Source organism: Castellaniella sp. (assembly GCF_036379515.1).
Classification (GTDB): domain Bacteria; phylum Pseudomonadota; class Gammaproteobacteria; order Burkholderiales; family Burkholderiaceae_B; genus Castellaniella.
In genome coordinates this window covers 57,672-113,282 of the sequence record NZ_DASVGN010000003.1, presented here as the reverse complement: position 1 = coordinate 113,282, position 55,611 = coordinate 57,672, and the positions used below count along the sequence as shown (strand labels likewise).

General features: G+C 60.6%; 53 protein-coding genes, 4 tRNA genes and 2 pseudogenes (2 of these 59 running past the window's edge). 35 read left to right on the top strand and 24 right to left on the bottom strand.

Annotation, left to right across the window (positions count from 1 at the left end):
- On the bottom strand, positions 1-261 hold the beginning of the coding sequence (gene queF / locus VF285_RS01015) for an NADPH-dependent 7-cyano-7-deazaguanine reductase QueF (protein WP_346950749.1). The gene continues 573 nt to the left of window position 1, outside the view; 261 of the gene's 834 nt are visible here — the first part of the coding sequence; the start codon lies at positions 259-261; its stop codon lies off the left edge, out of view.
- A 277-nt stretch (positions 262-538) separates the two neighbouring features.
- Between queF and aceA the strand changes: the two genes are divergently transcribed.
- The 8 genes from aceA to mnmA all read left to right on the top strand — a co-directional run bounded on the left by aceA (position 539) and on the right by mnmA (position 11,345).
- Positions 539-1,855: an isocitrate lyase gene (gene aceA, locus VF285_RS01010; RefSeq protein WP_346950748.1), complete on the top strand. Its 1,317-nt coding sequence runs from the start codon at positions 539-541 to the stop codon at positions 1,853-1,855.
- A 316-nt stretch (positions 1,856-2,171) separates the two neighbouring features.
- On the top strand, positions 2,172-3,614 hold the full coding sequence (gene nirK / locus VF285_RS01005) for a copper-containing nitrite reductase (protein WP_346950747.1): 1,443 nt from the start codon (positions 2,172-2,174) through the stop codon (positions 3,612-3,614).
- A 228-nt stretch (positions 3,615-3,842) separates the two neighbouring features.
- Complete coding sequence (gene aroG / locus VF285_RS01000) at positions 3,843-4,931, top strand: 3-deoxy-7-phosphoheptulonate synthase AroG (protein WP_346950746.1); 1,089 nt, start codon at positions 3,843-3,845, stop codon at positions 4,929-4,931.
- Positions 4,932-4,964: 33 nt separating this feature from the next.
- Positions 4,965-6,386, top strand: a complete 1,422-nt coding sequence (locus tag VF285_RS00995; protein ID WP_346950745.1) for an FAD-binding oxidoreductase — start codon at positions 4,965-4,967, stop codon at positions 6,384-6,386.
- A 13-nt stretch (positions 6,387-6,399) separates the two neighbouring features.
- Positions 6,400-7,896: an FAD-linked oxidase C-terminal domain-containing protein gene (locus tag VF285_RS00990; RefSeq protein ID WP_346950744.1), complete on the top strand. Its 1,497-nt coding sequence runs from the start codon at positions 6,400-6,402 to the stop codon at positions 7,894-7,896.
- A gap of 8 nt (positions 7,897-7,904) precedes the next feature.
- Positions 7,905-8,996 carry a glycolate oxidase subunit GlcE gene (glcE, locus tag VF285_RS00985; protein ID WP_346950743.1) on the top strand — a complete coding sequence of 364 codons (1,092 nt, stop codon included), beginning with the start codon at positions 7,905-7,907 and terminating at the stop codon, positions 8,994-8,996.
- An 8-nt stretch (positions 8,997-9,004) separates the two neighbouring features.
- Positions 9,005-10,234: a glycolate oxidase subunit GlcF gene (glcF, locus tag VF285_RS00980; protein WP_346950742.1), complete on the top strand. Its 1,230-nt coding sequence runs from the start codon at positions 9,005-9,007 to the stop codon at positions 10,232-10,234.
- Complete coding sequence (mnmA, locus tag VF285_RS00975; RefSeq protein ID WP_346950741.1) at positions 10,227-11,345, top strand: tRNA 2-thiouridine(34) synthase MnmA; 1,119 nt, start codon at positions 10,227-10,229, stop codon at positions 11,343-11,345. Before glcF ends, mnmA begins: the two co-directional genes overlap by 8 nt.
- 78 nt (positions 11,346-11,423) lie before the next feature.
- Here mnmA and VF285_RS00970 read toward each other — a convergent pair whose 3' ends face one another.
- Complete coding sequence (locus tag VF285_RS00970; RefSeq protein ID WP_346950740.1) at positions 11,424-12,038, bottom strand: glutathione S-transferase N-terminal domain-containing protein; 615 nt, start codon at positions 12,036-12,038, stop codon at positions 11,424-11,426.
- Positions 12,039-12,179: 141 nt separating this feature from the next.
- Here VF285_RS00970 and purB point away from each other — a divergent pair, with 141 nt between their 5' ends.
- Both purB and VF285_RS00960 read left to right on the top strand, forming a co-directional pair.
- Positions 12,180-13,556 carry an adenylosuccinate lyase gene (purB, locus tag VF285_RS00965; protein ID WP_346950739.1) on the top strand — a complete coding sequence of 459 codons (1,377 nt, stop codon included), beginning with the start codon at positions 12,180-12,182 and terminating at the stop codon, positions 13,554-13,556.
- A 117-nt stretch (positions 13,557-13,673) separates the two neighbouring features.
- A tRNA-Lys gene (locus VF285_RS00960) sits at positions 13,674-13,749 on the top strand.
- 425 nt (positions 13,750-14,174) lie between these two features.
- On the opposite strand, the gene VF285_RS00950 is transcribed toward VF285_RS00960, so the two are convergent.
- The 5 genes from VF285_RS00950 to VF285_RS00930 form a co-directional block, all read right to left on the bottom strand.
- On the bottom strand, positions 14,175-14,663 hold the full coding sequence (locus tag VF285_RS00950) for a hypothetical protein (RefSeq protein ID WP_346950738.1): 489 nt from the start codon (positions 14,661-14,663) through the stop codon (positions 14,175-14,177).
- Positions 14,664-14,665: 2 nt separating this feature from the next.
- Positions 14,666-14,857, bottom strand: a complete 192-nt coding sequence (locus VF285_RS14445) for a hypothetical protein (protein ID WP_414648037.1) — start codon at positions 14,855-14,857, stop codon at positions 14,666-14,668.
- Between the two features lie 353 nt (positions 14,858-15,210).
- Positions 15,211-16,233: a tape measure protein gene (locus tag VF285_RS00940; RefSeq protein WP_346950736.1), complete on the bottom strand. Its 1,023-nt coding sequence runs from the start codon at positions 16,231-16,233 to the stop codon at positions 15,211-15,213.
- An 84-nt stretch (positions 16,234-16,317) separates the two neighbouring features.
- Positions 16,318-16,908 carry a hypothetical protein gene (locus VF285_RS00935; RefSeq protein WP_346950735.1) on the bottom strand — a complete coding sequence of 197 codons (591 nt, stop codon included), beginning with the start codon at positions 16,906-16,908 and terminating at the stop codon, positions 16,318-16,320.
- Between the two features lie 33 nt (positions 16,909-16,941).
- A complete protein-coding gene (locus VF285_RS00930) occupies positions 16,942-17,166 on the bottom strand; it encodes a hypothetical protein (protein ID WP_346950734.1) in 225 nt (74 codons plus the stop codon).
- A gap of 210 nt (positions 17,167-17,376) precedes the next feature.
- Here VF285_RS00930 and VF285_RS00925 point away from each other — a divergent pair, with 210 nt between their 5' ends.
- Positions 17,377-17,619 (top strand): hypothetical protein, encoded by a 243-nt coding sequence (locus tag VF285_RS00925; protein WP_346950733.1) that lies wholly within the window; start codon positions 17,377-17,379, stop codon positions 17,617-17,619.
- A gap of 62 nt (positions 17,620-17,681) precedes the next feature.
- On the opposite strand, the gene VF285_RS00920 is transcribed toward VF285_RS00925, so the two are convergent.
- Together VF285_RS00920 and VF285_RS00915 are read right to left on the bottom strand one after the other, a co-directional pair.
- Positions 17,682-18,779 (bottom strand): ribonucleotide-diphosphate reductase subunit beta, encoded by a 1,098-nt coding sequence (locus VF285_RS00920; protein WP_346950732.1) that lies wholly within the window; start codon positions 18,777-18,779, stop codon positions 17,682-17,684.
- Positions 18,780-18,834: 55 nt separating this feature from the next.
- Positions 18,835-21,324: a ribonucleoside-diphosphate reductase subunit alpha gene (locus VF285_RS00915; RefSeq protein ID WP_346950731.1), complete on the bottom strand. Its 2,490-nt coding sequence runs from the start codon at positions 21,322-21,324 to the stop codon at positions 18,835-18,837.
- A 470-nt stretch (positions 21,325-21,794) separates the two neighbouring features.
- Between VF285_RS00915 and VF285_RS00910 the strand changes: the two genes are divergently transcribed.
- The 3 genes from VF285_RS00910 to VF285_RS00900 all read left to right on the top strand — a co-directional run bounded on the left by VF285_RS00910 (position 21,795) and on the right by VF285_RS00900 (position 23,879).
- Positions 21,795-22,280 carry a DUF4262 domain-containing protein gene (locus VF285_RS00910; RefSeq protein ID WP_346950730.1) on the top strand — a complete coding sequence of 162 codons (486 nt, stop codon included), beginning with the start codon at positions 21,795-21,797 and terminating at the stop codon, positions 22,278-22,280.
- 119 nt (positions 22,281-22,399) lie between these two features.
- Complete coding sequence (locus VF285_RS00905; RefSeq protein WP_346950729.1) at positions 22,400-23,341, top strand: pirin family protein; 942 nt, start codon at positions 22,400-22,402, stop codon at positions 23,339-23,341.
- Between the two features lie 28 nt (positions 23,342-23,369).
- The gene (locus VF285_RS00900) at positions 23,370-23,879 is read left to right on the top strand and encodes a DUF1993 domain-containing protein (protein ID WP_346950728.1); all 510 of its coding nucleotides are present in this window, start codon (positions 23,370-23,372) and stop codon (positions 23,877-23,879) included.
- Positions 23,880-23,966: 87 nt separating this feature from the next.
- Here the strand turns inward: VF285_RS00900 and VF285_RS00895 are convergent, their stop codons facing one another.
- Positions 23,967-24,677, bottom strand: a complete 711-nt coding sequence (locus VF285_RS00895) for an FAD-dependent oxidoreductase (RefSeq protein WP_346950727.1) — start codon at positions 24,675-24,677, stop codon at positions 23,967-23,969.
- A gap of 223 nt (positions 24,678-24,900) precedes the next feature.
- On the opposite strand from VF285_RS00895, the gene VF285_RS00890 reads away from it, so the two are divergent.
- A complete protein-coding gene (locus tag VF285_RS00890; protein ID WP_346950726.1) occupies positions 24,901-25,119 on the top strand; it encodes a hypothetical protein in 219 nt (72 codons plus the stop codon).
- A 95-nt stretch (positions 25,120-25,214) separates the two neighbouring features.
- Here the strand turns inward: VF285_RS00890 and VF285_RS00885 are convergent, their stop codons facing one another.
- Both VF285_RS00885 and VF285_RS00880 read right to left on the bottom strand, forming a co-directional pair.
- Entirely contained in the window at positions 25,215-25,658 is a 444-nt protein-coding gene (locus tag VF285_RS00885; RefSeq protein WP_346950725.1) for a hypothetical protein, read from the bottom strand.
- Positions 25,659-25,735: 77 nt separating this feature from the next.
- The gene (locus VF285_RS00880; RefSeq protein WP_346950724.1) at positions 25,736-26,164 is read right to left on the bottom strand and encodes a hypothetical protein; all 429 of its coding nucleotides are present in this window, start codon (positions 26,162-26,164) and stop codon (positions 25,736-25,738) included.
- A 180-nt stretch (positions 26,165-26,344) separates the two neighbouring features.
- Here VF285_RS00880 and VF285_RS00875 point away from each other — a divergent pair, with 180 nt between their 5' ends.
- Both VF285_RS00875 and VF285_RS00870 read left to right on the top strand, forming a co-directional pair.
- Positions 26,345-27,025 carry an isoprenylcysteine carboxylmethyltransferase family protein gene (locus VF285_RS00875; RefSeq protein WP_346950723.1) on the top strand — a complete coding sequence of 227 codons (681 nt, stop codon included), beginning with the start codon at positions 26,345-26,347 and terminating at the stop codon, positions 27,023-27,025.
- A gap of 65 nt (positions 27,026-27,090) precedes the next feature.
- Positions 27,091-28,026 (top strand): glyoxylate/hydroxypyruvate reductase A, encoded by a 936-nt coding sequence (locus tag VF285_RS00870; RefSeq protein ID WP_346950722.1) that lies wholly within the window; start codon positions 27,091-27,093, stop codon positions 28,024-28,026.
- A 1-nt stretch (position 28,027) separates the two neighbouring features.
- Here the strand turns inward: VF285_RS00870 and VF285_RS00865 are convergent, their stop codons facing one another.
- The 6 genes from VF285_RS00865 to VF285_RS00840 form a co-directional block, all read right to left on the bottom strand.
- A complete protein-coding gene (locus VF285_RS00865) occupies positions 28,028-29,122 on the bottom strand; it encodes an ADP-ribosylglycohydrolase family protein (protein ID WP_346950721.1) in 1,095 nt (364 codons plus the stop codon).
- A 152-nt stretch (positions 29,123-29,274) separates the two neighbouring features.
- Positions 29,275-30,141, bottom strand: coding sequence for a D-amino acid aminotransferase (locus tag VF285_RS00860; RefSeq protein ID WP_346950720.1), 867 nt, complete (start codon positions 30,139-30,141; stop codon positions 29,275-29,277).
- 20 nt (positions 30,142-30,161) lie between these two features.
- The gene (locus tag VF285_RS00855; RefSeq protein ID WP_346950773.1) at positions 30,162-30,896 is read right to left on the bottom strand and encodes an amino acid ABC transporter ATP-binding protein; all 735 of its coding nucleotides are present in this window, start codon (positions 30,894-30,896) and stop codon (positions 30,162-30,164) included.
- Positions 30,897-30,919: 23 nt separating this feature from the next.
- Complete coding sequence (locus VF285_RS00850) at positions 30,920-31,612, bottom strand: ABC transporter permease subunit (RefSeq protein ID WP_346950719.1); 693 nt, start codon at positions 31,610-31,612, stop codon at positions 30,920-30,922.
- A gap of 9 nt (positions 31,613-31,621) precedes the next feature.
- Positions 31,622-32,362, bottom strand: a complete 741-nt coding sequence (locus VF285_RS00845; RefSeq protein ID WP_346950718.1) for an amino acid ABC transporter permease — start codon at positions 32,360-32,362, stop codon at positions 31,622-31,624.
- 120 nt (positions 32,363-32,482) lie between these two features.
- A complete protein-coding gene (locus tag VF285_RS00840; RefSeq protein ID WP_346950717.1) occupies positions 32,483-33,388 on the bottom strand; it encodes an amino acid ABC transporter substrate-binding protein in 906 nt (301 codons plus the stop codon).
- Positions 33,389-33,639: 251 nt separating this feature from the next.
- On the opposite strand from VF285_RS00840, the gene VF285_RS00835 reads away from it, so the two are divergent.
- The 4 genes from VF285_RS00835 to VF285_RS00820 all read left to right on the top strand — a co-directional run bounded on the left by VF285_RS00835 (position 33,640) and on the right by VF285_RS00820 (position 38,164).
- Entirely contained in the window at positions 33,640-34,548 is a 909-nt protein-coding gene (locus VF285_RS00835; RefSeq protein ID WP_346950716.1) for a LysR family transcriptional regulator, read from the top strand.
- A gap of 153 nt (positions 34,549-34,701) precedes the next feature.
- Positions 34,702-35,955, top strand: coding sequence for a D-amino acid dehydrogenase (locus VF285_RS00830; protein ID WP_346950715.1), 1,254 nt, complete (start codon positions 34,702-34,704; stop codon positions 35,953-35,955).
- 9 nt (positions 35,956-35,964) lie between these two features.
- Positions 35,965-36,408, top strand: a complete 444-nt coding sequence (locus tag VF285_RS00825) for a DUF3293 domain-containing protein (protein ID WP_346950714.1) — start codon at positions 35,965-35,967, stop codon at positions 36,406-36,408.
- Between the two features lie 85 nt (positions 36,409-36,493).
- Positions 36,494-38,164, top strand: coding sequence for an FMN-binding glutamate synthase family protein (locus VF285_RS00820; RefSeq protein ID WP_346950713.1), 1,671 nt, complete (start codon positions 36,494-36,496; stop codon positions 38,162-38,164).
- Positions 38,165-38,414: 250 nt separating this feature from the next.
- Here VF285_RS00820 and VF285_RS00815 read toward each other — a convergent pair whose 3' ends face one another.
- Complete coding sequence (locus VF285_RS00815; RefSeq protein ID WP_346950712.1) at positions 38,415-39,995, bottom strand: sensor domain-containing diguanylate cyclase; 1,581 nt, start codon at positions 39,993-39,995, stop codon at positions 38,415-38,417.
- Positions 39,996-40,162: 167 nt separating this feature from the next.
- Between VF285_RS00815 and VF285_RS00810 the strand changes: the two genes are divergently transcribed.
- Both VF285_RS00810 and VF285_RS00805 read left to right on the top strand, forming a co-directional pair.
- Positions 40,163-40,239: transfer RNA gene (locus tag VF285_RS00810), tRNA-Met, on the top strand.
- A gap of 253 nt (positions 40,240-40,492) precedes the next feature.
- Positions 40,493-41,227 carry a glutamine amidotransferase gene (locus tag VF285_RS00805; RefSeq protein ID WP_346950711.1) on the top strand — a complete coding sequence of 245 codons (735 nt, stop codon included), beginning with the start codon at positions 40,493-40,495 and terminating at the stop codon, positions 41,225-41,227.
- Positions 41,228-41,263: 36 nt separating this feature from the next.
- Here the strand turns inward: VF285_RS00805 and gnd are convergent, their stop codons facing one another.
- Entirely contained in the window at positions 41,264-42,280 is a 1,017-nt protein-coding gene (gene gnd / locus VF285_RS00800) for a phosphogluconate dehydrogenase (NAD(+)-dependent, decarboxylating) (RefSeq protein ID WP_346950710.1), read from the bottom strand.
- A 607-nt stretch (positions 42,281-42,887) separates the two neighbouring features.
- Between gnd and VF285_RS14440 the strand changes: the two are divergent.
- From VF285_RS14440 to VF285_RS00760, 9 genes and pseudogenes are all read left to right on the top strand, one after another.
- Positions 42,888-43,379, top strand: a pseudogene (locus VF285_RS14440) (MCP four helix bundle domain-containing protein); the annotation flags it as partial.
- Positions 43,380-43,436: 57 nt separating this feature from the next.
- A pseudogene (locus VF285_RS00795) lies at positions 43,437-44,510 on the top strand (methyl-accepting chemotaxis protein); the annotation flags it as partial.
- A gap of 52 nt (positions 44,511-44,562) precedes the next feature.
- Positions 44,563-45,318, top strand: coding sequence for a triose-phosphate isomerase (tpiA, locus tag VF285_RS00790; protein ID WP_346950708.1), 756 nt, complete (start codon positions 44,563-44,565; stop codon positions 45,316-45,318).
- 25 nt (positions 45,319-45,343) lie between these two features.
- On the top strand, positions 45,344-45,826 hold the full coding sequence (gene secG, locus VF285_RS00785; protein WP_346950707.1) for a preprotein translocase subunit SecG: 483 nt from the start codon (positions 45,344-45,346) through the stop codon (positions 45,824-45,826).
- A 64-nt stretch (positions 45,827-45,890) separates the two neighbouring features.
- A tRNA-Leu gene (locus tag VF285_RS00780) sits at positions 45,891-45,975 on the top strand.
- A gap of 322 nt (positions 45,976-46,297) precedes the next feature.
- Positions 46,298-47,086 carry a hypothetical protein gene (locus VF285_RS00775; RefSeq protein ID WP_346950706.1) on the top strand — a complete coding sequence of 263 codons (789 nt, stop codon included), beginning with the start codon at positions 46,298-46,300 and terminating at the stop codon, positions 47,084-47,086.
- Positions 47,087-47,163: 77 nt separating this feature from the next.
- A complete protein-coding gene (locus VF285_RS00770; RefSeq protein WP_346950705.1) occupies positions 47,164-47,934 on the top strand; it encodes a 5-oxoprolinase subunit PxpA in 771 nt (256 codons plus the stop codon).
- Positions 47,935-47,939: 5 nt separating this feature from the next.
- The gene (locus tag VF285_RS00765) at positions 47,940-49,640 is read left to right on the top strand and encodes a 5-oxoprolinase/urea amidolyase family protein (RefSeq protein ID WP_346950704.1); all 1,701 of its coding nucleotides are present in this window, start codon (positions 47,940-47,942) and stop codon (positions 49,638-49,640) included.
- A 58-nt stretch (positions 49,641-49,698) separates the two neighbouring features.
- On the top strand, positions 49,699-50,316 hold the full coding sequence (locus VF285_RS00760) for a 2OG-Fe(II) oxygenase (RefSeq protein WP_346950703.1): 618 nt from the start codon (positions 49,699-49,701) through the stop codon (positions 50,314-50,316).
- Positions 50,317-50,433: 117 nt separating this feature from the next.
- Here VF285_RS00760 and VF285_RS00755 read toward each other — a convergent pair.
- The 4 genes from VF285_RS00755 to VF285_RS00740 form a co-directional block, all read right to left on the bottom strand.
- A tRNA-Arg gene (locus VF285_RS00755) sits at positions 50,434-50,510 on the bottom strand.
- Positions 50,511-50,618: 108 nt separating this feature from the next.
- Positions 50,619-51,266 (bottom strand): DNA-3-methyladenine glycosylase, encoded by a 648-nt coding sequence (locus VF285_RS00750; protein WP_346950702.1) that lies wholly within the window; start codon positions 51,264-51,266, stop codon positions 50,619-50,621.
- Between the two features lie 11 nt (positions 51,267-51,277).
- On the bottom strand, positions 51,278-52,321 hold the full coding sequence (locus tag VF285_RS00745) for an adenosine deaminase (protein WP_346950701.1): 1,044 nt from the start codon (positions 52,319-52,321) through the stop codon (positions 51,278-51,280).
- Positions 52,322-52,385: 64 nt separating this feature from the next.
- On the bottom strand, positions 52,386-52,766 hold the full coding sequence (locus VF285_RS00740; protein ID WP_346950700.1) for a DUF423 domain-containing protein: 381 nt from the start codon (positions 52,764-52,766) through the stop codon (positions 52,386-52,388).
- 206 nt (positions 52,767-52,972) lie between these two features.
- On the opposite strand from VF285_RS00740, the gene VF285_RS00735 reads away from it, so the two are divergent.
- The 3 genes from VF285_RS00735 to VF285_RS00725 form a co-directional block, all read left to right on the top strand.
- Positions 52,973-54,622, top strand: a complete 1,650-nt coding sequence (locus tag VF285_RS00735) for an acyl-CoA dehydrogenase family protein (RefSeq protein WP_346950699.1) — start codon at positions 52,973-52,975, stop codon at positions 54,620-54,622.
- 127 nt (positions 54,623-54,749) lie between these two features.
- The gene (locus VF285_RS00730; protein ID WP_346950698.1) at positions 54,750-55,358 is read left to right on the top strand and encodes a thermonuclease family protein; all 609 of its coding nucleotides are present in this window, start codon (positions 54,750-54,752) and stop codon (positions 55,356-55,358) included.
- 2 nt (positions 55,359-55,360) lie between these two features.
- A protein-coding gene (locus tag VF285_RS00725) for a DUF1178 family protein (protein WP_346950697.1) crosses the window boundary here: on the top strand, positions 55,361-55,611 show its 5' portion. 229 nt of this gene lie beyond the right edge of the window; the window shows 251 of its 480 coding nt (coding positions 1-251); the start codon lies at positions 55,361-55,363; the stop codon falls past the right edge of the window.

Genomic DNA, 55,611 nt, shown 5'->3' with positions numbered 1-55,611 from the left:
TTTGAGCGATTTGGATTCGACCAGCCTGGGGCTGTGCATGGGTACCGTGAAGCGGCCCATAGCGACGATCGGCTTGCCCTTTTTGTCCAGCCAGGACAGTTCATAGGCATTCCAGATGTCTGCTCCGTGCGTGGCCTGGGGCAGTGCCAGCGACGCTCGCGTGGTGGCACGTTCGATGGGGAACAATAGAGAGGGATCGTAGTGCGTCGAGCCTGGGGTGCGGTGCCCTAGCGGGCTGTCTGCCAGTGAAGAGTGGTCCATAAGGGATTGGTCAGGATGGAGTCCGTCCATTTTATAAGCCCGTTTTTTTGTATGGTGAAAAGCTGTGCTCGCCATGTGGAAATCTAATGACGCGGTGCCAATGTTTTTATTTCATGGATAGAAAATTAATTTCATAACATGGAAATATGTTTATAACATCATGATTAATAATATATAAATTTATTATCTTGTATAAGATATAAGTGTTATGTGCATCGCAGCATTCACGTAGACTGCTTCTGACGGATTTCTCTCTTTTCTACTCAGGAGCAACACCATGACTTCCCGTGAAAACGATGTGCGTACCCTGCAACGCCAATGGGCCGAGAACCCCCGCTGGCAAGGTATCAAGCGCGGCTATGGCGCTGATGAAGTCGTGCGCTTGCGCGGTTCGGTGGTCGAGGAGCACACGTTGGCGCGTCGTGGGGCCGACAGGCTCTGGGAACTTCTGCACACCGAAGACTACGTCCCCGCCTTGGGGGCCCTGACCGGCAACCAGGCCATGCAGCAGGTGAAGGCGGGCCTGAAGGCCGTCTATCTTTCGGGGTGGCAAGTGGCGGGTGATGCCAATATTTCAGGCGAGATGTACCCGGACCAGTCTTTGTACCCTGCCAATTCGGTGCCTAGCGTCGTGCGTCGCCTGAATAATTCTCTGGTGCGTTGCGACCAGATCCAGTGGATGGAAGGCAAGAATCCGGGTGACGAGGGCTACGTCGATTATTACGCGCCCATCGTGGCGGATGCCGAGGCCGGTTTCGGCGGTGTGCTCAATGCGTTCGAGCTCATGAAGTCCATGATCGTGGCCGGTGCGGCCGGGGTGCACTTCGAAGACCAGCTTGCTTCCGTCAAGAAGTGCGGACACATGGGGGGCAAGGTGCTGGTCCCCACGCGCGAGGCCGTCGCAAAATTGGTGTCGGCCCGCCTGGCGTCCGATGTGCTGGGTGTTCCCACGCTTCTCGTGGCGCGCACCGATGCCGAGGCTGCCAATCTGCTCACCAGCAACGTCGACGAGAACGACGCGGCGTTCGTGACGGGTGAGCGCACGGTGGAAGGCTTCTACCGCACCCGGGCCGGACTGGATCAGGCCATTGCGCGTGGCCTGGCGTACGCCCCCTATGCGGACTTGATCTGGTGTGAGACTTCCACGCCCAGTCTGGAATATGCGCGCCGTTTTGCCGAAGCGATTCACCGCCAGTTCCCCGGCAAGATGCTGGCGTACAACTGCTCGCCCTCCTTCAACTGGAAGAAGAATCTGGACGATGCCACGGTGGCCAAGTTCCAGCGCGAGCTGGGGGCCATGGGCTACAAGTTCCAGTTCATCACGTTGGCGGGGTTCCATGCGTTGAACTACAGCATGTTCGAACTCGCACACGGTTATGCACGCACGCAGATGAGCGCATTCGTGGAATTGCAGCAGAAGGAATTTGCCGCCGCCGACAAGGGGTTCACCGCGGTCAAGCACCAAAGGGAAGTCGGCGTGAGCTATTTCGACGCCGTGACCCAGGCCATTGAAGGCGGCCAGTCGTCGACCACGGCGCTGGCGGGGTCGACCGAAGAGGCTCAATTCGATGAGGCTGAAGCCAAGGTGGCGTAACGCTACTTTTTAACGAGACCGAGAGGACGGAGGGACGAGGGGCCCTCCGCGGTGTGCTTTGGGAAGGCGTGGCCTTCCCTTTTTTTATGTCCGGCCCCGTATCAGGTGCAGGTTCGTGTGCATCTTGCGGTTTGTCAGGTTCTTGTTAGATTTTATTAGGGAAAACCATTATTAGATAGCAAGAATCGGATACATTGAGGCCTGTGAACCTTCACGCTCAGAGAGGTCACAGACCAGTTGTTGAACCAGGGGCGACCAGAGTTCGCTGCCCATGGGGGGCCGGACGGGAAGTCCCGAGATCCAAGACGGGGAAATCATGGGTTTCATTCAGAAGTTCCTGAGAGGATTCCTGGGCAGGACCCTGCTCATCATCGTTGGCGTAGGCCTTGCGGGCTCCGCGTGGGCACAGCACATGCAGCACGACTCTGCCGCTACGGCACAGCCGGCCAGCCAGCGCCAGGATGTGAACTACCGGCCCGATGTCACGTTTACACTGCGCACCTCCATCGCGGATGGCCGGCTGGTATTCATTGGCGATCGGGGGCCGATTGCCGGCCAGGTGAACCCCGAGCTGAAGGTGCCTGAAGGGGCGGTGGTGCAGATCAACCTGATCAATGGCGATGGTGCGACGCACGACATCGTCGTCCCCGACTTCAGCGCCCATTCGGACAATATCTCCGGCAAGGATTCGGCGACCGCCATTGTGTTCCGGGCCGGCAAGAACGGGACCTTCGAATACTATTGTTCGCTCCCGGGGCACAAGGCAGCGGGCATGGTCGGCAAGGTCGTCGTGGGTGAAGCTTCCGCGCAGCTCAAGGCCGAGGCGCCTCAGATTGCGCACGATCCGTCCGATGTCGGTACGCCTGTGGGCAAGCGTGGGCCCGAGCACCTGACCGTGAACCTGCTCACGACTGAAGTCGAAGGACGCCTGGCCGACAACAGCACCTACCGGTTCTGGACCTTCAACAACAAGGTGCCGGGGCCGTTCGTGCGTGCTCGCGTCGGCGACACCATCACCATCAATCTGGCCAATGCCAAGGACAGCACCCACATTCACTCGATCGACCTGCACGCCGTGACGGGGCCAGGCGGGGGAGCGGCCGTGACTCAGGTGCCTCCTGGCCAGACCAAGTCGTTCGATTTCAAGGCGCTTCATCCTGGGCTGTACGTGTACCATTGCGCCACACCCATGGTGGCTCAGCACATCACCAACGGCATGTACGGCATGATCCTGATCGAGCCCGAAGGGGGGTTGTCCAAGGTCGATCACGAGTTCTATGTGATGCAAGGCGAGCTCTATACGGCGCAGCGTCACGGTGCGAGCGGCCTGCAAGAGTTCTCACTGGACAAATTGCTGGCTGAAAACCCCGAGCACGTGATGTTCAATGGGTCGATGGATGCACTCACCAAGATCTACAAGATGGAATCCAAGGTGGGTGACACCGTGCGCATCTTCTTTGGTGTGGGCGGCCCCAACCTGACCTCCAGCTTCCACGTCATTGGCGAGGTCTTCGACCGTGTCTACGACCAGGCCTCCCTGACCAGCAAGCCGCTGACGAACGTGCAGACCACCCTGGTTCCTCCAGGGGGCGCGACCATGGTGGAATTCAAGACCGACTACCCGGGCAAGTACTTGCTGGTGGATCACGCCTTGTCTCGTGTCGAGAAGGGTGTCGGTGGATTCCTGACCGTGACGGGCAAGCCGGATCATGAAATCTTCCATAGCGGCGAGGCCATTGATCCGAATTCCGGGCACTGACCCGTATAGGCAGGTTCGCGTGTGTTGTGCTAGTATCAGCAAATGCACGCGAGTTCCTATTTTTTCTTTTTTTACTTTACTTTTCCAAAGCCGCTGGCGGAGGAAGGGAATCGTTGCATCACTAAGTAGTCCAAAATTCCCTAAAAAGCCGCCGGCGGTGCCAGGCGGCTTTTTTGTTTGCTGCCTGTCTTGTCAGCCCCCTGGCACCCGGCCAACCGGAGTCATACCGTGTCACACAATACCGACGATATCCGCATCCGAGAAATTCGCGAACTCGCGCCTCCGGCGCATGTGATGCACGAATTCCCTTGTTCCGCAGCCGCGTCCGCCACCGTGCATGATGCGCGGCATGCCGTGCACGACGTGCTCTACGGGCAGGATGACCGGCTGGTCGTGGTGATCGGCCCGTGTTCCATTCACGATCCTGAAGCTGCCATGGAATACGCCCGGCGGCTCGCCGAGCAGCGCACGCGCTTTGCCGGTGAGCTCGAGATCATCATGCGGGTGTACTTCGAGAAGCCGCGCACCACGGTGGGCTGGAAGGGACTGATCAACGATCCCGGCCTGGATGACAGTTTTGACATCAATCAGGGGCTGCGCACGGCGCGCCGCCTGCTGCTGGACATCAATGCGCTGGGCTTGCCGGCCGGATGTGAATTCCTGGACATGATCACGCCACAGTACATTGCCGACCTGGTCTCCTGGGGCGCCATTGGTGCACGGACGACCGAAAGCCAGGTGCACCGCGAGCTGGCCTCGGGGCTTTCGTGCCCGGTGGGTTTCAAGAACGGCACAGATGGCAATACGCGGATCGCCATCGATGCGCTCAAGGCGGCCGCGCACTCGCATTATTTTCTGTCCGTCACCAAAGGGGGGCGGTCGGCCATCGTCGCAACGCGCGGTAACGAAGACTGCCACATCATCCTGCGTGGCGGCAAGGCGCCCAATTACGAAGCTGAGCACGTGCAGGCGGCGGCCCAGGCCCTGGAAAAATCCCACATGCGGCCGCGCGTCATGATTGATGCCAGTCACGCCAACAGTCACAAGGACTACACGCGCCAACCCTTGGTCATCGAAGACATCTGCACGCAGGTCGAGGCCGGTGACACGCATCTTTTCGGCGTGATGATCGAGAGTCACCTCGTGGGCGGGCGGCAGGATCTGGTGCCGGGCAAGGCGCTGGTGTATGGTCAGAGCATTACAGACGGTTGTGTCGATTGGGATACGTCGGTGGCGCTTCTCGAGCGGCTGGCGCGTGCGGTGCAGGGGCGGCGCGCCACCTTGGGCAAGTCCGAGGCGACCGCGGATGCGGCCTGACCGCACCGCCGCCTGAACTTTATTGGAACTTCCATGGATACCCTGCATTTCTCGCAACACGCACGACCCCTGCCGGAGGGGTTCGTCGCCGCGTTGCAGGAGCATTTTGCAGACCGCTGTTCGGTCGCTGAGTCGGTTCGTGCCCATCATGGTCGCGACGAATCGCCCTATTCCCCCATGCTGCCCGACGTGGTGGTCTACGCTCTGACCATTGACGAGGTCGTGTGGGTGGCGCGCTATTGTCATGCGCACCATGTCGCGCTCATTCCGTATGGCGCCGGCTCATCGCTGGAAGGTCACCTGTTGGCAGTGCAGGGGGGGATATCGCTGGATCTGTCCGGCATGAATCGCATCCTGAACGTGCATGCCGAAGATTTCACAGCCACTGTGCAGGCCGGGGTGACACGCAAACAGCTCAACGAATCGCTGCGGGATACCGGCCTGTTCTTCCCCATCGATCCCGGTGCTGACGCCAGCCTGGGTGGCATGGCGGCCACCCGAGCTTCGGGGACGAATGCCGTGCGTTACGGCACCATGCGTGAAAACGTCATGTCGCTCAAGGTGGTGACGGCCGATGGCCGGGTGATTGAAACCGCGAATCGGGCCCGCAAGTCGTCGTCTGGGTACGATCTGACGCATCTTTTCGTGGGCAGCGAAGGCACTCTGGGCATCATTGTCGAGGTGACGGTGCGTCTTTATCCGCAGCCCGAGGCAGTGTCGGCCGCCATCTGCAACTTTTCCGATCTGGACTCGGCCGTCAAGAGCGTGATCGAGATCATTCAGATGGGGATTCCCGTCGCGCGCGTCGAGTTCATGGATACCGGGGCCGTCCGGGCCACCAATCAATACAGCCACCTGACCTTGCGCGAGTCGCCGCTGCTGTTGTTCGAATTTCATGGCAGCCCGGCCTCGGTACGGGAGCAGGCCGAGTCGGTGCAAGGCATCACGCGCGACCATGGGGGGCAGGATTTTCAGTGGGCCGAACATCCCGAAGATCGCAATCGGCTCTGGACGGCGCGCCATAATGCCTATTTTGCCGGCTTGCAATTGCGCCCTGGATGCCGCTCCAGCACGACGGACGTCTGTGTCCCGATCTCGCGCCTGGCCGAGTGTGTCGGTGACACTGCGGCCGAGCTTGACCAGGCCAGCTTTCCGTACACGATCGTGGGTCATGTCGGAGATGGCAACTTTCACGTCCTGATGTTGCTCGATCCGGACAATCCTGCCGAATGGACCGAGTCCGAGCAGCTGAATCAACGCCTGGTCGAGCGAGCCATTGCGATGCAGGGGACCTGCACGGGTGAGCACGGGGTCGGCTTGCACAAACAGGCGTTCATGCGCGCCGAACATGGGCAGGATGGGCTGGACGTGATGGCGGCAATCAAGGCGGCGCTGGACCCGCATGACATCCTGAATCCCGGCAAGATGTTGCCACCCCCGGCTTCGGCCGCCTGAGCAAGGAACCCTGATGGACATGGCTACACCCGTTGAGGCAGCATCAACCGCCGTTCCCGATTTTCCCGGGTTCCTGTCGCAGATCCGCAGTGACGTTCCTGCGCATGCGATTCTCACGCGCCCCGACCAGACGCGGGCTTATGAATGCGACGGGCTGGTGTTGTATCGCGAACGCCCCGTCGTGGTGGTGCTTCCTGAAACCGAAGCGCAACTGGTGTCGGTGCTCAAGGCCTGTCGTGAGCACAACGTACCCGTCGTCCCCCGAGGCTCGGGCACGGGACTGTCGGGGGGCGCCACGCCGCACCCCCAGGGTGTCGTGGTGGGGATGGCCAAATTCAACCGCATCCTCCGGCTCGATCCCGACGCCTGTGTGGCCGTCGTAGGGCCGGGGGTACGGAATCTGGCGGTGTCCGAGGCGGCAGCACCCCATGGCTTGTACTATGCCCCCGACCCCTCCAGCCAGATTGCCTGCTCCATCGGTGGCAACGTGGCGGAAAACTCAGGCGGTGTGCACTGCCTGAAATACGGCCTGACCACCCACAACGTCCTGAAGGTCCGATTCGTGACCATCGACGGCGAGATCATCGAACTGGGAGGCGAGGCCCCCGATTCACCGGGGCTGAATCTCCTGCAGGCCTTCATCGGGTCCGAGGGGATGCTGGGCATGGTCACCGAAGTCACGGTCAAGCTCATCCCTCGTCCCCAGCTTGCCCGCGTCGTCATGGCGAGCTTCCCCAGCGTGGAGCTGGCTGGCGAAGGGGTCACGCGCATCATCGCGGACGGCATCATCCCCGCCGGCCTCGAGCTGATGGACAAGCGTGCCGTCAACATGGTCGAGCCCTTCGTCAAGGCAGGCTACGATCTGGAAGCGGCCGCGATTCTGCTCTGTGAATCGGACGGCACGCCCGACGAAGTCTCGGAAGAAATCGCCCGCGTCGAGGCCTTGTTGCGCGACGTGGGCGCGACGCGCCTGCAGACTTCGACCAGCGAGACCGAGCGCCTTAAATTCTGGGCAGGCCGCAAGAACGCTTTTCCCGCTGCAGGACGTATTTCGCCCGATTATTACTGCATGGACGGTACGATCCCGCGACGCCACCTGGGGCGGGTACTCGCGGCCATGGCCGAAATGGAACACCAGTTCGGCCTGCGCTGTTCCAACGTTTTTCACGCGGGTGACGGTAACCTGCATCCCCTGATCCTGTTCGATGCCAATTCTGCCGACGAGGTGCAGCGCGCCGAAGATTTTGGCGTGGCCATCCTTGAGCTCTGCGTTCAAGTCGGGGGCACGATCACGGGTGAACATGGCGTGGGAATCGAAAAGATCAACCAGATGTGCACCCAATTTTCTCGCGACGAGCTGGATGTTTTTTCGGCATTCAAACGCGCATTCGATCCGTACGGGCTGCTCAATCCGCTCAAATTGATTCCGACACTGGTGCGCTGTGCCGAATACGGCAAGATGCACGTGCATGGCGGGCAAGTTGCCTTTCCTGAAATCCCTCGCTTCTAGTGTGACTCATGGAATATGTGCTTTCTGAATTGAGCGAACAGGTGGCTACGGCCCGTGCTGCGCAGCGTCCGCTGCGTATCCGGGGCGGTGGCACGCACGCGTTTTATGGCAACCCTTGGGCGGCCGATGACACCTCGGCCTGGCTCGACGTGTCTGCCTACAAGGGAGTCGTGAGCTACGAGCCCTCCGAACTCGTGCTGACCGCCAGAGCTGGCACTCCTGTGGCTGAAATCGAATCGCTGGTGGCAGGTCAAGGCCAGATGCTCGCGTTCGAACCGCCTCGTTTTGGGGCCAGCGGCACGCTGGGGGGCTGCATTGCGGTGGGGCTGGCGGGCCCGCGCCGGATGGCGGCCGGCACAGTCTCGGATTTCGTGCTGGGCACGCGCCTGCTGGGGGCCGATGGCAACGTCCTGCATTTTGGCGGCGAGGTCATGAAGAACGTGGCTGGTTATGACCTTTCGCGCCTGTTGGCGGGCTCCCTGGGGGTGCTGGGGGCCTTGGTCGAAGTCTCGATCAAGGTACTTCCCGTGCCGCGTTCCGAGCGCACCACGGTGCTGGCGCTGGACGAAGCCGCCGCCTTGGAACGTTGCCTGCAGTGGCGCTCGAAACCCTTGCCGATTTCGGCTACGGCATGGACCGCCGATGAGTCTGGTGGCGGGCGCCTGGCAGTGCGGCTGTCGGGGAATGGATCGGCCGTGCGGCAGGGCTTGGGCCACCTGGGTGGTCAGGTCTTGCCTGAAACAGAGGCTGAGGCCTTCTGGCTCGGCATGCGGGACCAGACTCACCCGTTCTTTTCACAGCGATCCTTGTGGCGGGTAGTGCTTCCGCCCAAGGCGCCGACGTTGAATCTTGGCCCCACCCTGCACGAATGGCAAGGTGGGCTGCGCTGGTTGGCGGGCTCGCAGGATGCTGCCGCTTTGCGGGCCAAGGTGCAGTCTCTGGGGGGCTCGGCGTGCCTGTATCACCGGGGTGATGTGCCGGTCGACATTCCCACCTTTCACCCGCTGGCTGCTGGCGTTCTCCAGATCCACCAACGGCTCAAGCAAGAGTTTGACCCTGCAGGCGTCTTCAACCGCCATCGCCTGGTTCCCGAATTCTAAGGACTTTTATGCAAACCCAACTCGCCGACTGGGCGCAGGATACTGATTTTGGCCGCGAAGCCGAAGAAATCCTGCGACGTTGCACCCATTGCGGCTTTTGCCTGTCCGCCTGTCCCACGTATCAGATTCTGGGCGACGAGCTCGATAGCCCACGTGGGCGCATCTATCAGATGAAGCAGCTGCTCGAAGGCGCCGAACCCAGCTATGTGACGCAACAGCATCTGGATCGCTGTCTGACCTGCCATGCCTGTGAAACCGTGTGCCCCTCGGGGGTCACCTATGGAGCCCTCGTGGATATCGGGCGCCAGGTCATTGCCGAGAGGGTCCAGCGTCCGTGGCGCGAGCGGACCTTGCGCAGCGTGCTGCGGTGGCTGATGGGGTCGCGTGTGTTCCCGGCGCTGTATCGCGCAGGGCAGTGGCTGCGCCCGGTGCTGCCGCGCACCCTGCAGGCCAAGATCACGGTGGCTCGTCCAGCCGGCACTTTACCTGGCGAGCAGTCGCGTCACGCCCGCCAGGTCCTCATGCTGTCCAATTGCGTGCAACCTTCGATGCTGCCGTCCATCGATGCCGCCACTATCCGGGTGCTGGACGCGGTGGGAGTCGGTGCGCGCTACGCGTCGGGCTCGGGGTGTTGCGGGGCTGTCAACTTTCACCTGGATGCACAAGAGGCTGCCAGGGACCAGATGCGGGCCAATGTGGATGCCTGGCTGCCCTTGCTCGAGTCGGGTGAAGTCGAGGCCGTAATCGTGAACGCTTCAGGGTGCGGCGGCATGATCAAAGACTACGCGCGACATTTGCGGCACGACCCGGCTTATGCCGAGCGGGCGCAACGGCTCATGCCTTATGTGCAGGACATCGCCGAATTTCTGGCGCCCATGGCCGATGCAGTACGCGCGAAGATGCGTTCCACCCCCGGGCGCTGTGCCTTCCATGCGCCCTGTACGTTGCAGCATTGGCAAGGATTGCGGGTTACGACCGAGCGCCTGCTGCAGGATCTGGGCTTCGACTTGCAGGATTTTGCTGAATCGCAAATGTGCTGTGGGTCGGCCGGGACTTACTCCATCACGCAGCCCGAGCTTTCGCTGAGCTTGCGCGACCGCAAACTCAAGGCCATCCAGGAAACGCTGCCGGACACCATTGTGTCGGCGAACATTGGCTGCATCTGCCATCTGCAGGGTGGCACGGGCACCCCCGTGCGGCACTGGATCGAGTCCGTGGACGAGGCCATGCATGGCTGAACAAAGGCCAGCCCCGGGTGCCCGTGTGGTGATCGGCATGTCGGGTGGTGTCGACTCGTCGGTGTCCGCGTGGCTGCTCAGGCAGCAGGGGTACGAGGTCGTGGGCCTGTTCATGAAGAACTGGGAGGACGACGACGACACCGAGTACTGCTCGTCGCGTCAGGATTGGCTGGATGCTGCGAGCGTGGCGGACGTGGTTGGCGTGGACATCGAAGCCGTCAATTTTGCGGCGGAGTACAAGGACCGGGTGTTCGCAGATTTCTTGCGCGAATATTCTGCCGGCCGTACGCCTAACCCTGATGTGCTGTGCAACGCCGAGATCAAGTTCAAGGCGTTTCTCGATCATGCCATGGGGCTGGGTGCCGACTACATCGCCACTGGTCACTATGCCCGCGTGCGGCGTACAGAGTCTTCGTACGGAGTCCGCAGCCAGTTGCTCAAGGCCGTGGATGGCAGCAAGGACCAGAGCTATTTCTTGCATAGGCTCAATCAGTCACAATTGGCCCGCACGCTGTTTCCGCTGGGTGAATTGCATAAAACAGAGGTGCGGCGCATTGCTCGCGAGATCGGCCTGCCAAATGCCGCAAAGAAGGATTCCACCGGAATCTGCTTCATTGGCGAACGGCCGTTTCGAGAGTTCCTCAATCGCTATCTGCCCACGCATCCAGGCCCCATGTGCACACCCGAGGGCCTGGATCTTGGTCAGCACCAGGGGCTTGCCTTCTACACGCTAGGTCAGCGCAAGGGACTGGGGATCGGGGGGGTGCACGGCACCCAACGCGGTGATGGCACGGCAGATGCCTGGTATGTGGCCCGCAAGGACATGGCGCGCAACGTGCTGTACGTGGTGCAAGGGCATGATCATCCATGGCTGCAGTCGTCGACGCTGCAGGCCCAGGACGCCAGCTGGGTTGCGGGCGAGCCTCCGTTGGCGGGTGCCTATGCGGCCAAGACGCGATACCGTCAGGCAGATGCAGCTTGCACGTTGGCAGCGGGAAACCAGGGTCGGTTCAGCCTGACGTTCACAGCCCCTCAATGGGCGGTGACACCCGGCCAGTCGGCCGTCTTGTACGACGGCGACGTATGCCTGGGCGGGGGCATCATCAGCTAGGGACGCTGGATGTGTCGGTTGGCCTGCCCGAAGGTGGGCGTTCAAGCAACCAGGCGGATTAGCGGCGTAGCCAGGCCATCAGGCGGCCGGCGGACGGGTGGCGATGAACGAAGCCCGGGCGTTGAGCTTCTCGGTCAGTCGCGCCAAATTGGCGTGGTGCGGGCGCCAATCGAGCTCGGGGCTACGCAAATCCAGATAAGACAAGGCGACGCCAGTCGCAATGTCGGCCAGGCACAGGTTCACGCCACAGCAGTAGGCTTGCTCACCGAGCAGGCTGTTCATGTAGTCCAGGGCTGCGTGGATCTTCGAGGTCTGGCGCTCGACCCAGGCTGGATCACGCAAGGCCTCAGCCCGCCGGTGGGTTTCGATGAAAGCGGTTGAGCAGGCGTCCATGACGCCATCGGCCAGGGCTTCCCAGCGTTTGACTTCGACGCGTTCGCGCCCTGGGGGTGGGATGAGCCGGCCCACAGGAGAGAGCGTATCCAGGTATTCGACGATCACGCGCGAATCGAAGATGGCTTCGTTTTCGTCGAGGATCAGGCAAGGAACCTTGCCAAGCGGATTGTGTGCCGTCACCTGAGCTGTCGCTCCCCAGGGGTCGTCGAGAATCAGCTCATAGTCGAGTTTTTTCTCGGCCAGCACGATGCGCACCTTACGGACGTACGGGCTAGTCAGGGAACCAATCAGTTTCATGGCACAACAGGGTAGTTTGAGGCCCAAAAAGTATAGCAGGCTGAACCTTGGCCCGGATGATAGAATCCCTGCTGGTTTCCCTCATACCCACCGGGTGTTGTGCGTGGTCTACACCGCAGCACTCGTGATCTCCTTTCCATCATGCAGATTGATTCCACGCTGAGCGTACTCAACGCCCTGTCGCCCCTGGATGGGCGCTATGCTTCCAAGGGCGATGTGCTGCGCCCCTACCTGTCTGAGGCGGGGTTCATGGCCCATCGGGTCGAAGTCGAAATTGCCTGGCTGGTGGGTCTGTCGGGCGCAGGCCTGCCTGAGCTGCCCGCTTTCAGCGATTCGGCGCGCACGCGTCTGAAGGCCTTGGTTCACAATTTTTCAGAATCTGATGCAGCGCGCATCAAGGCTATAGAACGCACCACGAATCACGACGTGAAGGCGGTGGAATATTGGCTCAAGGAACAGGTGGCCGACGACGCCGAACTGGCACGCGCGGCTGAGTTCATCCACTTTGCCTGTACCTCGGAAGACATCAACAACACCTCGCACGCGCTGATGCTGGGTCGGGCCCGCAGCCAGTGCGTGCTGCCCAGCCTTGAAACCATCGTGGCGCGCTTGCGTGATCTCGCCCGGCAGCATGCCGATCAGCCCTTGCTGGCGCGCACCCACGGCCAACCCGCCACCCCTACGACAGTAGGCAAAGAGCTGGCCAACGTCGTGGCACGCCTTGAGCCCGCTTTGCGGGCCATTGCAGCCGTGCAACCCTTGGCCAAGATGAACGGCGCCACGGGCAATTACAACGCGCATCTGGCGGCATACCCTGAAGTCGATTGGCCGGCCTTTTCGGCCAAGGTGCTCAAGGGCCTGGGGCTGGCCCAGAACCCGTACTCCATCCAGATCGAGCCGCATGACTGGATGGCGGTGCTTTTTGATGCCATCGCGCGTGCCAACACCATTCTTCTCGATCTGAATCGCGACCTGTGGGGCTACATCTCGCTGGGGTACTTCAAGCAGCGCCTGAAAGAAGGCGAGGTGGGCTCATCCACCATGCCGCACAAGGTCAATCCGATCGATTTCGAGAATTCCGAAGGCAACCTCGGACTCGCCAACGCCGTGTTGCGTCATCTGGCTGAAAAATTGCCTGTTTCTCGCTGGCAGCGGGATCTGACTGATTCCACGGTACTGCGTAACCTGGGGGTGGCGTTGGGCTACTGCCTGGTGGCCTATGAGGCCTGCCTTCGCGGGCTGGGCAAGCTTGAACTCAATGCCGCTGCGATCGATGCCGACATCGACGCCTGCTGGGAAATCCTGGCTGAACCCGTACAGACGGTGATGCGCCGCTACGGGTTGCCTCATCCCTATGAACAGCTCAAGGCGCTGACGCGCGGCAAAGGCATCACCCAGGAAGCATTGCGCACGTTCATTACCGGTCTGGATCTGCCTGCGGAACCGAAGGCCCGGCTGCTGGCCATGACGCCCCGCAGTTACGTAGGCCTGGCGGCAACGCTTGCCCAGTCTGTGTAGGCCGGCAATGGCTGGGGAGCCGCTTGCGAAGCGGGCCGCCAGCCATTGCCGGGGCATTGCGTTTCTGCATGGTTTTGCAAAAACGTGTATAGTTTCGTTCTTCGCAAAACGTGCGAGGGGTTGTTAGCTCAGTTGGTAGAGCAGCGGACTCTTAATCCGTCGGTCGACAGTTCGAGCCTGTCACAACCCACCAGATTTCCTGCTTTAAATCAAGCAATTAGCCGCTCAGATTCTTGAGCGGTTTTTTCTTTTTCGGCCGATCGCTATGCTTCTTCAAGGTGCGTTCGCCGGACGGATACCCTGGGTACAGCACTTCGTGACCTGGTACAACACCGCGCATCGTCACAGCGGTCTGAGATTCGTCACGCCGCAGCAGCGACATCTGGGGTGCGATCGTGCAATTCTGGCTTATCGCGAGGTGGTCTATGAGGCCGCGAAACGCGCCAACCCGAGGCGCTGGAACAGCCGTTGCACGCGCAACTGGACGCCCGCGAGCGAAGTGTGGCTTAACCGACCGAAGGAGCACCGTGAAGCCCCTGAGAATCTAAAAGCTGCTGCATGAAAAAGCGGACATCTTCGTTGACAAACACCGAGGGCTGGGATGTGAATGACGCAGACTTATGCGGGGAAGGCGGCATCTTCGTCATGGTCCTCGATACTCTCCGGGCGCTCAGATTGCTCCTTGCCTTTCCAGCCGGTTTTCTTCGATCCTTGCATGACGATGTAAATATCGCGGTCGGCCTCGTTAATTGCTTGCACAATGTTCTTCACCCGCTCGTTCCCGTCAGCATGAGCGGTGTAAATAAACCTTATCATGCTGTTGGCGAACTTCGGAACCTTGCTGTTTTTTTCCCATTGGGCAACAGATTGGTCGGTCCTCCCGAGGGCATGACCCAAGTCCTTCTGAGACATCAGTAGCGCCAGTCTCAGGTAACGAAACTCCGCGCCGGTGAGGTTCGATTTCTTGCGCACGAGAACCTTGCAGATCGCCCTGGTCAGGCCATCTACATCTTCAATCGAAACGGCGTTGCCGTAGGGTGTATTTCTGGTCTCGTATCCGTTGACCAGGTACACATTACGGAGGCCTCCGTCCGTAAAGTGATACATGACTAATCTCCAATCGTAAACGCAGTCACAACGATACATTTCGATGTACGCACATGTTCAAGCGCAACTATGACGGCAACTGGCCGTCCGGCGCAGTACCGTTCCATTCTGCATTCTGTGCATCCGGTCCGAATATTCGGCTCTGGCTCCCTGCTGATCGCTCCATTCTGGAGCGCGTCGAGCGCAACGGCCATGGTGATGGCGCGCTTGCGCATCTGTTGCTTGGCGTGCTCCGTCCAAATGACTGAGCTGCTGCTCCTTGCAAGGCTTCGGATCTTTCGTTCCCAACCTGATCTGCTCACGGCCATGACGTCATGATACCTATGATTTCTATAGGTCGCTACAGTTATTTAGTAACCGCACCGTCAACCCCAACCTCATGCCACCAGGCCACAACCGACCCCACCCAAAAACCCGTTACCCCTTCCTCGGCTCCACCAGACTACACTCCAAACCCATACCAGAAGGCATCGTCTTCCACCCGCGATAATTGCAGGTCGTGCGCTCACAAAAAGTCCTGGAGGGTTGGTCGAGATGGACGGTGACCTTATGTCCAGTCTACGGCGCGGCCGCCTAATCCGAATTGTGCGAGAACTCTACGGTGCAGCGAAAAGCGTGAAGAGTCAACGTGATTGCCAAGCGCTGCGTCCTGCTCGTCCTGACATAGTTGCACGAGCCCACGGATTGATGGTGGCTCGTCGGCTTCGATGATGTGGTATTCGCGTCGTAGCGCGCACACTTCAGCGTCTCCGGCTTCCACGACCTTCGACAAGAGAGTGGCAAACCTGGAAGCGAGTCCGCCGTGTCTGGCAGCCATCCCAGCGCAGTCCAGAACAATGGTGGCGATGGTACCGGTGATGTTCTGCAAGGCAGCGTTTTGATGGTACCCGGGGCTCGCTAGATTCGCAGTTCGGGCGTCACTCACGCCGCCATCTTCAGTTGCTCGCTCGGCCATCTGCCCAGCTTTGATCGCGTCAACGTCTTGCCGAGTTGCACAGTCACCGCTTGCGGCGTTGACTACCAGCAGCCCGGAAAACGCATCAATCGCATCCATGCTCTGTCCCAAGCTCAATCCCATGCCGCGCAAGATGGGCGACATCTGGATGAACGATTCTTTGGTCTCGTTGATCGAGCGGAAGGTGGTCTGCGCAGACTGAACCATCCGATCTTGCACCTGGTTGTATTCGTCAGCGCTTTGGGTTGCCATCTTCAGGCGACTTGCATGCTGGCCCCACTGGTCGGCAGTGTCGATGATCTTCATGGCCGAGAATCCCGCGAACGCGGCCCGCAGCGTACGGTTGATCGTCGCGGCAGCCGTAGCGGCCCGGTCGCCAGAGGCATCAAAGGACTTGCTCAGGCGGTCCACATCACCGGCACCCTGACGAGCAGCGCTTCCTGCTGTGGAGAACAATGCGCCAGCGGTAAGCGCGGACTGTCCCGTCCTCGTGGTGGTTGCGGACACGCGAATTCCAACGGCGTCCATCGCTTCAACCGCTATCTGCAGATCCTTGGCCTTCTGCTCGGCGTTGCGACTGTCGATGGTGATGGAAAGGCGGGATTCGTTTGCCATGTGGCACCCAACAAAAAGGCCCTGCCAATGGCAGAGCCTGAAAACGACAAACCGCCCGAAGGCGGCGAAACACATGCTAAGCGGTCACTGCGGAAGTCGTGCGCTTCCTGTGGGGGAGGAATCGCAAGATGAGGCCCATACCTTCTCGAAATCGGCGGGCGAAGTCGTCAGTCCGTCATCCACGACGACAAGGTCCTCTCGCACAGCGATGAACCGTCTGTACCCGACGTAACCACCCAGCGCGTTTTTCGCGTTGACCTCGCCGCAGACACCATACTGATTACGGAACTTCGCGCTGTCCGGGTCCTTCAGTCCAGCAACAACCCAGCTTCTGACCAGGCGTTGGAGCTTGATTTCGTTCAGGCGAACGTCTTGCGATTTCGGGCTTGGTTCGGTCCGCACGAAGCGCGGCTCAACTTGCGCGGTCGGTGTCTCGTTCCGGCTATTGACGGCCACTTGAAACGCTCCGTATGCCAACGCCGCGACAGCAACGATAGAGAGCAACACGTACGTACCGGTCTTGCTTTTCTTCACTGCGACCTCAGGCACCAGATCATCCAAGGCGCTGTTGTAATGTCTCATGCCTCTGTCGATGTATTCCTGCGCTTCCTCTTTGGTGGCGAAGCCAACCGTGCCCGCGTACCAAAGACCGTACTTCCCTTTCTCTGGCCCCATCCCGCTCTCTTCCGTAACCTATCATTACGCTGACTATACCGCCGCCATCCACTCACGGTCCACGGACAGCACGCACCGATCGAGCAGTTCACGATCCATATGCAAGCCGTGCGCTTTGGCCACCGCCGTCACATCAGCCTCAGAGAGTGGCAGCGGCGAGGCCTTCGCTCCCACGACATACCGCCTTACCAAGTGTGCCGCAGAGAACACTGACAGCGCGTACTCGACAACCACATCGGTTTCGGCTTCCGGCGGCACCTCAACGCCAAGCGCGGAATAGACTAGCCCCACTCTTTACGTGCGACTGTGTGCAGATGCGAGATCAATGCCAGGCGTCGGCAGACGGTATGCGTAGTCGCGAGAAAGTCTGAACATCCTGCCATTTCGTGACAAGCGTGACGGAGCCTGACAAAGATAGCCTCGTTGTTTTTGCTATAAAGAAGTCGGGACAACGATTGGGACGAGGATATGGCCATTCAGATGGTGTGTCGGTACGGCGTGGTGTTGTTTGTCGTGGCACTGATGGCGGGTTGTGCCTCGCATCCTCGGCGTTCGGGGCAAAGTGCGATTGGCAATCAGTGCCCCACCCAAGCCAGTTGCAATTACAACGGTCAGTACGAACCTGGCGAGCGCGATTACGCCGAGCAAGAGGCGCGGCGTCTGAATCAGCAGCAAACCCAGCGCCTGCAGCGCTCGGGCGGCTGGTGGTGATACCAACACGCTGCCCCGCGCGATGCGGGGCAGCTTGGGCGGTACGGCCTTGGAACTGCCGCTTAGAAGTCGTCGTCGAACACCACGCCTTCGTCATTGCGGCGCATGACACTCACCTTGTAGGCGGCGATGTCCTGTTCTTGTGGGCTCGCCTGTGTCTTGCTGATATTCAGCCACTTTTCCATGTACTTGAGCGGGTTCACCTGCGGGAAGGCATAGCGGTCGGTCGTCAGGCCCAGGGTGTTATAGACGTCTTTGGCGCAGTACAGCGTCCATGAAGACAGCCGCTTGGCGTTCATGCCCACCAGTTCTCGGCCTTCAGAGAACAGGTATTCAATCCAGGCGAGTTCGCTGTCGACGACTTCGCTCAGCATCTGTTCGATTTCTGTCTTGCATTCCTCGAGTGCGATGTGCCCGCGCTCGGTGGTCAGCTCGTTCTTGAGCACGGCCCGATCCAGCTCGGCGTGGATTTCAAGCTCGTCTTGCGCGATCTTCTGGATGGATTTGCCGATGGGCTGGAACATGCCCGTGTCGCAGATGGCGAAGGTCACGGCGAAAGAGGCCATGAATTGAATGCGTTCCATGCAGAACAGGGCGACGACCATCTTGAAGATGATGTTGTATGTCGCCTGGTCGTTGGCCAGCTGTCCCAGTGCATATTGGTGGGACGCCTGAAAGCCTTCTTCGAACGCGCGCACCACGCACGAGAGCCGTTCGTGAGCCTGACGCACGTGCAGGATCTCGTCGATGATGGTCGATGCGTCGTCGAACGAGTTGCGCACGATCTCGGAATAGGTGGCGGCGTGGACGACTTCGTTGTCGGACACGCGCTGCCAGGCGGCCCAGAGCTCGCTAGATGTGATGAATGGGGCCAGCACCGGTGCGATGGCACGGGAGGCGACGCTGTCGGCTTCCCATTGCCAGGCCAGCGTTTTGATCATCATGTCGTAGGTCGCGCGGTCGGCCTTTTTGAAGTCGGCATTGCACGACGAATAATCGAATTCGTTTTCGTCCCAATCCAGTGACTTTTGGGTCTTGTAGAGCTCCCAGATGCGCGGATAGTGGCGATTGATGGTATCGAAGAGCCCTTGACGCTCGCCCAGAAACAACAAGGGCTTCTCGTAATCGTGTTTGTCGTAATTGAAGACGTTTTCAGACATGTCGAAGTTTTCCGTGGGTGCGGGTCGGGTGTGGTTGCACCCGGCCCGTGTTCGATTACAGCGTGCAGGCCCCGACGCAGACGGGGTCGAGCTCGTAGGCGGCGTCTGGCGCGACCGGCGCGGCAGGGGCGTTCGCCGTAGGTTCTGCTCCCTGCGTGGCGGGCAATTCGGCAATGCGCTTCATGCCCGCAGAAGTTTTCTGGTTCATGTAGTACTTGGACTTCAGCCCCATCTTCACGCGGTACAGGTAGTTCTGGATCATTTCGGTGGATTCGATGGACGCATCGCCGATGACCTTGCGGTAGAAATCAGCCGAGATGCCTTGATCGGTCCATTTCTGGATGATGGCATAGGCATCCGTCATGTCTTCGGCCGAGATGTCCCAGGCAGATTCATACCAGGCGCCCAGTGTGTCGCCTTCGGGGGCCGCCCAGTAGTTGACGCGTTCGTTGTCGGTCTTGATGAGAGTGAGCTCACGCACCGGGTACACGCCGTTGGTGGTGCCAGAGGCATTGGCCGAGGTCTCGGTCGGCATGTGGGCGACCAGCACGGAATTGCGGATGCCCCCGTTGGCTACGATGTCGGCGCGCAGGGCTTCCCAGTCGTAGTGGGTCTCGAACGCCGCAATTTTGTCGACGCTGCGGTTGTACGTATCGGTGGGCAGCCAGCCGGCCGGCCACTTTGTCTTGTGCATCCAGGGGGCGTTGCCTAGTTCCTTGCCCAGTTGCAGGCTGGCGCGTACCAGGTGGTAGTAGTGGCGTTCGGCCACCGTATGGATGAATTGCTTGCCGTCTTCAGTGCTGTAGTGCTTGTGGTTACGGGCCATCAGGTGGGCGAGGCCCAGGATGCCCACGCCAGCGTTCAGGCGGGCGCGCGAAGTGAAACCCACGTGGGGGAGCTCGTAGTGTGCCAGGTGGATGCACTTGTCGATCATGAGCAGCGCGTAATACGCCACCTCGGCGTATTGGTCGTCGGTGTCGATATTCGAGACCACGATGCCTGCCAGGTTGCATGTGGCGACTTCGGGGGCCGAGCGGTGCAGGATCTTTGTCACGACAGTGCCGTCGTCCAGCGTGTCGCCTTCCTGGATGTCCTCGAGCCAGAGCTCGCCACGCGCTGTGTTGACTTGGACGCCGTTGGGTTCCAGGTGTCGCGTTTGCCCGTTGGCGTCTTCGTAGTCAATGCAGGCGATGTCGTGATCCTGATAGATCTGCGTCATGTGATCGTAGGCACCCGTGGGCAGATCGATCTCGGAGCACAGGTTCGAGCTGTGGATCGTGTCCTTGAATGGGGTGTGGTGATTCATCTCGTAGAGATTGTGCTCGTAGATGCGGCCGGTTTCGTTCCACTCGTTGGTGGCCGTGATAAGCAGTTCACGGGCGTTCACGTAGTGCTTCTTGAAACCCGGATCGGCTTCGTAGCGGGCGTAGAGCGCCTCGAAGCGGGCTTCGTCGTCGCTGTAGAGTGCGTCGTACAGGTCCGGCGCCGTGAAGCAATTGAAGAGAAATATTTCTTCGTTGCGCGCGACCTTGCGGGCGAAGAAGCGGTTTCCGCCCCAGGAATAGTCCATGCCGCGAATCTTGCGGTCGGCTGTGGACATGGGGTTTTTCAGGCGCAGCAGCGTTTCGACTTCGGGGTCGAAGATGGAGAAGTAGCTGGTGCATGCACCGCCCCGGCCGTTTTGCAGCGAGGCTTTGACCTCGGCCACGACGGCGCGCAAGTAAGGCAGTTTGCCCTGATGGCGGATTGCACCGCCCCGGACGGGGTCGTTGAGCGAGCGGATTCCCATGTGCGACCCGATGCCAGCACTCATGTAGGTCATGGTGTTGGCAATGTGGTTGCCCACGGCAATCGAGCGGGCCGAATCGTCGGTGGTGTAGAGGCAGCAGCTGGCGTAGCCGCGCAGCGGCGTACCCAGGTTGACGTGATTGGGGGTAGGGGCGTTGATGCGGTTTTTGGACAGGTGCTTGTAGAACTTCGAGACGTCGTTCATGCGCCGTTCGTGGGGCTGGTCCACGGACAATGCCATGGCCATGCGCATGTACATGAACTGTGGCGTTTCGTAGTGGATGCCGCGCACGCGGTCGGAAATGGCGTACTTGGTCAGCGCGGTGTGGATCTGGTAGTGCGCGTATTCGAAGTCGCGTTCGTGGTCGATCATGCGCTCGACTTCACCGTATTCGGCGTCGGAGTAGTCCAGATGTTCCATGAGCCCCAGGGCGGTGAGCTTGTCGTGCAGTTCGCGCACCGTGGGGAACCGGCCTCCGCAGACGTCCTTGAGCTTCTTGTGCACCAGCGCCGCGTACAGGCGCCCGGCCATGCGGTTATAGGACCAGGTGTCGAAATCCAGGCAGGTCTTGATCAACCGGATCTGCAGTTCTTCGGAGGTGCACTCCTCGGGCATGCTGGGGACGGTTTCGAGTACGACGGACGACCAGTCGACTTCGTCGCCCAAGGTTTTGGCACCCCATTCGCCCCAGCCATTGACCTTGGAAGGGGTAAAGGGCTCTGTGCGTCCGTCGCGCTTGATAATGTTCTTGATCATGGTCCTCTCGTTCTAGGAATTCGCAGCTTGCATGGTGGCGCCGCGATGACCCGGCAATCGCCCGATTATCCCGTGTTTTCAAGGGACGTCTACGGGTTTGTTGGTTATGGTGTGTTGCGGGCTTGACTACAATATGTTGTGATTCGAGGTACAGAATACACCATAGATAGTGTGAATCTCAATCTTGACAGACAAGATTTTTTGACCGTCCAAAGGGGCTTTTCGGGCAGGCTCGACCGCGTTGTTTTTGCGCTGCAAAGCGGGGTGTCCTGTTCTGTGGCGGCGGCTGTCGGAGCCGTTTGTGAACCTGTCTCCGGCGGCTCATGTTCACGGGATTTGCGCGTTGCAGCAGCGCTTCTGTAGCATCGTTTCCAAGAATTTTTTAGTGTTTTAATTTTTTTCAGAAACATGGGGTGTGGGGAAAGCGCCGCGGTTTGGGTCGGCGCGGGCCTCGGGAGAAAGCACGCAACATGAGTACGCCGATCAGCACGCAGGAACGCAACCAGATCAAGTTGCAAGGATTTCTCGAAGACAAGCTCAAGTGGCACGATTACACGCACATTGCCGTGGATGACGACTCGCTGGCGCCAGCCGACTGGTTTGTGCACACCGTGGGCCGTGCACGCTCGGGCAAGCCTGAGCTCATCGTGACCGGCCAGATCGATTCCAGGCGCGCCATGGATCTGATCTCTGATGTGGTCGCATACGAGGCGCGTGGCGGCGTGTTGAGAGACGGTGAACGCCTGACGCCCGATCAGGCGCGCATCTCCTTGGTGCTCAAGGATGTATCGACGCCTTTTGTGCGCGACAAGAGAGTGGTACAGGCCACCAGCCGGTTTGGCTCTGGTATTCGGGTGATACAGGTAGTGTGGCCGGATGGCGCGGGGCGTTTCCCGGATGAGCCGGGCTACGACGCGGCGGGTTGCCCCCAGCAGGCGTTGTGGCGGGCCGGCTGACCTTTTGGCACTTGTGCGGGCGTTGGGGGCACTGAAGGTCGCGCATAATGAGGCTTCGAGACTCACCTGGTGCCTTGCTGCGGGTGAGCTGCCAGAATCTCGGAACAGGAGTTGTCTTGATGAACACCCCTTCGTCTCAGCCACAGTTGTTCGAGTCTCATGAATGTCCGGTGGTCGATGGACATCGACAGGTGCAGCGGCTGGCTGCGCGCATCGCCGACGTAGGCGGGATTCCCATTCATCGTGTCTTGCCTCAGCGTGCCCGCCGTACGGTGGGCGCCTGGTGTTTTGCCGACCACGCGGGTCCTTCCCCGATAGAGGCGCGCCAACCAGGCATGCGGGTGGGACCCCATCCACACATTGGCCTGCAGACCTTTACCTGGATGATTTCGGGCGAAGTCCTGCACCGCGATAGCCTTGGGCATGTGCAAGAAATCCGGCCCGGGGAACTCAACCTCATGACTGCAGGACGCGGTATTGCCCATACCGAAGAGTCTGTTCCTGGTTCTACCAGTCTGCATGCGGCTCAGCTCTGGATTGCCCTGCCATTCGAGCACCGCAACACCGATCCGCGCTTTGACCATTACGAAAACCTCCCGCATTGGGTGGAGCAGGGCGTGGAGGCTACTTTGCTCATGGGCGACTACGCGGGTCACAGGGCGCCTGCGCTGGCGTTTTCGCCATTGCTGGGGATGGATCTCACCAGCCGTGCACCCCGCGCCTTGAGCTTGCCCGTTCAGGCCGATTTTGAATACGGCGTGCTGGTGCTCGATGGGCAGTTGACCGTGGGTTCCGAGATTTTTGTGGCCAATGAAATGGCTTATTTTGGCTGTGGTATCGAAGGTGTGAACTTTGACCTGGGCGCGGATACTCGGGTTCTGTTGCTGGGGGGGCGGCCCCTGGGCGAAGAAATCCTTATCTGGTGGAATTTCGTCGGGCACAGCCGTGAAGACATCGTTCAGGCCCAGGCCGACTGGGAAGCCGAGTCGGATCGCTTTGGACCTGTTCACGGGTATGTCGGAAAGCGGTTACTGCCGCCCCCCATCCCCTGGGCGCACTAAACTCGTACTTTTACGATGAGGAATTCCAATGGCTTTTTCTCTTTACGCGGCCACCGTGCCGGTGTTCAAACAGTATCTGAATGGCCTGGATGCCATCCTGACCAAGGCCGAAGGGCATGCGACGGTCGGCAAGATCGAGCCCGATGCGCTTTTGCAGGGACGCCTGTTTCCGGACATGTTTACTTTCGTGCGGCAGGTTCAGCTCTCGACCAGCTGGGCCCGCGAAATCACAGCTCGTCTGGCGGGCCTCGAAGTCCCTGAATACGAAAAGACTGAGCACAGCTTCGGCGATTTGCACGCGTTGATTGCCAAGACGCTGGCCTATCTCGATGGTGTCAGCGCGTCTGCCATCGAGGGTCAGTCCGAGCGCGAGATCGTTCTTCGCCCCGGCACGCCGCGCGAGCACCACTTCACGGGGCAGTCGTATTTGCTCAACTATGCCTTGCCGCAGTTCTTCTTTCACGTCACCACGGCCTACGCAGTTTTGCGCAGCAGCGGTGTGGTGATCGGCAAGCGCGACTTCCTGGGCCAGTACTGAGGTCCGGCGTGGCGTCCCGCCTGATTTGCGTGCACGCGTGTGCCGCCGAGTCAGGCTGGGATGTCGGCGGGCAGGTTGATCCGCGGATCAATACCCGTCGAATTCTTCGGTGCGGATGTTGTCTTCGTCTGCGCCGATGGACATCAGCAGCTCACGCATCGCTCTCACCATGCCCGGAGGCCCTGACAGGTAGTAGATCGGTGAGGCCAGATCTGGCACATGGCGTTTCACCATCGCAGCATCCACGCGGCCGTGTTCGGCGCCAGCCACTTTTTCCTGCGAGTAGACCGGCACGAACGTGAAGTTCGGGTTCTGATGTGCGAGCTTTTGCAGTTCGTCGACCAACGGTGCCCGCGCCCGCGTGTCATTGGCATACAGCAAAGTGATCTTGTGGGCTGTCTTGTCGTGTGTGGCCTGCGCGATCATGCTGCGTACGGGGGTGATGCCCACGCCACCAATCAGGAACACCACGGTTTTGGATTCATTCTTGGGCAGCGTGAAGGCGCCAAAGACGGCGTCCAGCTTGACGGGTGTACCCAACGGGAGATCGCGGATGGTATTTTTGAACGGGGTCCCCCGCATGCGGGTAATGGCTGCAATGTGGTCTTCGTAGGGCGCGTTCACGAACGAAAAGCCATGCACGTAGGTTTTCTTCTCGGCCCCGGGTTTTGCCTCCAGGATGATGTCGAAGAATTGTCCTGCCCGGAATTTGAAGTCTTTGGGTTTTTCCAGGATGAACTCCATGGTGCCCTCAGCGACTTCCTTCCTGCCAGTGAGCTTGGACTCGTAAATTGCCATACGTGGCCTCCAGAAAACCGTGCGCCTGCGAATCACTGCGATCACCCCAGCGCGGGTGACGAGATCGGTGAATTCAGCGACGCACCTCAATTGAGCGCTGCTTACATTCTGTGATTGGTATATCACAAATCCATGACTCACCGTAGATAAGCCCGTGGGGTGTCGCGTAAACCGTGTATCTTGGACATCACCCCACCTTTCTTGAACGGTAAAATTGATGCGTATGTTGACGGATTCCTTGGGGCAGGCTTGGCAGGCTGCGCTGCTCGACGCTTCTTATGGCAGCGTGGCGCTGCTTTTTAGCCCGCTGCGTGGCAGCGACATCCGCTGCTACGAGATGCCTGCTGACACCATGGCCCAAGCCGAAGCCCAGTTGGCAGCCATGACTGAAGCAGACCTGCTGGGCCTGCTGGCGGAGGCACAACCCTGGACCCCCGGCTGAAGTCCTGCGCATTGCCCAGGGCGGTGAAGATTGCGCCCCTTGTCTGGGCAGTGCACCCATCCGAATTCAAGTATGCAGACTCGCCGAACAGGGCGCTAGCGTTTTGCGAGTGTCAGTGAGATTCCGATGAGGGAACTCGCGATCATCGCCAGGATCAGCAGCCAATACCCCACGCGGCGCGGGCCCGGGGTTCCTGCACGGACCGACCAGCCAAACAGGATCATGGCCAGATCGTAGAAGATTGTGCCGGCAATCAGCAGGCCGAAGTTCCCCGTGAGGGTGCCGCCGATGACCCCCGCGTGGCCCAGGTTCAGCAACACCCACTCTGCCCACAAAGTACCGACGCGGGGCGGATTCACCGCCAATGCAGCCTGTGCCGAGCCCAGCACGTACTGGACCACGCCTGTCACCAACACCAGGTAGGCGACCATCCAGACCAGTGGCATGGTGGGACGGTAGGCGATAGCGGCAGCAATCAGGCCCGCGCCGATGATGGCGAGCGCACCGGTCACTCTGAAGGGAGTCGAGGCGTTATTCATGATGGGATGCTTCCTGGGTTTTCCAGCTTTTGATTCTAGTGCTCCGTGTCGCCGGGGGGGCGGGACGGAAGGTGGGCTCAATAAAGGACGTGGTGCGCGTGCACGGTGGCCAGCAGGTATCGCAGGGCCTCGCGAGTGCCAGAGCCTTCCGGTGCCAGCTCTACGATGCGTAGTGCGCGCTCGCGCCAGTATGGGTCCGGGATGCGGCCTTCTATGACCATGCGTGCGTAGACTGAATCGTTGCGCCGTACCCGGTCCATCTGGTCGAGCAGGTCACCTAGCGTGATCAGGCTGATCTGGCAGGCCTCGGCGAGCACCACGCATTCGTTCATGGCTTGCTGCAACTCGGCGCAGTGCACATCCACAGATCGTTGGCCGTCAGCGCTGTAGAGCTGGATCACCAGCCCTTCGGACATGGTCCATTCCAGATCCGAAATGGTGCGTGCCGGCAGTTTGCCCAGGTCGCGTGCCTCGTGCGGCTTGAAGTTCATGAGTGGTGTTGCCATGGATGCTCTCCCTGTGCACGCTTTCATTGTGACCCGTATTCAGCGTGGTGGCCGGCAAACCACCGCTGGGCGTGGGCTCTTCTGGTCGCTGGAGCCTGCAGGCTGACGAATTGTGGTGAATTCTGTAGGGATACCAGGGCTATTCGAGGTATGATTGCGCGATTCCAGATTGGGTGCTCTATGTCGATTCCTCCTTCCTCCTCGAACCCAGATGCCTCACGGGCCGCTGACCCGGGAGTCGACGCGGTCTGGCCACGCTTGGCGCATGCACAGGTCTTGCGCCTGAGAGCGTTGACGGTGCTGGGGGTGGTCGCTGTCCTGACCCTGCCTTGGGTCGCCTCGGCCTGGCCAGAGGCCGGGTGGGTCAACCAAGGAATCGAGTGGCTGGGCGTTGCTCTGATCATCACGGCGATTTTGGGGCGTTGTGGTTGCATGCTGTATCTGGGTGGACGCAAAGGCGCCGACCTGGTGGCGGAAGGCCCTTATTCCGTCAGCCGCAATCCTCTCTACGTCTTCTCCATTCTTGCGGTTACGGGGATCGGCCTGCAGACGGGCAGCCTTGTCGTGGGGGCGGTGCTTGGAGCGCTGGCCTTTGCCGTGTTTCGCTGGATCGTGTCTGAAGAAGAGCAGCTCCTGCGGGTGGCGTTCGGCACAAGTTTCGAAGCCTATTGCGCTCAGGTGCCGAGGTTCTGGCCGCGTTCCAGCCTCTGGCATTCCCCGCGCCACGCCATGGTTGATCTGCATGGTGTCTGGAAGACGCTGCGCGATGCCTTGCCGTATTTTCTGGCGATTCCGGTGTTCGAGGCCATCGAGCTTGCACAGCGCGCCGACTGGGTGCATGTCAAGGTGTGGCTGTTCTGAAGCCGTCCTGAGTCGCGATGGCGCCGTGATACAGTGAGGCCTCTCTTTCGGTGAGGGTCTCAAAGATGGATATTGTCTTTGCGTCGCGGCATGACAAACATCCCGAAGAATGGGTAAGGGCATTGCAGCAGGCCCTGCCGGACCATTCTGTCCGCCTCTGGATGGAAGGTGCCGCTTCTGCCGGCACCGCACAAGCGGCAGTCGTCTGGGCGCCCCCGCAGGCACTGTTTGAGCAGGAGCCACATCTCAGGTACCTGTTCAATCTGGGAGCGGGGGTTGATGCGCTGCTTCAACTCCCGGGGCTACCCGCAGAACTCAGCATTGTGCGTCTCGAAGACGGTGGCATGGCCGACCAGATGGCCGAGTACGCGCTCTATCATCTGCTGCGCGAAGCACGGGGTTTTGGACAGTATGCCGATCAGCAACGGCAGGCGCGTTGGCATCGGATGAGCCCTATGTTGCGCGAGGATTGGCCCGTCGGCATTTTGGGTTCGGGGCGCATTGGCTCTCGAGTGGCGCAAGTATTCGCGGCGCTCGATTATCCCGTCGCAGTGTGGTCCCGCCAGGGCCTGCCCGTGGCCGGGGCAGAAGTCTTTTCGGGTCCCGAGGGTCTGCCAGCGTTCCTGGCTCGCACGCGGGTGTTGATCAACGTGCTGCCGTTGACCCCGGCGACTCAGGGCATTCTTTGTCAGGATACTTTCGAGGCGCTCAAGCCGGATGCCTTTCTGGTCAACATGGCGCGCGGTGCCCACCTGATCGAATCAGACCTTCTGGCAGCACTGGAAAGTGGCCGGCTGCGGGGGGCGGCACTGGATGCTTTCATCCATGAACCCTTGCCGGCGAGCCACCCGTTCTGGGCCCATCCACGCATTCAGGTCACGCCGCATGTGGCCGGCATGAGCCTGCTGGGGCAGACGGTGCGCCAGATCGCCGGAAAAATCCAGGCGCTGGCGCGGGGCGAGGCGATCTCGGGCGTGGTCGACCGGGCGCAGCAATACTGAGTCAGCGGCCGCCAGCAGCCTGCAGCGCAAGCTGAAGCGCCATTTCCTGACGCTCCCGGCTGTGCTCCAGCCCGTCCAGGAAGCGCTTCGGTATCGACTGAATGCCTCCGATGGCGCCACTCAGTGCCCCCGTGAGTATGGCCCGGGCCTGATTCTGGCCACCGCCATTGACGGCGTGCAGCACCGCAGATTCGAAGTCTCCCTGGAACCGTCCGGCCAGATAGTAGGCGGCCGGGAACTGGTGGTAGACGGCGCAGGGCATGCCGTAGACCAGCGAAGCCTTCCAGGCTGGTTCGATATGGATGTCGGGGTCGGCAATGGCGCGGAGAATATTCGAGACCGTCAGCAGCGCATCGGGTGAAGGGAACTGCCCCGCGTGCCGCGGTGCTTCTGGACCGGCCGGAGGGACCTGCTCGCCCGTGGACGTCACGCTGTGGAAAGGCAGTACGCCGTTGTGCACCAGGTCCATCAGGCGGCTCGAGGTCTGTGCATCCAGAGGTTCGCCGCGCACCAGGCTGCCCAGAATGCTGGCATAGGCCACGGTCATCGCCATGATGGTGGTGTCGCGCTGGGTGAGTGCCGTGTTGGTCGAAGCGTGTTCAGCCAGGGCGCCAGGCTGCAGCGCGTAGCGGATGCCCAGTGCCAGTACCCTCTCTGCCGCTTCAGTGGTATCGGCGAGGCCTGAAACCTGACCCCAGGGGCGTTTTGCCTTCACGCGCAGGCGCCAGGTCTCGCGGATGGACTGGCTGGTGTAGCCGCCTGGGCCTTGCATGGGGGTGCCGTCCAGCTTTGTGAAGAGGTCTTCATCCAGCCGTTTGCAGAAGTCCTCTTCCACGTAGTGCCCTTGTGTGGCAAGCGACTGTGCCAGCATTTCCAGGATGATGCCGGCCTGAGACGATTGACCTGCCTGCAGCCCTGCGTGATAGTGATCGGGCTTTGGTGTTGTGTAGTCTGTGATCCAGGGGCCGAAGTTGCGATGCAGTTCGTCCAGATCGTAGTACCAGTGCGGGCCCAGGGCGAGCGCATCGCCCACGAAGGCACCCATCAGGGCACCCTGAGCGCGCTGCTCGAAGGTGATTGAAGCTTTGTCGTTCATGAAAACTCCGTTCTAGAGGCTGCGATGTCACGCCTCATGCTGTGGAATGGTTTCAGCATACGACAAATGAAGGGCCGCCATAGAGAAGGGAGAAGGCGGCCCTGGGGTCAGGCTTTGTGTGAGCAGCCCGCCGTTGCGGGCGGAGGCACTCGTCAGAGAGCGGCGATCGCCGCGTCGTAGCCTGCGCGCAGCTGGGCGTAGACAGGGCCCGGCTTGCCGTTTCCGACCGCCTTGCCGTCGTACTGCGTGATGGGCAGGATTTCTTTGGTGGCCGATGACAACATGAGTTCGTCGGCGGCTGCGACTTCTTCTTGCAGGATCGCGCGTGACTCGAACCGGATCCCCAGTTTTTGCGCCAACTCCTGGATGAAGACGTAGCGGATGCCTTCCAGGATGAATTCGTCGCGCACCGGTGCAATGAGTACGCCGTTTTTCACGACCCAGACGTTGCTCGACGAGCCTTCAGAGAGGTGGCCGTTGCGGAATTGAATGACGTCGTCCACTCCGGCATCGGTGGCAAACTGCTTGGCCAGTACGTTGCCCAGCAGGGAAACCGACTTGATGTCGCAGTGCTGCCAGCGCAGATCCGGCATGCTGACGACCGAGTAGCCGTGTTCCCGCTTTTTGGCGTCAGGACGAGCAAAGGGCGACACCATGCAGAAGATCGTCGGCTCGCAAGGGTCGGTCGGAAAGCCGTGTTCGCGCTTGGCTACGCCCCGGGTGACTTGCAGGTACAGCGTGCAATCTGCCAGGCCCGAGCGCTTGAGCATGTCGCGCAGCAGGTGTTCCCAGTCGGCGTCCGATTTGCCCGTTTCGATGCACACCTTTTTCAGGCTGCGTTGCAGCCGAGCCAGGTGCTCATGAATGCGAAAGGGCTTGCCGTGATAGACGGGAACCACTTCGTAGATGCCGTCGCCAAAGATAAAGCCGCGGTCCAGAACAGAGATCTTGGCATCGCCCAGGCGTACGAGTTCGCCGTTCAAGTAAACGAGACTGTCGTTGTCGACATTCGGAATCATCTTCAAGCCTCTTGCAGCAATCAGTGAGATAGGATTTTGGAGAGGAACAGCTTGGCGCGCTCCGAGCGTTGGTCGGGGTGGTCAAAGAACTCATCCTTGGAGCAGTCTTCGACGATCTTCCCGGCATCCATGAAAATGACGCGGTCGGCGACTTTTCGGGCAAACCCCATTTCGTGGGTGACGACCATCATGGTCATGCCTTCGCGTGCGAGGTCCACCATGACGTCCAGCACTTCGTTTACCATTTCGGGATCGAGCGCTGACGTGGGTTCGTCAAACAGCATTGCAATGGGGTCCATGGCCAGTGCACGCGCGATGGCGACGCGTTGCTGTTGGCCGCCGGAAAGCTGGCCCGGATATTTGTCGACGTGCGCGGCCAGACCCACGCGATCGAGCAGCTTGCGCCCGCGCTCTTCGGCCTCGGCGGCAGGGCGGCCCAGTACTTTCATTTGAGCCAGCGACAGGTTGCGCATGACCGACAGGTGGGGAAACAGCTCAAAGTGCTGGAACACCATGCCGATGCGCGAGCGTAACTTGTACTGGTCCGTGGCCTTGTCGTTGACGGACGTGCCATTGAAGACGATCTGGCCTTTCTGGAAGGGTTCCAGCCCGTTAGCCGTCTTGATCAGGGTAGATTTGCCGGACCCGGACGGGCCGCAGACTACGACGACCTCGCCCTTGGAGACGGAAGTGGAGCAATCGGTCAGCACCTGAAAGTTGCCGTACCACTTGCTGACGTTTTTGAATTCGATCATGGGGGTCATGAGAGCTCCGGGATTCAACGCGCGGCGACCGCCAGGCGGCGGTTGAGCCGCCGGACGGCGCGCGACGCGGCGTAGGAAATGAGGAAGTAGACGACGGCGGCAAACAGGTACATTTCGACCATGCGGCCATCGCGCTGGGCAATGACGTTGGCTGCGCCCAGGAAGTCGGTCAGGGACAGCACGTACACCAGCGACGTATCCTGGAAGAGCACGATCATCTGCGTGAGCAGCACTGGAGTCATGTTGCGGAACGCCTGCGGCAGCACGATGTTGGCCATGACTTGCCAGTAGCTCAGGCCCAGCGCGTAGCCGGCGGCCGCCTGGCCCACGGGGATGGACTGGATGCCCGCCCGCATGATCTCGCAGAAGTAGGCGGCCTCGAAGATGATGAAGGTGATAAGTGCCGATGTGAAGCCACCCACGGCCACAGGGTGTCCTGCGTGGGTGAGCCACCCCACGATGTAGGGCACCAGGAAGTAGAACCAGAAGATGATCAGAATCAGCGGGAGCGCCCGCAGCAGATTGGCGTAAAAGCCAGCGAACCCCGAGACCAGTCGGTTCGAGGACAATCGCATCATCGCAAGCAGCGTGCCCAGGATGATGGCGCCTATCGTGGAAAGAATCGTGAGCTTGAGCGTGAACACCATCCCCGTGGCCATGAGGTATGGCAGGGTGCGCCAGATCACATCAAAGTCGAATGCATGCATGATGGTTCCTTAGCGTTTGCTGCCCATGAAGCCCGGTACGGCGGACCGTTTTTCAAGGATGTACATCAGCACGACAACGACGGCATTGACCAGCAGATACAGGATGGTCGCGGCGGTGAAGGTCTCGAAGATCTGAAACGAGAATTCCTGCATGGAACGCGCGGCACCGGTGATTTCGAGCAGCCCGATCGTGAAGGCCAGCGATGAGTTCTTGATGAGGTTCAGGGCCTCGGACGTGAGTGGGGGCAGAATGATGCGCATGGTCATGGGCAGCAGCACATATCGGTAGACTTGGCTGCGCCGCAGGCCCAGGGCCTTGCCCGCCATGCGCTGCCCGCTGGGCAGCGCCGTGATGCCGGCGCGGACTTGCTCGGCGATCCGCGCGGACGTGAATAGCCCCAGGCACAACACAGCCGTGAAGAATGTGCTCCAGGTGGGGTCTGCCTGCTTGATCATGTTGCCCAAGTGCGTTGGCAGCAGATCGGGGAAGACGAAATACCACAGGAACATTTGCACCAGCAGCGGAATGTTGCGAAAGAGTTCGACGTAGCCGGCGCACACGCGCTCAAGCCAGCCCACTTGCAGCGTCCGAGCGACACCCACCAATACGCCGACGACGAGGGCGATGATCCAGGCCAGGATGGACAGTCCAATCGTCCAGTACATCCCGCGAATCAGGGTATGCAGGTAGGTTCCCGTGCCATCCGGGGCTTCGGCCCAGAAGATGAGCCAGTTCCAGTGATAGTTCATTGAAGCGATTCCTATGGGCAGGACCCTGTGTGGCGCCGACCCATTGAACAGGCGGCACGACCTTTAGCCGTGCCGCCTCATGACGCCTGATGGTGTCAGGCGGATTTCAGCAGACCCGAATCAATCTGCGTAGGCCTTGGGGTCAGGAGAGTCGGTCGGGTTGGCGACCACTTTCTTGAGCTCTGACGACATCGGCCAGTTCAGGTTGACGTTCTTGGGCGGGATCGGCGACATGAACCATTTGGTGTACATTTTTTCAAGCTGGCCGTCTTTCATCATGGCGGTCACGGCCTTGTCGACTGCCGTCTTGAAGGGGACGTCGCCTTTGGGCTCAATGATGCCGTAGGGTTCGACCGTGTAGGCCTTTTTGCTGATCATCCAGTCTTGGGGATCGCGCGAGTTGGCCACCAGACCTGCCAGCAGGATGTCGTCCATGAAGAACGCCGAGGCGCGGCCGTTGGCGACCGTCAGAAAGGCTTCGGAGTGATCGGCAGCCGGGATGATGCGCATGCCCAGGTGCTTGTCAGCGTTGGTCTGCGTCAGCCACTTGAGGTTGCTGGTGCCCGACGTGGAGGTGACGGTCTTGCCCTTGAAATCGGCCAGATCGTTGACGTTGGATTTTTTGTACGCGGTGAAGCGCGTGGCAGTCACGAAGGTCGTGGGGGCAAAGCTCACTTGCTCCTGACGCTGCGCATTGTTGGTGGCCGAACCGCAGGCCAGATCGACCGTGCCGTTGGCGACCAGCGGAATGCGGGTGGACGACGTGACCGAAACAAGCTTGACCTTCAGGTTGGGCATGCCCAGGTCTTTCTTCAGGGCGTCGACGATGCCATAGCAGATGTCCATGGAATAGCCCACGGGCTTCTGGTTGTCATCCAGGTAAGAAAAGGGGATGGAGGATTCGCGGTATCCCAGCGTGATTTCACCGGCCGACTTGATTTTGTCCATGCGGCTGGTCGCGGCCTGAACCGCCGGGGCTGCGGTGGCTGCCACGGCGGCGGCCAGCATGAGCGGTAATACTTTCATAACGTCTCCTGAGTGAAGGAACCAGTACTTCTTGACCCTAGATCCTGCTGACAAAGTGCTGACAGGATACGCGGGATCTTGTGATTGTGACGAAACTTATAAACGAGCGAAAGAGCCTCTGCCAAATAGCAAAATAAGTGGAGCCCATAACAAAGGGCTATAACATAGACTCTCGAGCGCCCGCATCCTATCACATTCATGAGTGCTTGCCCGTCAGGGCTTTCACGACTTTCAGGGTTTTTCCTCATTCCATGAGATTGCGACATATCGAAGTTTTCGAGGCCATCCGGCAGACCGGTTCCTTGACGCAGGCCGCCGCCCTGTTGAATATCTCTCAGCCGGCCGCGAGCAAGATTCTGGCGCATGCGGAGTCGCAGCTGGGGTTCAGGCTCTTCGACCGCGTCAAAGGGCGGCTGGTCCCCACGCGCGAGGCTGAGATCCTGGCCCCGCAAATTGCGCAGCTCAGCCAGGATTTGTCCCACGTCAATCGTCTGGCGGCCAATCTGAAGCAGGGTCAGTACGCCCATTTGCGCATTGGCTGCGTGCCTGCCGTGGGGTTGGGTCTGCTGCCGCTCACCATGCAGCGGTTCTATCAGACTTCGCATGCTTCGTTCAAGATCAGCACGTTGCACAGTCCGCAGCTCGTAGCCGGGCTGCATACCCGAGAGCTGGACGTGGCCATTACCTTCGATGCAGGAGATCATCCGGGGCTCAAGCGCACGCAGGTGGGGCTGACGGAGCTGGTCTATCTGAGCCGCAGCCCGATCCCCGACCCGGTATCGCTGCGCCGGGTTGCCATGCGTCCCTTCATTGTGCCCGATCCCAGGGATCAGGTGGGTGAGCAGGTGGAGCGGGCGCTGCGGGATACAGGCGTCGAGGCCAACACCCGCATCGTGGTGCAGACACACTATGTCGCCTGTAGTCTGGTGGATGCAGGCTGCGGGGATGCGCTGGTCGACAGCCTGACGGCGCGTGCCATGATGAAGCCAGGCATGAGCCTGAGCCGTCTGGAGCCTGCAGTGTCCATTCCCATCAATGTCATGGTGAATGCGACGGATTCACTCAGTTTGCTGCATCATGACTTCATCGATAGCTTGATCGAGGCCTGCCGGCAGCTCGCACCTTGGTCGGAGAGCCCAGAGTCGTCCTTGCGGTTTTGAGCGGGCCAGGGTCGTGTCTCTGCGCGGGTCTGTGGTTGAAATGTGCGCTTGTTACATATCCTTTTGTTATGGATTACCCCTGAATCGGAACTTGTCTCCACGCGGGTTGCACCGGACAATCCCTGTCATCGTTTTCGAGGGTCTGGAAAGGCAATGCATGCATTTGTGATTGGGGCCGGGGTGATTGGGGTGACGACCGCCTGGCAACTGGCCAAGAATGGGTGGCAGGTGACGCTGGTCGACGCACAGGGTGAGCCGGCAGCCGTCACCAGCCACGCCAACGGAGGGCAGCTCAGTTACAGCTATGTGGCCCCGCTGGCCGATCCGGGAGTTCTGCCCCACCTGCCAGAGTGGCTGTTGCGCCGCGAATCTCCCTTGCGTTTCACCCCGAGGCTGGACCCTGCCCAATGGGCCTGGTGCCTGAAATTTCTGCGGGCCTGCAATTCGCGTACCGCGACCGAGTCCACTGCGCAGATGCTGACTTTGTCCTATCTGAGCCGGAATGTGCTGCATGAATGGCTGCATGAAGTGCCGCTTGAATTCAGCCATGCCGCTCATGGGAAGCTCATTGTCTATCGTTCGGCTGCGTTGCTGGACAAGACCCGCTCGCTGGTGGCGTATCAGGCCGAGCATGGTTCCAGCCAGCAGGTGCTCGATGCCGATTCCTGTGTGTCTCTGGAACCTGCGCTGGCCTCGGTTCAGCACGACATCGCGGGGGCTGTCTACACCCCCAGTGAGGAATCCGGGGACTGCGCACAGTTCACCCATCAGCTGTTCGATCGGCTGTCCACCCTGAAATCCGTAGAGATCCGCATGGGCGATCGGGTCCGGCGCCTTCATCGGGCCGGGGGAGATATCCAGGGGGTGCTGATGGAAGGCGGTGAAGTCTTGCAAGCCGATCATTACGTCGTGGCCGCCGGAATGGGGAGCGTCTCTCTGCTTGAGCCTCTGGGCTCGCGGCCGGCCCTGTATCCGCTCAAGGGTTTCAGCCTGAGCGTGCCCTGTGCACCAGAGACTCCTGTGCCCACCATCAGCGTCACGGATTATGAGCGCAAGACAGTGTATGCGCGGTTAGGCTCGACGTTGCGCATCGCGGCCATGGTTGGAATCGGCAGTCGTGACACGCGCATCGAGGCCGATCGGATTGCACTCTTGCGTCGGCAAGTCTCAGAGCTCTTGCCGGGACTGGATCTTACCGAAGCCCAGGCCTGGGCTGGCCAGCGACCCGCAACCCCTGATGGGCGGCCGCTGATCGGACGCAGCCGCGCAGCGGGCAATCTGTGGCTCAACATCGGTCATGGAGCGCTGGGGTTTACGCTGGCTTGCGGCAGCAGTCGCCTGTTGTCGGATCTGATGGAAGGACGCGAACCTTCCATCGAGGCCCATCCGTTTCAACCCGCCTGCTGAGGCTCAGAAATGCCGAGGCCAGTGCGGGGTATCGCGGGATCCACGCTGGAGCAAGCCTACCGGCAAGCCATCTATCGTATCGATGGCCATCCCCCGCGGGATCTCGTCCTCGACGGATTCAAGCCGGTCCCGGGCGCGACGACGGGGAGCAACGCGGAGGGCATCTTCATCACGGCCTGTAATCCCCGCAGCCGCCGCCTGCGTCCGTCGGTCAATGCCAGGCGCTTGCGCGCGCTGCAAAGAGCAGTTCAATGGATGGGGTATACGTGCCTGGCGGCGCGTGCTCTGGACCCCCAGGGCCTCTGGCCTGAGGAACCCAGTTTCTGGGTTCCCCGGTTACCGCTTGCACGGGGCCACGAACTGGCCCGCCGCTTTGGCCAGAACGCGTTTGTGGCCTGTGATGCCCGAGGCGTCGCCCGTCTGATGTGGGTGGTTCGTCGGCCTGTGCCGTAAATAGAGAGGCGAAGCCGCGTTTTCAGCCGCCTGTGCATTGCGTTCTGCTAAGGTAGAAAAAATTCGACTCTCTGGGAGAACGCAGATGCCTCGGTTCCTGACCCGTTACACCGTTTTTTATGTGGTGATTGCGCTGGCTGTGCTGAGTGCCGTCCTGGCGCTTGAGGTCAGTGCTGGCTGGTGGGTGTTCTTTGCGCTGTTCGCCGCCTTGGCCGTCCTGGGTGTCTACGATCTGAATCAGACGCGGCACGCGATCCGTCGCAATTATCCTGTCATCGGCAATTTGCGCTTTCTGTTCGAGTTCGTGCGGCCCGAAATCCGCCAGTACTTCTTTGAGGACGACACGCTCAAGCTGCCGTTTTCACGCGTAGACCGTTCACTGGTCTATCAGCGGGCCAAGCGCCAGACCGATTTGCGACCTTTCGGCACTCAGGGCAATGTCTATGGCAACGAGTACGAGTGGATCAATCATGCCATGGTCCCGACGCATATTGCCGACACGGATTTTCGCATCACGGTGGGTGGCCCCGAATGCGCTCGGCCCGTGGAACTGTCAGTGTTCAACATCTCGGCCATGAGCTTTGGAGCGCTGTCGGCCAATGCCGTCATGGCCCTGAACAAAGGCGCCAGCCTGGGCGGCTTTGCGCACGATACGGGCGAAGGCGGCGTCAGTGCCTACCACCTGCGCCACGGGGGAGACCTGATCTGGAACATTGGTTCGGGGTACTTCGGATGCCGCAATGTGGATGGGTCGTTTTCCGATGAGCGGTTCGCCGAAATGGCACAACGTGACAGCATTCGCATGATCGAGATCAAGCTGTCCCAGGGGGCGAAACCGGGCCATGGAGGGGTGCTGCCGGGACCCAAGGTCACCGCCGAGATTGCAGCGGCTCGTGGCGTGCCGCAAGGGCAGGATTGTGTGTCACCTTCCAGTCACAGCGCATTCCACACACCCATTGAACTCATGCATTTCATCGTGCACCTGCGTGAATTGTCGGGTGGAAAGCCTGTAGGCTTCAAGCTTTGCATAGGCCACCCTTGGGAATGGTTCGCGATGGCCAAGGCCATGCTGGCGACCGGGATCACCCCCGATTTCATCGTGGTGGATGGTGCAGAAGGCGGCACCGGTGCCGCCCCCATCGAGTTCGTGGATCATGTGGGAACTCCTCTGCGTGAGGGGCTGCGTCTGGTCCACAACACGCTGGTGGGCATTGGTTTGCGCGAGCGTATCCGGCTGGGTGCTTCCGGCAAGGTCATCAGCGCGTTCGACATGGCGCGCATCATGGCGCTGGGAGCTGACTGGTGCAATAGCGCCCGGGCCTATATGTTTGCCATTGGCTGCATCCAGGCGCAGGTCTGTCATACGGGCCGGTGCCCGACAGGGGTCACGACCCAGGATCCCAAACGGCAAAAGGCGCTGGTGGTTGCCGACAAGTCCGTGCGTGTCGCCAATTATCATGCGGGCACCTTGAAGGCATTGGGCGAATTGCTGGGGGCAGCGGGTTTGCACCATCCCTGCGAACTGCGGCCTCATCATATTGCCCGGCGCATTCCCAACGGGGAAGTGCGCGTGCTGTCGGCTTTGTTCCCTGATCTCGAGAAAGGGGAGCTGTTGCAGGGGCATTTTCGCAATACCATCTTTCGCACTGCGTGGCCGATGGCCCAGGCAGAGTCATTCGAGCCGCTGTACAGCCTGAGCGCCGCCTTGTCGGGCCACCCCGACACAGGGATTCCCGAGGCGGCTGCGGTGCAGTAGTGGCAGCCGCGATCTCGGTGTCGTGTTGGCCTCGATATCAAGTTGCACTTGTTGCAATTGAGGAAAGCGAGGGGGGTTGACCCAGATTCCTGTTGGCCTATACTGAAGCTGCTACTAAACGGTAGCACTTCATCGCCACTTAGGCGTTGATTAGGCGCTGCGCCCATGTAGCGCTCACTGCCACATCGGCAGTAGGGCCCCGCCAAAAGGCGGGGCCTTTGAATTTCTGGTGGGTCATTTTCTGACCCAATCATTGCACGGCTGTGTCGTCCATGCTGGCGATTACCACTTGGTTGCGTCCCTGCTGCTTTGCCTGATACAGGGCGCGATCGGCGGCCTTGAGCACGTCGTGAACGTTGCCGCTGATCCAGGCAGAAACACCTATCGACACCGTGACTCGTTGCTGGGACAAGATGTCGGCTTCTGCGATGTGGACACACAGCCGCTGAGCGATGCTCGTCGCCTGATCCAGGTCTACGCCTGGCAGCAAGGCCAGGAATTCTTCTCCGCCGGTCCGGAACAGCACGTCGCCTTGTCGGGCCTGGCTACGCATCCAGATTCCTACGCCGCGGATGACTTCGTCTCCTGCATCATGGCCATAAGTGTCGTTGATCGTCTTGAAAAAATCGATGTCCAGGCTGATGACGGCAAAAGGTTCTGCCAGCGCTTGCCAGAATTCCAGTAGCGCCGAGAGCCCACGTCGATTGCCCAGTCCCGTCAGGGGGTCGGTGTGGGCTTCGTCGTGCAGTTTGCCCAACTGCGTGCGTACGGACCCCAGGCTGTCCATTAGAGCGTGTTTGAGTTGATCGGCTTCGTAGTACCGGGTTTGCACAGCCGCGATGCGCTGTTCCTGCCCCGCCTCGTAGCCGTCGCGTACGATGCGGGCCAGTTGCTCGAGTGGCCGGGAGATCCAGCGCGAGGAGAACCAGAGCAAGGCGAGGAGGAGAATTGCGGGCCCGAGGGTCAGCCACAGGACTCGCCACATCAGGTCGTTCATGTGTCGTAGTGCCATCGAAGTGGGGCGTTGAACGATGATGCCCCACTGCGCTGCCCGTACGTAGGCGTATCCGGTCAGCATGTCATCGCCCGCCGAGTCTGTAAAGCGCGTTTGTCCTGAGGAGCCATCCAGTGCGGCGTCGATGGCCGGGTTGGCCTCGAGGGTGGTTCCAATCTGAGAGGACCCTGGGTGATACAGTAGGCGTCGGGAAGAATCCACGACGTACACGTAGGTGCCGTCATGGAAGAATTGTTCGCCCATCAGTCGATACAATCCACCGTTTGTCTTGAGATATAAGACTCCCATCAGATAGCCCAGATACTGGTGTTGTGCGTTGAAGAGGGGGTGTGAGACTGCGATGGCCAGATTGCCTAACACGGTCGTGAAGGGCTGGCTGACGAAAGGAATCCACAAGCGGAGTGCTTCTTGCGCGGCCTCGGAGTTCGTTCGCTTCCCGGCCAGCCCCAGGTCCTGGGGCGAAGCGAGCTGGATGATACCGTTGCGCGAGACCAAGGTGACTGAGTTGAACCCGATCCCTTGTTCCCTGAGGCGGTCGAGTTCGGCTCGCATGACGCCCGGACCGAGATTCGAGCGCTCCAGTATGGCGGCGGAATAAGCCAGATCTCGTTGCGCTCGGTCCAGCATGTCGGCCGTCGTGGTGGCGAGCTTTTGCGCGAAGGCCTCGTTGGAAGCCAGCGTGGCATCGATGAGCTGCTGGCGCTGCACTTCATAGGCGCCCAGCATGCCGGCTGCCAGCATGAGCGCGCCACTGGTTACTGCCAATAGCAAAATCAGCTGGCGCAGGTTGAGGCGATAGGGCCTTTGGCTATGCATCCGTCGGTGGATATTCGTGGGTGTGATGAAAAGCCCGTCGTTCTTCCTGACACTTCGGTCCGCCCAGTACTATAGCGCCGCCCTGGGGGCCCATATCCGTGCAGCAAGCGGTGTTTCAGCACCCAATTTGCACGTAGTCTTGATACTCGCTAAAATTCACGCTCTTTGGCGCACTAGCTCAGTCGGTTAGAGCGACGGAATCATAATCCGCAGGTCCCCTGTTCGAATCAGGGGTGCGCCACCAGAATTATCGTTGTAAATCAACGTTTTATCGCCACCCGTCGTCGGTGGCGATTTTTGTTTCCGGGGGCCGTTGTGCCGTCATTGTGACGAGGCCTGCCCACTTGGCTCGCTGCTCCGACTGCTCCGATTGGCAGCGCTTCTTCTTGGCTATTCGGTTTTGACCAAGTATTGACGTCGTCCGCGCAGTCATCCCGATGCGACGGGGCCTGGTGCGCGTAATATGAGCGCAGTGTGGTCACTTGAGATGAGTGTTCATGATGTCGCAAAAGCCGGTTGTTGTCATACAGATGGGCTTGCCCCCAGAGGCGCTGCGGGTCAGCCAGGGAGAACCCGGAGACTGGTTTACCCGGGCGCTGGAGATGGCGGCCGAGGACGTGTGGGTGATCCACCCCGAGCGCGGGGAGTCCCTGCCAGACCTTGACGCCTTTTCGGTAGCGATCATTACGGGTTCCTGGGCCATGGTGACGGATCACCTGGATTGGAGCGAGCGCACTGCAGCGTGGGCACGGTCTTTGATCATGGCCGACAAGCCTTTGCTGGGCGTGTGTTACGGCCATCAGCTGATGGCCGCGGCCATGGGCGGGGTTGTTGATTACAACCCCAAAGGGCGGGAGCTTGGAACTTTTCCTGTCACCCTGACGGCGGCCGGCCAGAAGGACCCTTTGGCAGGGGGGTTGCCGTCTCCGTTCATGGCCCATCTGTCGCATGCGCAATCCGTGCTCACAGCCCCGGCACGGGCGGTGATCCTGGCGGGAACTGCACATGATCCCCATCAGATCTTACGTTATGGGCCCAACGTGCTGTCGTGTCAGTTTCATCCTGAATTCACGCCTGACATTCTACGGATCTGTATGGAGGGTCATCGCAAGAATGCAGGGGGCATAGCGCCCTTGACCACGATGCCCGAGAATATCCCGGATACTCCTCTGACACGTGGGCTGCTGCAGCAATTTGTCGGTTCGCGCGTCGGGCGTTCAGCAACCGTGTGAACTGCTGAGCCTGTCGCAGTTCGAATCCGGCTGGGGTCAGTCGTCCTTTTTTTCAGCGTGGCCGCCGAATTCTTTGCGCATGGCGGACAAGAGCTTGTTGGCGAACTCGGCGTTGCCACGGGACGCGAAGCGTTCCTGGAGCGCCGCGCTGATCACGGGCGTAGGAACCCCTTCATCGATAGCTGCGTGCAGCGTCCAGCGTCCTTCGCCGGAATCCGACACCTTGCCCGAGAAATCTTCCAGTTGAGGGCTCTGATGGAGCGCGTGAGCCGTCAGATCCAATAGCCACGAGCTGACGACGCTGCCGCGCCGCCAGAGCTCAGCGATGTCCGGCAGGTTCAGATCGTACTGGTAGTGCTCGGGTTTGTGCAGGGGCGTGGTTTCAGCGTCCAGCGCGTGATCCTTCTGGCCGATATTCGCATGGCGCAGGATGTTGAAGCCTTCGGCGTACGCTTGCATGAGCCCGTATTCGATGCCGTTGTGTACCATCTTGACAAAGTGGCCGGCCCCTGCAGGGCCGCAATGCAGGTAACCACGTTCGGCTGGGGTGGGCTTGTCAGTACGACCCTGTGTACGTTCGGCAGCTGCATGGCCCGGGGCCAGTGCTGCGAACACGGGATCCAGGTGCCTGACGGCGCTGTCGGGGCCGCCGATCATCAGGCAGTATCCCCGGTCTTTGCCAAATACGCCGCCGCTGGTGCCCACGTCCAGATAGTGGATTTGGCGCTCGGCCAATTGGTGGGCACGCCGGATGTCGTCTTGGTAGTTCGAGTTCCCGCCGTCCACGATGATGTCGCCTGCGTTCAGCAGAGGAGTCAGCGTGGCGAGCACGTTGTCCACGATTCCGGCGGGCACCATCAGCCAGACGATGCGCGGTTGCGGCAGTTTTGCCACCAGGTCGGGCAGTGACGAGGCCCCTGTGGCGCCCGCTGCAACCAAGTCTTCCACTGCGGCTGGCAGGGGGTCTTGCACTGTGCACGCGATGTGGTGTTCGAGGAGCCGGCGCACCATGCCGTTGCCCATGCGGCCCAACCCTATCATGCCGATCTGCATTGCGTGCCCGTCCTTTGCGCGTGTATGAATGCCTCGTGATGGCGTATTGTCGCTCGTATCTTTTTCTCTTGGGCAGGTGCCGGTCCGATTGGCACTCAGACACCCGCTACAATAGGCGCCGCGTTGAGCGCTAACGCCCGAGTGGTGAAATCGGTAGACACAAGGGACTTGAATAATTTGAGCCTTCGGGGGGAAACGCCCGAAGTGAAGCCCGTCAAAGTCGGTGAACGCCCTGGATGCTTTTGCGTCCGAGCCAACGCCGAGCCAAGCCCAAGCGACAGCTTGGGAAGGTGTAGAGAGCAGACGGCGGGCACCTGCAGCCGCAAGGCTATGGTGAAGGCGTGCTCCAGACCACGAACTCCTGGCGTTGAACAGGGCGGCGGCGAAAGTCGAAGTGGTAAGAAAATCCCTCGCCGAAAGGCGTGCCGGTTCGATTCCGGCCTCGGGCACCAATTTGGATTCATGCTTGAATCCCTTGGCGGATGGATGATGCAGCTGCCACGCCACGCCATGCCATGTCGGCATAACAGAAAGAACACTATTCAAGGTAGATTACGGCGTCATTTCAAGTTTCAATTGAAACTTTTATTCTCTCTTTTTGCCAGACATGCGCCATCTCAAAATCGGTACTCGGCTGACCCTCGGGTTCAGCTTCGTCATCCTTCTCTTGCTGGTGCTGTCGGGGATTGGCGCCTGGAGGATTCTAAGTTCACAGCAGGACAATCGGGCCTTGAACCATAGCCTGCTCACTGATTCAGTGATTCAGCAAATGGCTCGCGAAGTCAGCATGGGGGCGAGCCAGACGCAGGCCACGCTGGCCGCTGACCCCGACTCGTTGCGCAAACTCAAGGCCAGCATCCACGTCCTGGATGATCGGATGACAAAGCTGGTGGGCAACCTCTCGGACCGGTTGGTGGGTCCTCAGGCACAGGCGTCCTTGCACTCACTTGAGCAGGCACGGGCGTCTTTCCTGAAGGATCGCGACGCGGCATTCAAGAATCTCGATGGTGGCGATTACGGTGCGGCTGATACGTTCTTCAACAAGGAACTTCCAAAGGCCACGGCAGATCTTCTGACGCATATTGATGCACTGTCGCGGCTGCAGAGCGAGTCAATGCAGGGGCTGTTTGCCAGCAGTGCGCGATCCAGCGAATTGGGTCTGCTCGTGTTGGCGATTGCCACTTTGCTGGCACTGTTGCTGGCGCCATTTTTCTCTTGGCGAGTGGCTCGCTCGATCACCCATCCGCTGCGTCACGCCGTCGGGTTGGCCGAAGCCGTTGCGAGTCGCGATCTCAGCGTGGACATCCATGCGCAGACGCGGGATGAAATCGGTCAATTGTTGACTGCACTGGGAACCATGGCGCGCAATCTTCGCGTTGCAGTGACTGAGGTTCGCACGGGCTCTGACGCCATTGCCTCGGCCGCCAGTGGAATCACGGCCGGCAATCTGGACCTGTCCGCACGCACAGAGCAGCAGGCGAGTTCCTTGGCTCAGACGGCCGCCACCATGGAAGAGATCACCGCCACGGTGCGCCAGAACGCCGACAACACACAGCAGGCCAACACGTTGGCGGCCGCAGCTGCAAAAACGGCAGCCGAGGGTGGCATCATCGTCTCGGAACTGGTCCAGACCATGGGAGAAATCGATTCGCGCTCACAGCAGGTAGCAGACATCATTGGGGTGATCGACAGCATCGCCTTTCAGACCAATATTCTGGCCCTGAATGCGGCAGTCGAAGCCGCGCGCGCAGGTGAGCAGGGTCGGGGCTTTGCAGTCGTCGCCGCTGAGGTGCGTGCACTGGCGCAGCGCAGTGCTACAGCTGCCAAGGAAATCAAGACGCTGATTGCGTCTTCGGTCGAGGCCACATCCAAGGGGAATGGCCAGGCAGTGCAGGCAGGTGCCACCATGAAAGACATCGTGAGTGGCGTGCGGCGTGTGACGGACATCATGGGCGAGATCAGCGCTGCCAATCGCGAGCAAGCAACAGGTATAGAAGAGATCAACACGGCGGTTTCGCAGATGGATGACGTCACTCGGCAAAATGGGAATCTGGTAGAGGCTTCTGCTGTGGAGACGGGCCGCCTGCGAGAGCAGGCCGACACACTGGCCCGCCTGGTATCCACCTTTACCTTGCATCGACAGTCGGAGCCTCTGCCCGTTGCGGCGCCGGCCGTTCAGATGCTGGAAGGTGGTGCGGCGCTTCGCCAGTTGGGAGCGCCTGCCGGGTAAACACGCTACAATTCAGGGTTACTCAATTTTATTTGAACCCGTATTCCTTCGCATGACTCAACGCCCGAGCCAATCTCGCACACGCCTTGTGATGGGCAACTGGAAGATGAACGGCAGCCTGCTGGCTAATGCAGCCTTGTTGCAGGCTTTGGTGGCGGGCGCATCGCGTGCGCGGGGTGCGCAGTTGGCAGTATGTGCACCGTTTCCGTACTTGCCTCAGTTGCAAGAGTTGCTGGCGGGCTCCCTGATTTCTTGGGGCGCGCAGGACGTCAGCGTCCACGAACAAGGAGCCTATACGGGCGAAGTGTCTGGTTCCATGCTGCGCGACTTTGCCTGTACGTGGGTGCTGTGCGGGCATTCCGAGCGCCGTGCCATGCACGGTGAGTCCAGCAGCCTGGTGGCCGCGAAGACAAGCGCGGCATTGGCCCTGGGGCTTGCGCCGGTGGTCTGTGTAGGCGAGACCCTCGCGGATCGCGATGCGGGTCGCGTCGAACAGGTGATTGCCGAGCAGCTCGAGCCGATTCTGGGCTTGGGGGCAGCGGCGCTCAACAAGCTGGTGCTGGCTTACGAGCCCGTATGGGCCATCGGTACCGGTCGCACCGCTTCTCCCGAGCAAGCGCAGGCCGTTCACGGGTTCATCCGTAGCGCGTTGACCAGGAGCGAAGCGGGCCAGACGCGCATTCTATATGGCGGAAGCGTCAAGGCAGCCAATGCCGCAGCGCTTTTCAGTCAACCTGATATTGATGGTGCACTGGTGGGGGGAGCCTCTCTGGTTGCCGACGAATTTTTGAATATTGCGGCTGCGTAGCCAATCAGCCGGGAGTCCTTTTCACATGCAAACGCTCAATTCGATCCTGCTGACGCTGCAGATCATTTCTTCGATTCTGATCATTGTTCTGGTGCTGCTGCAGCAGGGTAAAGGTGCCGACATGGGGGCCGCGTTTGGCAGCGGGTCCGCCGGCAGCGTATTTGGCTCTGCAGGCGCCGCCAATTTTCTGTCGCGTGCAACCAAGTGGGCGGCAATCATCTTCTTTGTGACGACCGGTGGCCTGGCCTGGGTTGCTCACCATCCGTCGAGCTCCCCGATCGAATCCGGCCTGATGTCCGGCTTTACGCAACCGGCCAAGCCTGCGGCACCGGCGCCAGCGCCCACGGGGTCTGCAGTGCCTGACGTTGGGGCTGCCGTACCAAGCACTTCCGGAAGTACCACGGCACCTGCCTCAGTTGGTGCAGCACCTGCCAAATCGGGTGCTGCGGTACCGGCCGCTCCCGCGCCTGCGGGCAGTTCGGTTCCGGATGTGCCCGCCAAGAAGTAGGCCTGGCTCTTCATCCTCAGACGTGGCATTCATGCTAGAATGCCCGTCTTTGTCAAAAGACAAAGCCGTCGTGGTGGAATTGGTAGACACGCTATCTTGAGGGGGTAGTGGCGAAAGCTGTACGAGTTCGAGTCTCGTCGACGGCACCACAGTTAAAAATCAGGCTGTTCCAGAACAGCCCAGAAAGTACCGGAGACCCGCATGAACATTAGGTTCTTGCGGGCTTTTTCATGTCTGGTCTTTTGGGTGCTGTCAAGGCGAGCAGCTCTGTGCGGTGCCGGTCGTGCCCCACAGGAGCCCCGCACCGTGGCGCAAAGAAGGGATCAGTTTCGAGAACAGCATGATGCACAGCAGGTTGTGGATGATGCGATCCTACCCTGGTACCCATCCAGACGATCACCTCAGTGAAGCCTAAGTCTTCTTCTGCAGACTGCCTGCACTGTCTGACTTCAGGCAGAGGAGAACATCATCATGAAGACATTCCCTTCCATGGACCTGGATGCGCAGGACTGGTTCGTCAAAGTGCCAGCCATCACCCTGGCATTCTGGGTGGTCAAAATACTGTCCACGACCGTGGGCGAAACCGTTGCGGATTACCTGGCCATCGACGCTGGGTTTGGTCAGATCGCCACACGCACATTGATGGCGGCACTGCTTGCCATGGCCCTCACCATTCAGTTGCGCAGGCCGCGCTATACGCCGTGGGCGTATTGGCTCACCGTGGTGCTCGTCAGCATCGTAGGGACGCAGATCACAGATTTGCTGACGGATGGCTTTGGCGTCAGCCTGTATGTCAGCACGCCCATCTTTGCCGTGTTGCTTGCGGCGATATTCGTTGCCTGGTATCGCGTCGAGCGCACCTTGTCGATTCACGACATCGTGACGCGCCGTCGCGAGATTTTCTACTGGGCCGCCATCCTGTGCACTTTCTCGTTGGGGACTGCGGCAGGCGACCTGGCGACAGAGGCGCTGAGCATGGGCTTTGTCTGGGGCGTGGTGATTTTTGGTGGCCTGATTGCAGTCACCTATGCCGGCTTTCGGATGGGGGCCAACGCGGTGCTGACGTTCTGGATTGCGTACGTGCTGACACGGCCGCTCGGCGCGTCGCTGGGTGACCTGCTCACCCAAGCCCCGGCCGATGGTGGGTTCGGCATGGGCACGTCCTGGACCAGCGCCCTTTTTCTGACGGTCATCGTGTTGTTGGTTGCGCTTGAGCAGTACGAGGTGACAGGACGCCGGTCGATCCAGGCACAGCGCTGACCGGGCCGCCGTGCGTGGGCTTTGGGTAATATGGTGGTCGATGGTCACTCGGTAGTGGCCTGTGGCAGAGGGCGGGGGTGCCTGTGGATCTGAATAGCGACTTGGGAGAAAGCTTCGGCGCCTGGCGCATGGGAGATGACACCAGCATGCTGGCGGTTGTGACGAGCGCCAATGTCGCATGTGGCTTTCATGCAGGTGACCCGGCTGGAATCCTCGAGACTTTGCGCGCTGCGGCTGCCCGGGGTGTGGCGGTCGGGGCCCATGTCAGTTATCCGGATCGTGTCGGTTTTGGCCGGCGCAACATGGACCCTACCAGCAGGGAGCTGATCGGCGACGTGATTTATCAAATTGCTGCCTTACAGGGGCTGGCGAAGGTTGCAGGCACTTGCGTCCGCTACGTCAAGCCGCACGGTGCCCTCTACAACACCATTGCGCACGACGAACGGCAGGCGGCAGATGTGATTTCCGCGATGGTGGCGCTGGACCCCAGGCTTGCCTTGTTGGCTTTGGCGGGTTCGCCACTCGTCGCGTGGGCCCGGGCACGCGGGCTACGCGTCGTGACCGAGGCATTTGCCGATCGGGCCTATCTGCCCGACGGCGCTTTGGTATCGAGGCGTGAGCCAGGTGCCGTTCTGACGGACCCTGACCAGATTGCACAACGGATGCTCAGACTGGTGCAAACCGGTGAGATCATGGCGACGGACGGCCGTTGGATTCGTCTGCAGGCTGATTCGATCTGTGTCCATGGGGACAGCCCTGATGCGGTTTCCGTTGCGCGCTCTGTGCGGACGTGTCTCGATAAGGCCGGAATCACGCTCGAACCTTTTGCTCGGTCTCCAGAGGCCTGATGTTCATGCGCCTGTTGCCCGCGGGCGATCGGGCCCTGCTGATGGAGCTGGGCTCGCTGACAGAGGTGCTGGCTTTGTTTCGCCAGGTCGCATTGCACCCGCTGGACGGGGTGTCCGAGGTGGTGCCTGCGGCCCGTACGGTGCTGGTTCGGTTCGATCCTTCTGTTGTCCCCGCGTCTCGCGTCCAGGCGTGGCTGCAAAGCCTGGGGCAGCAGGCAGAAATGTCGGTGCGCTCTTCTGCGCAGCGACCTGTTGCCACCATGCCCTGCGTCGAGATCCCGGTTCATTACATCGGTGAGGATCTGGACGAGGTGGCCCAGATGTTGCAGGTGAGCCGCCGCGAACTCATAGAGCGACATGTTGGGACAGCGTATCAGGCGGCGTTTGCGGGCTTTGCTCCTGGGTTTGTTTACCTGTCTGGCGGCGACCCGCTCCTGCAGGGAGTAACCCGGCGGGCAGTTCCTCGTACGCGGGTTCCCGCAAGTTCCGTTGCAATCGCGGGCGGCTTCAGCGCGGTGTATCCCTCAGAGAGCCCAGGAGGCTGGCGCCTGCTGGGTGTGACCCCCCTGAAAATGTGGGATCTGGTTCGTCAGCCCCCCGCATTGGTGCAGCCTGGGTCCTGCGTCCGTTTTCGAGATTTGGCGGCGCGGCATGCACATGTCAGCCTTCCGGTCACACCGGGAGCCGCAGTGCGCGATGGGGTCGCCTCAGTGGACCCTCAGCCTGCGCCCACGCCAGGGATGACTTCCCGAGAATCCGTGAATCCAGCCGCATGGTTCGAGGTGCTCAGCCCTGGCGCCCAGACACTGGTTCAGGATCTGGGGCGGCCCGGGATGGCCGCGCTGGGTGTCTCGGCGTCGGGGGCATTGGATCGGGCCGCTTCAGCCAAGGCGAATCGATTGGTCGGCAATTCTGCGTCTGCCGCTGTGCTGGAATGTGCCTGGGGTGGTTTGAGCCTGGTCTGTCACGGGAGTGCCGTGGTGGCCGTCACAGGAGCTCCCGTCAGCGTGGTAGTGGCGACGGCATCCGGGATGCGCTTGCCCGCGGCGGCAGGCAATCAGCTGCAGATGCGCGACGGGCAGGTCTTGCGCCTGGGGCGTCCTCGGGCGGGGATGCGCTGCTACGTGGCGGTTCTCGGTGGCTGGGACGTGCCTCCTGTGCTTGGGAGTCGGGCTACTGACGTCTTGGCATCGATTGGGCCCGCTCCGCTGGTTCGGGGGGACCGTTTGCCGGTGGGCGAACTCGGTGGGACTGCACTGCTACATCCTGCCCGCCGCCCGGAGCTGTCTTCCGGCTCCCTGGCGCCGGGGGAGCAGGCGGCAGGGGTCAGGCCCGAGTGGGCGGCCCCTTCACCGGGAAGTGCGCTCGTGCTCAGGGTGTTGCTCGGACCACGAAATGCTTGGTTCGATTCGGCTTCTGTGAGACGCCTTGAAGAGCAACTCTGGATCGTCACTCCTCAGTCGAATCGGGTGGGGCTGCGCTTGTCGGGGGAACAGCCCCTGGTTCGAGCCCACGTCGGTGAGCTTCCAAGCGAAGGCATGGTGGCCGGTGCACTTCAGGTGCCCCCCAGTGGGCAGCCTGTGCTGTTCCTGGCCGATCATCCGCTGACAGGAGGCTATCCCGTCGTGGCGGTGGTGCTCGATGAAGATCTCGATCTGTTGGCGCAAGCCTCGCCGGGCATGCAGCTCCGATTCAAGATCGTCTGATGACGGCCTTCAGCAGGCTAAAATCGGCCCTGATCAGACAAGCTCGACTCCTATGGCAATGACCGATTCCTCCGAAGATTTCAATGACTTGATCCAGCTCCTGAATCAGCAGGGCTGGGCAACGTCCGACACTGCCATCCCCCGGGCGTGGCAAGCGAGCCTGCTTGCGCAGAGCCAGGACCTGTGGGCTACGAAGTGTTTTCAGGCGGGGGAAATAGGCCTGGGTACGGCGGGTCACGAGCAGCCTGAGGTTCGAGGTGACTGGATTCACTGGGTAGAGTCAGGCTCTTCTCAGGCTGATCACCCCTTTTTCGCGTGGATGGCGCGGTTTCGTGACGCGCTCAACCAGCGGTTTCCGCTCGAACTGCGCAGTCAGGAATTTCATTTCGCGCGCTACGCGGAAGGCAAGGGATATCAAAAGCACATCGATCAGCACCGAGGGACAGATCATCGCAAGGTATCTATCGTGCTGTATCTGAATCCTCAGTGGGAGGCGGCGGACGGTGGGGAGCTATGTCTGTATCAGCCCTATCATCCTGAAGTCGAAATGCAGCGCATCGCGCCTATGGGTGCCCGGCTTGTCGTTTTTGTCAGTGGGATGATCCCGCATGCCGTGTTGCCGTGCCGGCGCACGCGCTGGAGCCTGGCGGGGTGGTTGCGCACGGACGAGCGGTAGAACTCGATGACAGGTAACGTGCCCGACGTCACCCGGAATTCGCCCGAGCAAAAGAAAGCCGCCTAGAGTGATAAGTTCTAGGCGGCTTTGACCTGCTTGTATTCGGCAGGGAAATTCTGGTGCGCCAGGCAGGATTCGAACCCACGACCCCTTGGTTCGTAGCCAAGTACTCTATCCAACTGAGCTACTGGCGCAATAGAGGCGAAACTATAACATGTTTTTTTTAACCTGTCATAAACCGCCGCTTCTGGTGCTGGGCTCACGCCGTACTTCGCGCAAACCCGTCGCCGGAAAGGCGTGCATCATAGCACAGAGCGGTGGCTTGCCTTTTTGGCGGGGCGTCGAGTGATGGCCGGGTGTCCCTCTACGTAGAATCGCAGCGGCTTGCTCGCCCATTCTTCGCCCGCATAATCCACACCGATGCGTGGGCTGGTGGCAATGTTCACTATGGTTGGCGCTTCGTCGCGGGCCAGCCATAGCGCATCACTGCACAGGTCAATGCCATAGTGGTCCATTGTGATGCCCATGGACTTGCATAGGCGGCCGGGGCCGTTGCTGACAATATCCAGTCCCTGGACCGGCGCCAAAGCCCGCAGCAGCACGGCCGTACCGCTGCCTTCGGGGCCGGTGACGACATTCATGCAGTGGTGCATGCCGTAGACCAGGTAGACGTACGCGTGCCCTGGAGGGCCGAACATGGCACGGGTGCGGGGTGTGCGGCCTTTTGACGTGTGTGCCGCCAGATCGCCGGGTCCCAGGTAGGCCTCCACTTCGACGATGCGTCCGATCCGTATGCCGCTATCCGTTTTGTGAATCAACAGGCGACCCAGGAGATCAGGGGCGACGGTCAGGACTGGCCGGTCATAGAAGGAACGATCAAGCTTGTGACAGGTTCCGCAGAGGGCGTCGCTTGCCACAGAAATTTTTGCGAGAGGTGAAGCAGCAGGCATGGGACTCAGGTTCAGGACTGGCTTGCCGCCTGTGACAGTCGGTCCAGCAATTGGGCCTTGTCGGCAGCAGGAAGAAAGGTTGCGTTCAGGCTGTTGGCAACCAGGGTGAGAAGTTCATCGTGAGACAAGTCCAGTGCGACTGCGCTGGCGACATAGTTGTCGAGCAGGTAGCCGCCGAAATAAGCCGGATCGTCTGAATTGATCGTGACCATGGCGCCTGCTCTGAGCAGGCGCGCCAGATTGTGTTCGTGCAGGTCCTTGAACACCCCGAGTTTCTGGTTTGAGAGCGGGCAGACGGTCAGAGGGATTTTGCGCTCGATCAGTTCGGCGAGCAGTGCCGGATCATCACTGGCGTGGACCCCGTGGTCCACGCGCGCGACGTTCAGGAGGTCGAGCGCGTCGCGGACATACTGTGCCGGGCCTTCTTCGCCTGCGTGAGCCACGCGTTTGAGGCCCAGTTCCGTGCAGCGCTGATAGGTCCGAGTGAATTTTTCGGGGGGATTGTCGCGTTCGGAAGAATCGAGCCCTACGCCGATCCACAGGTCGCGATACGCGTCGCGAAGTGGCAGCGCGGCTTCCAGGGTGGCAAGCGCATCGTCTTCGCTCAGATGACGCAAGAAGCTCAGGAGCAGGTAGCCGCTGATTCCCAACGTGTCGCGGGCTTCACGCATTGCCCTCGCCAGGCCTGTGAACACGGTTTCCAGTGCGATGCCGCGATGCGTATGGGTTTGGGGATCGAACATGATCTCCGCGTGCACGATACCGTCGGCGTGTGCGCGATGCAGGTAGGCGCTGGCAAGTTCGTAGAAGTCTTGCTCGGTGTGCAGTACGCTGGCGCCTGCGTAGTACAGATCCAGGAAGGACTGCAAGTCGGTGAACTGATACGCCTGACGTACGGCGTCCACGTCGGAATAGGGCAATGTAACCCCGTTGCGCCGGGCGAGCCTGAACATCATTTCGGGTTCCAGCGTTCCTTCGATGTGAAGGTGGAGCTCGGCTTTGGGTAGGGTCTGCAACCACTGGCGCAGTTCGGTGTGAGGGGTCTGTTCTGGCATGTGTCTGAAAGCGAACTTGTCGAGAGTGAATTATAGGCAGTGGCGATTTGTCTGGCGCAGGGAGTCAGGCGGCTGTGCCACGCCAGGCTGCGCCTGCCAGGAGCAGCCACGACAGAATCAGCAGGGCGCCGCCGACAGGCGTGATGGCACCCAGCAGTCTGTGCCCAGTCAGGACCAGCGCATACAGACTGCCGCTGAAGAGGATCATGCCCAGGAGCATGGTCCAGCTTGACCAGAGTGCCAGCCCAGGTGCGAGCCTGGGCCACAGCGCGGCCAGCGCGAGCAGGCCAAGCCCGTGGATCAGCTGGTAGTGGGCCGCTGTCTGCCATACGGAGAGCAGATCTGCCGACACCATTCGACGCAATCCGTGGGCGCCGAAAGCGCCAGTGGCAACGCCCAGCGCCATCGCCAGGGCGCCGCAAAGAATCAGGGTGCGGGGAAGCATCGAAAATCTCCAGGACGAGAGAGTTCAGCCATTGTAGCTACGCGCTTGCATGGGAGAGGTGCTCCTGCTCGTTCTCGCATGGGCCTTGGTCCGCCTTGGGGATCACGCGTAGACTGAAGGGAGTGATGGGAAGGTGGCTGCGTCGGCCGGGGCTGCGATGCTAAAAGACAGGCGGGCTGGGCGGTGCGGCGTTCCAGGAGGTTCGGATGGTGTCCGTGGAAGATCGCCAGGCAACGCATCAGGTCGACAACCAGGTGCCGGATTTGCCAGATTGCAACCTGTTTTTGAATGATCGGGCCCTGGTCGAGGGTGTGCGCAGAGAAGGGGCCGGGGCATTCGAGTCGTCGCTGGAGCTCTGGGGGCGTCGGCTGGGTACCTGCGAGCTTCGACGGCAGGCGGCCGAGGCCAATCGGCAGGTCCCGGTCTTGCGCGCCTATGATCGTGTCGGCCATCGGGTAGACGCCGTCGACTTTCATCCTGCGTGGTCTCGTTTCTTGTCGCTGGCTTTCGCACAGGGCCTGCATAGCGCCGCGTGGACGGCGCCCGGGCCTGGTGCGCAAGTGGCTCGCTCAGCACATTTTCTGATGCATGGACAGGTTGAGGCCGGGTCCTTGTGTCCCGTCACCATGACCAGTGCCGCCATCCCGCTACTGGCGCGTGAGACCTGGTTTGCGGCCCTGCAGCCAAAGCTGGCGTCGTTGGATTATGACGCCGCGGACCGTCCCATTGCAGAGAAGCATTCCATGATGGTGGGGATGGGGATGACCGAAAAACAGGGAGGGTCCGACCTGCGCAGCAACTCGAGCCAGGCCGAACCAGTGGCAGGCGAGCCGGACTGGTGCAGGCTCACGGGCCACAAGTGGTTTTTCTCATCTCCGATGTCCGATGCGCACCTCATGCTTGCGCGCGAGCGGGACGGGCACTCCTGTTTTTACGTGCCCCGTTGGCTTGATGACGGGCAGCGCAATCCGGTCCATATCGTGCGGCTCAAGGACAAGTTGGGCAACCGTTCCAATGCCAGCGCCGAGGTGGAGTTTGCCGGAGCCTTGGGGCGGCGAGTGGGCGAACCGGGGCGAGGCATCGTCACTCTCATTGAAATGGCCTCTTACACGCGCCTGGATTGCCTTCTGGGCAGTACGGCTCTTTTGCGTGGTGCGCTGGTGCAGGCGCTGCATCATGCGCGCTACCGCCGCGCCTTTGACCGCTTGTTGATCGATCAGCCGCTTGCGCGGCAGGTGCTGGCCGACCTGGTTCTGGAAAGCGAAGCGGCAACCGCGCTGTCGTTGCGGCTGGCCAGTGCGTTTGATCATCCGGAAAGCCCTGCAGAGCAGGCTCTGCGGCGCATTCTGGTCCCTGCCGCAAAGTTCTGGGTCTGCAAGCGTGCGATTGCGGCCGTTGCCGAATGCATGGAGGTCTGGGGCGGGAATGGCTACATCGAGGACGGACCCATGCCGCGCTTCTATCGCGAGGCGCCCGTGAACTCCATCTGGGAGGGGTCCGGGAACGTCATGTGCCTGGACGTATTGCGGGCCGCACGCCAGGACCCACAGCGGACGGCCCAGCTGGTGGATGGACTGGCAAGTGCGCATGCAGCGGTGCCGGCTTTGCGCCGCGTGGCACAGCGGTTGCTGTCCGATTTGCAGCAGGACGAAGAGCAGCAGCAAAATCGGGCGCGCGCCATCGCCCGGGATCTGGTGTTGCTGGTGCAGGCCGATCTGCTTTTGCGTCATGCGCCGTCTGCAGTCTCGGACGCGTTTGTGCAAAGTCGGCTGGACGCCGAATCCGCGTCCGTATATGGCACTCACCTGCTGGAGCCCGCGTGCGCGGCTTTGTTGGATCGGGCCTGGCCCGACTGACGAAGGCGTGCCGTAGGACTGAGAGCGTTTACCGCTTACAATCGGGGCTTTGCGAGCTTGTGAGTGGCCCCTCTGGGTTGATCGCCGGTTCGGGCATCTGTTCATGCAGAGTAGGTTTTCGAGGCTCATGGTATCCACGCCCCCGTTCTTGGTTTTTGTGCGCGACCGCCTGGGACGGCAGTTCCGGATCTTGCCGTGGCTGCTTGCTTGTGTCTTGGGCCTTTCGGCTGGCTCTGTGGCGGCAGCCAGCCTCTATACCCTGACGGGGCGCGTCGTGCGTGTGGCCGATGGCGATACCCTGACGATTCAGGTGCAAGGAAAGGCTGCCCATAGAATACGGCTTGCGAGTATCGACGCCCCCGAGACCGGGCATGGGCGCAAGCGGCCAGGGCAGCCCTACGGCCAGGCGTCGCGGCAGTCCTTGGCCGCATTGGTGGCAGGGCATACCGTCACCTTGCGTTGCTACGAGCGAGATCATTACGGACGTGACGTGTGCGATGTGCCGCTGAAGGATGGCCGTACCGCCAACCAGGTTCAGGTCGCCACAGGGATGGCTTGGGCCAATCAGCAAGGCGGCGGGAAATATCTGCGCGATCCTCATTTGCTCGATCTGGAGCGCCAGGCTCGTGCCTGGCGTGCGGGCCTGTGGAAAGACGCCAATCCTGTGCCCCCCTGGGATTGGCGCTGGAAGTGCTGGAAGGCTCTTGAATCCGGGGCTTCCAGCCCCATTTGCTGATCATGGCCTTAAAAGTATTCGACCTCGCCTGCGAGCACGACCACCTCTTCGAGGGCTGGTTTGCCTCTGCAGAAACCTACGATGAGCAGCTTGCACAAGGGCTGGTGCGCTGCCCCGTGTGCGACAGTCAGCGCATCATACGTCGGGTGTCGGCTCCCCACCTGAACGTCAGCCATTTGAAGTCAGAGTCTGTCGCGCGCAAAGACGCGTTGCCACAGAGCCAGGCGACGGTGGCGGCGCCTTCGGGCGACCA

Bases quoted from the DNA above. Each gene is read 5' to 3' on its own strand.
- aceA (WP_346950748.1), top strand. From the start codon at position 539: ATGACTTCCCGTGAAAACGATGTGCGTACCCTGCAACGCCAATGGGCC.
- nirK (WP_346950747.1), top strand. From the start codon at position 2,172: ATGGGTTTCATTCAGAAGTTCCTGAGAGGATTCCTGGGCAGGACCCTG.
- VF285_RS00995 (WP_346950745.1), top strand. From the start codon at position 4,965: ATGGATACCCTGCATTTCTCGCAACACGCACGACCCCTGCCGGAGGGG.
- VF285_RS00990 (WP_346950744.1), top strand. From the start codon at position 6,400: ATGGACATGGCTACACCCGTTGAGGCAGCATCAACCGCCGTTCCCGAT.
- glcE (WP_346950743.1), top strand. From the start codon at position 7,905: ATGGAATATGTGCTTTCTGAATTGAGCGAACAGGTGGCTACGGCCCGT.
- glcF (WP_346950742.1), top strand. From the start codon at position 9,005: ATGCAAACCCAACTCGCCGACTGGGCGCAGGATACTGATTTTGGCCGC.
- mnmA (WP_346950741.1), top strand. From the start codon at position 10,227: ATGGCTGAACAAAGGCCAGCCCCGGGTGCCCGTGTGGTGATCGGCATG.
- VF285_RS00970 (WP_346950740.1), bottom strand. From the start codon at position 12,038: ATGAAACTGATTGGTTCCCTGACTAGCCCGTACGTCCGTAAGGTGCGC.
- purB (WP_346950739.1), top strand. From the start codon at position 12,180: ATGCAGATTGATTCCACGCTGAGCGTACTCAACGCCCTGTCGCCCCTG.
- VF285_RS00950 (WP_346950738.1), bottom strand. From the start codon at position 14,663: ATGTATCACTTTACGGACGGAGGCCTCCGTAATGTGTACCTGGTCAAC.
- VF285_RS14445 (WP_414648037.1), bottom strand. From the start codon at position 14,857: ATGGCCGTTGCGCTCGACGCGCTCCAGAATGGAGCGATCAGCAGGGAG.
- VF285_RS00940 (WP_346950736.1), bottom strand. From the start codon at position 16,233: ATGGCAAACGAATCCCGCCTTTCCATCACCATCGACAGTCGCAACGCC.
- VF285_RS00935 (WP_346950735.1), bottom strand. From the start codon at position 16,908: ATGGGGCCAGAGAAAGGGAAGTACGGTCTTTGGTACGCGGGCACGGTT.
- VF285_RS00925 (WP_346950733.1), top strand. From the start codon at position 17,377: ATGGCCATTCAGATGGTGTGTCGGTACGGCGTGGTGTTGTTTGTCGTG.
- VF285_RS00920 (WP_346950732.1), bottom strand. From the start codon at position 18,779: ATGTCTGAAAACGTCTTCAATTACGACAAACACGATTACGAGAAGCCC.
- VF285_RS00915 (WP_346950731.1), bottom strand. From the start codon at position 21,324: ATGATCAAGAACATTATCAAGCGCGACGGACGCACAGAGCCCTTTACC.
- VF285_RS00910 (WP_346950730.1), top strand. From the start codon at position 21,795: ATGAGTACGCCGATCAGCACGCAGGAACGCAACCAGATCAAGTTGCAA.
- VF285_RS00905 (WP_346950729.1), top strand. From the start codon at position 22,400: ATGAACACCCCTTCGTCTCAGCCACAGTTGTTCGAGTCTCATGAATGT.
- VF285_RS00900 (WP_346950728.1), top strand. From the start codon at position 23,370: ATGGCTTTTTCTCTTTACGCGGCCACCGTGCCGGTGTTCAAACAGTAT.
- VF285_RS00895 (WP_346950727.1), bottom strand. From the start codon at position 24,677: ATGGCAATTTACGAGTCCAAGCTCACTGGCAGGAAGGAAGTCGCTGAG.
- VF285_RS00890 (WP_346950726.1), top strand. From the start codon at position 24,901: ATGTTGACGGATTCCTTGGGGCAGGCTTGGCAGGCTGCGCTGCTCGAC.
- VF285_RS00885 (WP_346950725.1), bottom strand. From the start codon at position 25,658: ATGAATAACGCCTCGACTCCCTTCAGAGTGACCGGTGCGCTCGCCATC.
- VF285_RS00880 (WP_346950724.1), bottom strand. From the start codon at position 26,164: ATGGCAACACCACTCATGAACTTCAAGCCGCACGAGGCACGCGACCTG.
- VF285_RS00875 (WP_346950723.1), top strand. From the start codon at position 26,345: ATGTCGATTCCTCCTTCCTCCTCGAACCCAGATGCCTCACGGGCCGCT.
- VF285_RS00870 (WP_346950722.1), top strand. From the start codon at position 27,091: ATGGATATTGTCTTTGCGTCGCGGCATGACAAACATCCCGAAGAATGG.
- VF285_RS00865 (WP_346950721.1), bottom strand. From the start codon at position 29,122: ATGAACGACAAAGCTTCAATCACCTTCGAGCAGCGCGCTCAGGGTGCC.
- VF285_RS00860 (WP_346950720.1), bottom strand. From the start codon at position 30,141: ATGATTCCGAATGTCGACAACGACAGTCTCGTTTACTTGAACGGCGAA.
- VF285_RS00855 (WP_346950773.1), bottom strand. From the start codon at position 30,896: ATGATCGAATTCAAAAACGTCAGCAAGTGGTACGGCAACTTTCAGGTG.
- VF285_RS00850 (WP_346950719.1), bottom strand. From the start codon at position 31,612: ATGCATGCATTCGACTTTGATGTGATCTGGCGCACCCTGCCATACCTC.
- VF285_RS00845 (WP_346950718.1), bottom strand. From the start codon at position 32,362: ATGAACTATCACTGGAACTGGCTCATCTTCTGGGCCGAAGCCCCGGAT.
- VF285_RS00840 (WP_346950717.1), bottom strand. From the start codon at position 33,388: ATGAAAGTATTACCGCTCATGCTGGCCGCCGCCGTGGCAGCCACCGCA.
- VF285_RS00835 (WP_346950716.1), top strand. From the start codon at position 33,640: ATGAGATTGCGACATATCGAAGTTTTCGAGGCCATCCGGCAGACCGGT.
- VF285_RS00830 (WP_346950715.1), top strand. From the start codon at position 34,702: ATGCATGCATTTGTGATTGGGGCCGGGGTGATTGGGGTGACGACCGCC.
- VF285_RS00825 (WP_346950714.1), top strand. From the start codon at position 35,965: ATGCCGAGGCCAGTGCGGGGTATCGCGGGATCCACGCTGGAGCAAGCC.
- VF285_RS00820 (WP_346950713.1), top strand. From the start codon at position 36,494: ATGCCTCGGTTCCTGACCCGTTACACCGTTTTTTATGTGGTGATTGCG.
- VF285_RS00815 (WP_346950712.1), bottom strand. From the start codon at position 39,995: ATGCATAGCCAAAGGCCCTATCGCCTCAACCTGCGCCAGCTGATTTTG.
- VF285_RS00805 (WP_346950711.1), top strand. From the start codon at position 40,493: ATGATGTCGCAAAAGCCGGTTGTTGTCATACAGATGGGCTTGCCCCCA.
- gnd (WP_346950710.1), bottom strand. From the start codon at position 42,280: ATGCAGATCGGCATGATAGGGTTGGGCCGCATGGGCAACGGCATGGTG.
- tpiA (WP_346950708.1), top strand. From the start codon at position 44,563: ATGACTCAACGCCCGAGCCAATCTCGCACACGCCTTGTGATGGGCAAC.
- secG (WP_346950707.1), top strand. From the start codon at position 45,344: ATGCAAACGCTCAATTCGATCCTGCTGACGCTGCAGATCATTTCTTCG.
- VF285_RS00775 (WP_346950706.1), top strand. From the start codon at position 46,298: ATGAAGACATTCCCTTCCATGGACCTGGATGCGCAGGACTGGTTCGTC.
- VF285_RS00765 (WP_346950704.1), top strand. From the start codon at position 47,940: ATGCGCCTGTTGCCCGCGGGCGATCGGGCCCTGCTGATGGAGCTGGGC.
- VF285_RS00760 (WP_346950703.1), top strand. From the start codon at position 49,699: ATGACCGATTCCTCCGAAGATTTCAATGACTTGATCCAGCTCCTGAAT.
- VF285_RS00750 (WP_346950702.1), bottom strand. From the start codon at position 51,266: ATGCCTGCTGCTTCACCTCTCGCAAAAATTTCTGTGGCAAGCGACGCC.
- VF285_RS00745 (WP_346950701.1), bottom strand. From the start codon at position 52,321: ATGCCAGAACAGACCCCTCACACCGAACTGCGCCAGTGGTTGCAGACC.
- VF285_RS00740 (WP_346950700.1), bottom strand. From the start codon at position 52,766: ATGCTTCCCCGCACCCTGATTCTTTGCGGCGCCCTGGCGATGGCGCTG.
- VF285_RS00735 (WP_346950699.1), top strand. From the start codon at position 52,973: ATGGTGTCCGTGGAAGATCGCCAGGCAACGCATCAGGTCGACAACCAG.
- VF285_RS00730 (WP_346950698.1), top strand. From the start codon at position 54,750: ATGGTATCCACGCCCCCGTTCTTGGTTTTTGTGCGCGACCGCCTGGGA.